Genomic DNA, 57,671 nt, shown 5'->3' with positions numbered 1-57,671 from the left:
GGTGCTGAAGATTCAGTTGCAGAAAAACAACCTCCAGCTCAGCCGCCTACAGGCCGATAAAGCCCGTCAAACAGCACTTTATAATTTCAACCTGCTCGTTGGTCTGCCCGACAATCAGGTGGTAGCTGTCGATACGACCTTGAGCAACCCGGCTACGACGCTGGAGCCACTGGAAAGTTTCCTGAATCAGTCGGTTCGGGTACGTCCGGAAGTGCAGGCAAACGCCCTGCGGGTGCAGGCCGCCGACGCGCAGCTTAAGAACGTAAAAAGCAGCAAGTACCCGCATCTGGGCGTATCGCTGGGCTACAATTACATCAACCCAACCGCCAGTCTGATTCCGGAGGGCAACTCGTTTATATCAGCCTGGAATGTGGGAGCCGGTTTAAGCTACAACATTGGTTCGCTTTACAACCTGAAGGGCAGGCTGAATACGGCCAAAACCGCCATTGACCAGGCCAATCTACAGGGCGCGCAGCAAACCGATCAGATTCGCTCCGAAGTCGTTTCGGCCTACCATAATTACCAGCTAGCCCTTGAGCAGCAAAACGTTATCCGCACCGCCCTCGGGCAAGCGCAGGAAAACTACCGATTAACCGAATCGCGGTTCCGCAATGGTCTGGTTGGCTCAACGGATTTTCTGGAAGCGAACAGCTTCCTGATTCAGGCTCAGTTAAACGTTATCAATGCTACGGTCGATGCGCAGTTGGCGTATCAGCGCTTGTTGAGGGCTACGGGCACAAATCTTTAATCCTATAAGACTTTTTATCAAACAGTTCCCATGAATACCAAGATGTTACTTCGCGTAGGTGGCCTTATTGTCCTAGTCGCTGCGCTCTATTTTGGCTTTACCGAATTCCGGTATCTGCAACGTTATGAAACGACCGACGATGCTCAGATCGACGGAGACGTTGACCCCGTTACGCCTAAAGCTGGCGGTTATATTAAAGCGATTCGCTTCAAAGACAACCAGTCGGTTAAAGAAGGCGATACGTTATTTGTGATCGACGATGCTGATTACCGCATCCGGGTCGCGCAGGCCGAAGCCGCTTTGCAAAGTGCCCTGGCCGCGGCTGGGGTAAGCCGCACAAACGTAAGCGTGGCCGCAGCGACCATCCAAAGTTCGCAGGCGAGCGTGCAAACCGCCCGCAATCAGGTAGCAACGGCCCAGGCGAACGTAGTAGCGGCTCAGGCCCGGGCCCGTCGCGCCAATCAGGATTTTGAACGGTATCAGCGTCTGCTGGCCGAGAAAACCGTTCCGCAGCAACAGTTCGACGCTATCCAGGCCGAGCGCGATGCCGCCCAGGCGCAGTTGCAGGCCGCTCAGGCGCAGCTCCAAACGGCACAGTCGCAGGTGAACGCAGCCAGCAGCCAGACGGGCGTAACGAGTTCGCAGCGCCGGACTACCGAAAGTCAGATTTCCGTAGCACAGGCCACCGTAAAGCAGCGGCAGACCGAACTTGATCTGGCGAATCTGCAACTTTCGTATACGATTGTTCGTGCCCCCGCTTCGGGCGTTGTCTCTAAGCGGTCGGTACAGGTCGGTCAGCTGATTCAACCCGGCCAGGCACTCTGCTCGGTTGTTGGCAACTCGAATCTGTGGGTAACGGCCAACTTCAAAGAAACGCAGCTGAACCAAATGCAGATTGGTCAGCAAGTGACCATTGATGTCGATGCCTTTGGCGACGAGAAACTGACGGGCCATGTCAGCTCATTCGCTGGTGCTACCGGCGCGAAATTCTCGCTACTGCCTCCCGACAACGCGACGGGTAACTACGTAAAAGTGGTACAACGCGTACCAGTACGTATCGAAATCGACAAAAACAGTCCGCTGTACGCCAAACTACGTCCCGGCCTAAGCGCCAACGTAGCGGTTGATTTACAGGGAAAATAAGAACTAAGTAGTCAGGAGTTAGAAGCGGGACGTGAGCAACCCTTGTGTGGAGTCTACTCACTCCACGCTCCTAACTCCTATCTCCTGATAAAACCATGAAATTAGGCTTTGATAAATGGATCGTGGTGATCACCGTAACGACGGCGGCCCTGCTCCAAACCATCGACTCGTCGATCGTCAACGTTACGTTGAACCAGATGATGGGGAATCTGGGCGCGTCGCTGGGCGATATTAGCTGGGTCGTAACGGGTTATGCTGCCGCCAGTGCGGTTATGATTACGATGTCGGGCTGGCTAACGGCCAAACTCGGCCGCCGGAATTACTTTGCCGCATCGATCATTCTGTTCACCATCGCGTCGATCTTCTGCGGTACGTCGACCAACGTCTGGGAACTGGTATTTTTCCGGGTGGTGCAGGGTATTGGGGGCGGTGGCTTGCTGACGACCGCCCAATCCATTCTGATTCAGACATTTCCTAAAGAAGACCTGGGTATCGCCAACGCCATTTTCGGGGTGGGCGTCATCATCGGGCCGTCCATCGGTCCAACGCTGGGGGGCTACATTACCGATAACCTGTCCTGGAACTGGGTGTTCTACATCAACATCCCATTCGGCATTCTGGCAACGATACTAACCTATGCCTACATCAAGGAACCGGCCGAGAAAATGGTAGCCGGTAAGATGGACTGGCTGGCCTTAATTCTGCTGATCATGGGTATCGGTGGTTTACAGATCATCCTGGAAAAAGGTCAGGAAAAAGACTGGTTCGATTCAGGCTTTATCGTGGGCATGTCTATTGCCGCCGGGGTTGGTCTGGTTGGCTTTATCTGGCGTCAGCTGGCGGTTAAGCTGCCGATTCTCGACCTGCGATTGTTACGTCGGCGTCGTTACGCGGTGGGTACCCTATTTAACTTTATTCTGGGTTTCGGGCTGTTTGCCTCGGTGTTCATTATCCCGGTTTTCTGTCAGACTATTCTGGGTTTCACGGCCAGTCAAACCGGTTTATTATTAATGCCAGGGTCGATTATGACCGGGTTTATGATGCCGATCGTTGGCGGTTTGTTACGCAAGAATTACGTTTCGCCGATCTGGTATGCCGCTATCGGTTTCGTGTTGTTTTTCGGTTTCTGCTTCGATCTGTCGGCGATTAGCCTTGAAGCAGGTCCGGATTATTTCTTCTGGCCGCTCATTGTTCGGGGCGTTGGGATGGGGCTCATCTTTATTCCGCTGACCACCGTTACGTTGGCCGATCTGGATAATGTCGAAATACCACAAGGGTCAGCCCTGACCGGTATGATCCGCCAGTTAGGTGGTACGTTTGGTACGGCCATTATGACGACCTATATCTCGACCCGTACCGTGTTTCACAGTTCCCGTTTAGCCGATAATATCTCAACCTACAATCCGCTGTCGGCCGAGCGGCTACGGCAATACACCAACCTGTTCCTGTCGAAAGGTGACGCCCTGATCACCGCGACGGGCAAGGCTTATGGCGTTATGCAGGGTGCCGTGATCAAGCAGGCACTCGTGATGACCTATGCGGATGCGTTTCTGGTGATCGGCGCTTTCTTCATGATCTGCGTGCCACTTCTGTTGCTCTTTATCGGCAGGAAGATTGAAACACCTGCCCACGTAGAGATGTCAATGGAGTAAGTCAAAGGCATGACATCAAAGAATCCCGGAGATGCGATCTAAGCAACGTCAGCTATTGATCTTAACTAAGGTAAAATTCTGCAAATCAGATAAGTAATAGAGAGACTTTTGTCATCCCGAGCTTGCAAGGGATCTTCGAGCGAGGATGGTATTTTCCCGGCTCACAGAGATCCCTCGCAAGCTCGGGATGACAAAAGTCGTTTATTTTAGGTCCGAGAATAGTCTATAATTCAGGTTAAGAAAGTTGCGCATCTCCGGGATTTTCTATTTAAAAGATCTATCTCGTAGTCAAGCCAGAATCGATACGCTCTCGCTCACTCCCCGACGTTTACTTCTACCGTGGTTCCCTCTTCGGCAAATACGCGGAACGTACCGCCTAGCTCTTCGGCCCGGCTCTGCATATTTTTCAGGCCGTAATGCTGCTCCGACACAGCTCCGTCCGCCCACGTAAAGCCCCGCCCGTTGTCTACGATACGAAGCCGGATACGACCGGCCGACTGCACCTCCAACTGCACGACGGCCCGGGTGGCCCGGGAATGTTTCACTACGTTGTTCAGAGCCTCCTGTACGATTCTGAACAGGTTTAGCACCTGATTGGATGACAATGACTGGCTCAGTACGCCCGTCACCTGTACGTCGACATGCAGTCCGTTGGTTTCCTGAAAATAGCGGTTGATGTACTGATTCAGGCGTTCGGCAAATTCCTCCACCGTGAAGCTTTCCCGATGAATCGCCCAGATGGTTTCCCGCAGCAGCTTAACGGCCTCACGCGTATGCGTCACAATAACGCGAAGCTGGCTCGCCCACTGCCGACTGTCGGTCACCATTTTTTTTTCGGCCTGATCGCTGATGTGGGTGAGGTTCGTCACCACAAAGGCCAGGTGCGCCCCCACATTGTCGTGCAGATCGCGGGCGATACGTTCTTTTTCGACCAGCAGGCTATTTTTCATCGCCAGAGTCTGCACTTCGGCTTCGTAGGTACGTTGCTGCTGGAGCGTGCGCTCGTTGATTAACTGTTCGGTCTGATCCCGGTCCATTTTATACCGATACGCCAGGCCAAACGTCAATACCAATACCTCAAACAGACCGGCTAACGCATAATCCGTAAAATCGGCAACGGGCTGGTAGGTCGGTATAAGCCTGAAGTTACCAAACACCTGTCCCAGATTCAGCACGAAAAAAGGCGTAACCGCTACAAAATACAGGCAGGCTTCGCGGATGTGGTATCGCCGAATAATGCTGATGATAATGTAAGCAACAATCACGGGCATGGGAAACCAGTAGATGACCGAGAAGATGCGCATTAAAACCAGTTCCGTTGTGGGCGTAAGGGGAGCGATCCACTCGGCCGTCAGCGTCAGCAGGCACAACAGACCCGACCACAACACGATGGTTCCGATGGTATGCCAGCGGTGGGAAGGCGTCCCCTCCAGCGACAAAAACGACCGGACAAAGGTCAACTGCGAATAGAAAAGCACGAGCGGAAACAGAAAATAAACATTCTGCCCCGGCAGCCAGAACTGCTCGTTGAACGCAAACTGGTTCATGAAGCCGTCGTTGATAAAGAAGAATCCGAGTAGACCGAGCAGACAGAAGATGTATTTCGAATAGATTCGATCGAGCGTTGCCAGAAAGAAAAATAAACTCATGATGCCGACAAACGTCAGCGTGAACAGAATGCCCCCCCAGAACAGGTATCCTTTCTGAACAATGGATTCATAGGCCGATTCGTGAACAAGCTCGATCGGCACAATCTGCGTGCCCCGCCGTTTTAGCATCCGAAGGTACACCGTTACCTCCTGGTTGGCAGGTACCGTAAACGGAAACCAGTAATAGCGGTGCTGTTTGATACGTTGCGATACGGGCGTTTTCCACCCAATAACCGGCGATACAGACAAGGTCCGATTTTGCGTATCGACCACAATGAGCTGCAGTTCATCAAAGCACCAGAAGTCAATTTCAGCCAGCAACGTCTGATCCTGTCGGCTGGGGTTTAGGGTGCGAAACCGCAGCCAGACCGGGCGAGCAGCTTTCAGACCGGTGATGTAGCCAAAATTGGGAACGGGCGTAGTGACGGGCTGAAAGGCTGCCTGGATAGTCACACGGCTAATATCGGCGAAGGTCCGAAACCGCGTAGAATCAACGTAATACGCTAATTTGCCTTCCAGTGAAATGCGGTCCTGATCTGCGGATAAAACAACAACCGACTGCGCACTCAGGGGCTGAGTCGCCAGCTGGATCACCAGCAGCCAGCTACTCAACAGGACGAATATAAGTCGGGCAAGCGGTTTCATTGGGGTCAGGTATCCCACTAAAGTAAACCGGAATTGCTTCTCAAACAAGGTCGGTATACGGAGTAAGACCGGGTATAAGCGGCCTTACTCCTTTTTTAATTCCTGATTTACAGCGTGTAACCGCCCTGATACTGACGACGAACAAATTGATTGGCGTAGTCATAGTTTGTTATCTTCATGTTCGCGCCATCCCACAAGAGCTTTTTGCGACCGGTAAACTTACCGCCTTCGCGAGCCAGGTACGAGCGCGTGGCCAGATTGCCCATCAGCACTGTTTCGGTCAGGGGTCCCGATTGGTCGAATGACGACGACGTATAGGCACCGTACCCTTCTTTGCAGGCTTTTACCCATTGTTGCTGGTGTCCTTCAGTTTTCCCCTCAACTAAGGGTTTTTCGGGCACCGGTAACGCTTTATCGGCAAATTTAGATGAGGGTAATAGCTTCGGGTTGTTCCCGAACAGGCCACCGGTAAGCATGCCTTTCGTGCCAATGAACAGCATGCCGCCGTCAATCTCCCGAAAGACTTCATCATACTCGGCTCCCTCGGGCAACTGAGGCCGAATACCGCCATCGAACCAGGAGAATTTAATTTCCTTTACTTTCCGATCTTCCGACGGGAACGTTAAATGAATAGCCGACGATGGCGGACAGACATCGTCGTAGAACGCTTCCCTGAAGAAATCGGAATAGACAGACCCGACACTGCACTCGACGGAGGTTGGGTACTTCAGATTGAGCGCCCGAAACGGTACGTCCATAAAATGACAGCCCATATCACCTAACGCGCCCGTACCAAAATCCCAGTATCCGCGCCAACGGGTTGGCATATACGCTTCGTGGTAGTCGCGGACGGGAGCGGTACCCAGCCAGAGCGGCCAGTTGACTTCGGGTGGTACCGGCTGCGATTCGCCTTTGTCTTTGGGCGACTGAACCCCCTGGGGCCATACGGGACGGTTAGTCCAGCAATAGACCGTATGCACATGACCAATCATCTTGTTCCTGATTGCCGTTTCAATGATCCGGGTCGCGTCGCCCGAACTGCCTTGATTACCCATCTGCGTGACGACCTTGTATTTACGGGCGGCTTCGGTGAGCATACGGGCCTCGTAAATATCGTGCGTCAGGGGTTTTTCGACGTACACATGCTTACCAAGCTGCATAGCCGCCATTGCAATAGGCGCGTGCATATGGTCTGGCGTCGACACAATCACGGCGTCAAAGGTCTTTCCGGCCTTGTCGAACAGTTCGCGGTAGTCCTGGAAGTAAGGAGCGCTGGAAAACTGAGCCCGGTATTTCTTGGCCTGCCGATCATCGACATCACACAGGGCGACGATGTTATCGGAACCTTTGTTATACGCGAGCCGGATGTTGACATCGGCCTTACCGCCACAGCCAACGGCGGCTATGCTGAGCTTGTCGCTCGGTGCCACAAATCCTTTACCACCTAGTACGTGGCGGGGTACAATGTAAAAAGCAGCCGCCGACAGCGCGCTGCTCTGCAAAAATTTACGACGGGAGGGCTTAGCCATGTTTGGTATCTGTTTGGTTGTTCGGGTGTTTAGGTACGTGCAATCAACGGACAAACACGCAAACAACCAAACAGATAAACAGCTATTTACGCCATTAGCTGGCCCATCTTCATAGCCACGCTCATATCGCCTTTTACTTTTAATTTTCCCGACATAAATGCCATCATGGGATTCAGATCCCCCGTTCCCATTTTGATCAGATTGTTTATACTGACGTGCAGATCGCAGTCGGCAGGTTTATCTTCGTTGGTGACAGTTACAGGAGACTGCTTCGCATCAATGTACACAACGCCCTGATCCGTAACGATTTTTGCGCTGGCATTGAGGCTATCGGCGTGGGTGGCTTTATTCCGAATTTGTTCGGTTAGTTCTTGCAAAGTCATGTTGTTGTGATTTCGTTAGTTGGTAAGGAAACTCTGCCGCGAAAATAAGGTTTTTAAGTTCAGGGGGTCAGCCTGCACAAACAAGCCGGCCTACTTATCCCAGAAACGACAAAAAGCGGGCCCGCCCGCATCTCCTTTAATGCGTTCTCAGTTTTTAACCGTACTCTGTATTCTCACCTTTCTTAGCTGCGCGGTGGGTCTGGTTGATGCCGTTGTCTCGTTTATGCAGACGGACGCCGTATCCCAAACGCCGTACATCAAACGTACCTACACCCCCGAACAGCAAAAGACGTTACCCAAGCAATACTTCGAAGACCGCGCGTCGGGCGATGAGCCTATGCCGGGGGATACCAACGAAATCAGGGCGTTATCTATCGCGCAGTTTGTTTATTCCCTGCTGACGCTGATTGGAGCCGTGCTAATGTTCCGGCTCCGTCGGATCGGCTTCTGGGTATACGTCGTGGGTGTACTCACTGGCATCGTCTTACCCGTAACGCTGGCCGGATTCGGGGCCCTGAATACGTCTTTTGGCGTATTTTTCAGTCTGATGTTCATCGGTCTGTACGCCCTGAACTTAAAGGATATGCACTGACAAAACCGTAAAAGATACCCAAAGAGATGCCTGTTCGGTTGTACACGCGGCTCTTTGGGTACCTTTTGTTAAGATGCGATTAAATGACCCCAATTTCTCAGGGACACGTATCGATCTACTGATCCCCGGATTTAGCTCCGGAACTGGTCGTTGATTTCTTAGCGGAACTACCTGATCTGCCGTTCGATGCCCCCTGCTGGGTGGTACTCCCCCGCTGATCGCCAATACTGCCCATTCCGTTCGTTGTCCGCCCCGACGTAGAGCCACCTTTGTTCGACTGCTGAAGACCATTGCTTGGTCCAGTCTTCGACTGGCTGTTTGTGGTTGTGTTCGACTTCTGAGCTGGGCTCATGCCCCTGATTTTCCTGATCCGGATTGGGCCATTGCACTTCCCGTGGCGATGGCTACCCCCAAAGCGACGGTCATTATTGCCTTTTTCATACGACTAGGTGGTTTACCAAGATTATTCACTAGTTAACCTTTTAGCCTATATACTTGCCATAGTTATCGTTTATTTCTAATCGTACGGTCTTATCGAAATTGCTTACGGAACTGAGCCATCTTCGCCAGTTTAGGGAAGTAGTGCGATAAATCAGCGCCTTTGGTTAATAATTTTCACGTAAATCAATAGTTGAGTACGATTTTTGTTGAGGATACATTGCTGATATCAATGTAAAGATTAAACAAAATTAAATTATGGATGATTACTCACCACAAAACAACCCGTTTGATGATGAGTACAATCTGGAATACATACTCACCGAGTGGCAGAAAGCCATGTCGGCTCTACATACTGTCTATAACGACCTGATCAGGTATAAAAACACGTTAAAAACGAATGAGGTAACCACGAACTCGTATGCAGGCCAGTGCCCGGCCGAAGCCCTGACCTCACTGATAACAACCATACAGACTGAATTGAAAACCCTGCTGACTGATATGGATCAATCGGACGAACTCGATCAGGCGGCTTACAACCAGCATTGCAGGAAGTTGATCGAGCATACACAAGCTATCCATGAACTGGTTTACAAAGCGCAGATCAGGTTGTATCTGGCATCGGGTTCCAGTTCTTAAACCAGCATGACTCACCCACTCCAGCCGTCAATAATGTACCGGCTCAGCAGGGGTCTAAGCAATAAACCCAGCTTATCAATCTGATTCTCCCGACAGCGAGCGATTAGAGTTCTTTGTTAAACCAGAGTTGGGGCAACGTAACTGTCTCGTACCAATAGCTGCGGACTTGTTTGATGTACGTTTTCCATTCTTTATAATCGAATGGTTTCTGGGTATACGCCGTAGCTCCCCGCTGATAGGCTTCCCAGGTGTCGCGTTCTTCTTGGCTTGACGAGAGAATAATTACTGGGAGTAAGCTGCCCTGCGCGTGTCCCCGAATCAACGACAAAAACTCAAACCCGTTGGGACCCGTTTGTAAATCAATATCCAACAGAATCAGCCGGGGGCCTCTTCCCGTTAAATCATCCAGATACGTAGCAGCCTCGGCAAAACTGCTCACGTGCATAAATAGGGCTTCGGGAAAAGCTTGTTCGCCAGCCCGAGTGAGAATATCCGCCACATTAGGATCGTCATCGATCAGAAGAATAGGAAATTGAGAAGGCATACCCATGATTTACAATCCCAAAAATAAGGATAAAGTAGATCGGGTCCGTTGTTTGAGCAGGGCGGAATGCTATTCTCTTTCCTAAAAATTCTATACTGCTTCATCTGGCGATCCCACTACGCAACATGAAGCCGATTAAATCTCTACCGGCGAGGTTAGTGGTAAAGTATGGCTCTCCGGAGCAGACAGACCTATTTTATGGCCAGTCAGCACTTCAGGCAAACCACAAATACGCTATCTTATCTGACAGTACGCAGCTTTAAAACTCCACCGAGCAACCGGATAGCCGAAACAATTAACTAATATATTAGTTGTAAAACTAAATCATTAGTCATACCTTTCGAATACCACTAGCTTTCGTACTCAATTTTATGCAACTACGCGAACTGACCAAAGCCGAAGAAGAGATTATGCGCGTACTCTGGCAACTTCAGAAGGGATTTGTCAAAGACGTACTGGCCGAGCTGCCAGAGCCTAAACCCGCCTACAATACCGTGTCGACCATCATCCGGATACTGGAGAAAAAGGGACTAGTGGGTTACACGGCCTACGGCAAAACGCATGAGTACTACCCGCTCATCACGGAGGAGCAGTACCGCCGGTACCAGACTGAGCAACTGATGACGAATTACTTCGACGGGTCGCTGAAAAAGCTGGTTTCGTTTTTCGTGCAGGAGAAAAACATCAGCCTTTCCGAAGCCGACGAGATCATTAACCTCCTAAACAAAAAGAAAGACCAATGAACGCCCTTGACTATTTCCTGAAAGCTAACCTCTACGGTCTGCTATTTGTGGGCTGTTACGGGTTGTTACTACGTCGGCATACGTTTTTTGGGCTGAACCGAGCCTATCTACTGCTATCGGTGATGCTGACGCTGACGTTACCGCTACTAAGCCTGCCTACAGAAACCGCCGAAACGCTACCCCTACCGGTAGGCGTTATCGCTCTACCCACAACGGCGATAGCGGCCGCCCCTACACCCATTGAACCGAGTCTGGACTGGATGCTGATCGGCCAGTGGGCGTATGGACTGGTTGCGGTGGTCTTACTGATTCAGTTAGGGCGGCAAATCGAGCGGCTGCTTCGCCTGATCCGGCAATCGACCCGACACGCTCGGGATGGTTACGTACTGGTCGAATCCGGTGATCGAACCGTACAGACGTTTTCGTTCTTTGGGTATTTGGTTGCCAATCCTGCCGACCTCCGAAACGAGTTAATTATCCGGCACGAACTCGTGCACATTCGTCAGCTTCACAGTTTCGACGTACTGGTCTTGGCTCTGCTCAAAGCTGTTTTCTGGTTGTGCCCGGCTTTACGGCTACTGGAACGGGCGCTACGTCAGGTTCATGAATTCCTGGCCGATCGGGAAACGAACCAGCCAACCGACTACGCTCGATTTCTGGTTGACTATGCCTTTGGGCTACAACCTGTTGAGGCTGGCCAATATTCCGTTGCCAACGGCTTTTTCACCCCGTCACTGCTGAAGCAACGCATTCAGATGCTTCAGCAGAAAGCGACGACGCGCTGGGCACTGGGCAAATACGCCCTGGTGTTGCCTTTAGCGCTCGGGCTGCTGGCGATGACAACGGCTCGGGAGGAAATTACAACGGCCTTTACCCAACAGGCTGATCCCACAAAGACCGTGACCGGCCGGATTATCAGCGCTGTCGATGGCAAGCCATTGCCGGGAGCTATTGTAACAGACGCCAACACCGGTAAGGGAATTCCAACCGACGCCAACGGGCGATACCATTTAAAGAACGTCTTATCTTCGCATAGGCTATCGGTCAGCTTCGTCGGCTTTGAGACAGTAATTGTTCCGATTGATAAACAGTCTGTCGTTAATGTAGCCTTAGCTCCTCAGGAGGCTCCCGAACTGCCAGCAATGGGTTCTACGGCTGTCTATAAAGCAATTAAGCCGAATCCTAACATGCCCGTCAGGACACCGCCCTCTTCTGAAACAATTAATGGTCGAGTATACACAGCGGTAGAAGAGCCGCCCGTTTTCCCAACGGGTATACCGGGTATAATGCAGTACGTAGCCCATAATCTGCGCTATCCTGCCAGTGCCAAAAAAGCTGGTGTGGAGGGAACTGTCTTCGTCCAGTTTGTGGTGCTTCCAACCGGGAAAATTGGTCCTGTACATGTAAAGAAAGGCATTGGCAGCGGGTGTGATGAAGAAGCTACGCGTGTGGTGAAGCAAATGCCTAAGTGGATTCCAGGCCAGCAGAACGGAAAGCCGGTATCAGCACAATACGTATTGCCAGTGCTGTTTTCCCTGGAAGAAAGCGCCCCAGCCGCCAAACCAGATTCGACGAAGAAACAAGGCTTCAATAGCATCCTGGATAACACTAAAAATGCTAAATACACCTTATACGGTGACACGAAAACCAAGTCATACCCAACTGTTGATTCCATCTGGAAACGGCCTTCTCCTGTAAGCATACGCGGTGTAGGTCCGCTCGGTCCTTTAGGCGAAGAACCGCTTTACATCCTCGACGGGACAGAAGTTTCTGACAAGCTGGTTAAAAGCCTCAATGGTAAAAACATTCAATCCATTGACGTATTGAAAGGAGAATCGGCCACGTCGGTCTATGGCGAGAAAGGCAAGTATGGGGTCGTTATTATAACCACGAAAAAATCATGAGCGCTCCCTCCTATTTCCTCAACGCGAGCCTGTTTTTGCTATTATTCTATAGCTGCTACTGGCTGCTCCTCCGCCGAACTACATTTTTTGCGCTAAACCGGGCGTATCTGCTTTTATCTGTGGTACTGTCGTTACTTCTTCCCTGGATCGACCTGCCCGACCATGCCGCCGAGTCGTTACCGATAGGAACCCTTACATTACCAGCTTTTGACGTTGACCAAACGGCCACTCGTCGAACCGATGACGTAACAACGGCCCAATGGCTTTGGCTCCTGTATGGCCTGGGCGTTTCGGTTATGCTCCTGCGACTTATAGTAAATCTGGTAGCGGTGCTACGTCTCGTTAAAAAGGGCAGGCGGGAAGCTTATCGGCATTACACGCTCGTCTGCTTACCCAGCGACTCGACCCCGTCGTTTTCGTTTGGACACTATCTGGTGCTGAATCAAAGCGATGCCGGTAGCCAACCGGAAACCCTCATCCGGCACGAAGAAGCGCACATTCGCCAGCGCCACACCTGCGATGTACTGTTTATTGAGCTGGTACGTGCCGGACTCTGGTTCAACCCGGTGCTGTGGCTGTACAAACGGTCGCTTCAGGAAGTTCATGAGTTTTTAGCGGATCGGGCAGTGCTGAAAACTCCCCAACCCGATTACGCCCGTCAGTTGGTGGCTTACGCGCTCAACGTCCCGTCAACGGCCCTGACAACGCCCTTTGCTTCTGTGTCAACCCTAAAACAACGTATCGTTATGCTTCAAAAACCCCAATCGAATCGCTGGGCGCTGCTGGGTTACGCCCTTGTACTGCCCCTGGCAACACTTCTGGTGATGTGTACCCAGCCCGACCAGGCAGTAACTGAAGGGAAACGGCCTGCCTTTCATCAACCGTTACGTCAAGCCGGTATCGACGGTGAAGTGTTCACGGTTGTTGAACAGCAGCCCGAGTTTACGGGTGGAATGAGCAAACTGGGTAATTTCCTTATGCAAAATCTGCGTTATCCGAAAGCCGCCCAAAGAGCCCAGGCTCAGGGTAAAGTGTTTGTCCGTTTTATTGTAACAAAAGAGGGAGAAGTCAAAGACGTCACCATTCTGAAGGGAATTGGTTTTGGTGCCGATGAAGAAGCGGTTCGGGTGGTCAGCCTGATGCCCCGCTGGAAGCCAGGCATGCAAAATGGACGTGCGGTGAATACTCAATTTAATCTACCCATCAATTTTACCCTGAACGATCCGGCTAATCAAACCAACGAAGCGATCGTTCCCCCTCCGCCACCACCTTTTCCCGATGGCCAGGCTCAGTTAAAGAGCCTTAACCAGGTAAAATTCTTTACTATCAATGGCAAAACGGCGACTAAAGCACAGGTCGATGTCATTCCTGCTGATAAGATTAAACGTGTTGAAGTGTTTAGTGATAAGCAAGCCGTTGCCGTTACAATGAAATAGTAGTAATCACATTACCTCTCCTGCTCCTTCCAGGGGATGAACAGGAGAGGTACACACCTATACAAACGTTACTCTTTCACCACTTTCCGGTCAGCAAAACCACTCGGCGTTTGAATTTGCAGGAAATACACGCCCGTTGGCAGTTGACTAACGTCAAACGTTGCTGCGCGCTGGCGAGCCGGCACAGCAGGCTGCAGTATAGTAGCACCGGTCAGCGTCTTAAGCGATACGTTCTGAATAACTTCACTCGTGGGTACTTCAACCGTCAATGTGGTTTGAACTGGGTTGGGATACACCCGCAGCGCGTCTGACCAGGATGGCTCAATGCCCGTGACTGCCACTACATTAAACGTCCGATCGACGGGAGCAGCCGCGCTAAACTGCGTATTGCCTTCCTGAATGGCCCGAACCGTAACCGTTCCTGCTCCGGTAAACGTTAACTTCGGGCCGTTCAGCTTCGCGGGTCCGCTACGTACCTGAAAACTGACCGGCAGGTTCGACGATGACGTCGCTTTTAAAGTCATATCGCCCTGGTTTGTGTACCGGTCAGCAATCGTGCCGAACGTAATGGTCTGCGCGGTTTTGGCGGGCGCAGTTCGTGTCGCCTGTGTATACCAGACGGGCCACTTGGCACCGGTGTATAGCTCAACGGCTTTCCCGGAAGACGATACTTTGTCAGCCCCCAAGACGACACCTGAAATCCCTTCGTTTCCGTCGACTTCGTGGCTGAACACTAATTTATCATCCAGGCGTGAGTAGCTGGGAAAACCTAACGTATTGTTTTCGAACACTTCGTAGGCTTTGCCAATACTCCGGTCGGCGGCAACGATAAAATACTCGTCGTTATCCTGATCGAAATAATCGAACGCGATAATGCCGGGGGAGTTCTTCGCATACGAAGGATTACCGATGCTAATGCCTTCGGGTAAACTTGAGAACAACCCCTGAATTTTGCCGTCCGCGAAATCATCCGCTTTGTTGTCCCAGACGTCGATGAAGCTAACGTTCCAGTACCCAGTCTCGTCGCCGGTCGAGTTATACGCATCATACACGAGCTGCTCGCCCGCGTAGTCCCACTCGAATGAATCGGCAAACTGTACGTTATTGGTTACGATGCCTTCTGTGTACGTAGGATTATATAATTTGAACTCTGCCCATTTCTTTTTCGCGAAACTATAGACGTAAATCGACGCGTCACGGTCAGCCGTCAAAGCGGCCAGTTTCGTACCATCCTTCGAGATCGCTACGTTATCCCAGATCGTTTCGTCGGAGACGACAAACTCTTCGGGTGCTCCCGTCAGATTAACCGAGCGAATGCGTTTGTCGGACGATACGTAATACGCCACTTTCCCATCATCGGTAACACTCGGCCGGTGGCGTAAAGCCGTTTTTGTTTTCTGATCGAACGTAGCGTTGGGCTGCGTTATATTGGTTGAATACAGATTCGACCCGTTCAGATCAGTCAACAGCATCAGATCCTGCCCCGATGCTACCGGCAGATCGGGCTGTTTACCCGGTGTTGTCTGGGTATCTTCCGTGATGCCAACGGCATCGAACGCCTTTTTAGCGGCAGCTACTTCGGCTCCGGTGGCACCATACAAGTCGCCCGCAGCTTTGATGACGGCCAGCCGCAGATCCAGAAATTGCGACGAAGCAACCAGGTATGTGGTCAGTGCGCGGTAATACACCTGCTCGGCTTTTTCTTTGCCAATGGCTGTCGCAAACTTGTAGAACGCGAAGTTAGCGATACCACTGTTACTATGCACCCCACCGTTGTCGTCGTCATCCTCACGCTGTTCAAACTGATCCATCGTGGCGGGTTGATACCCTCTGGCTTTGGGGGCTTTCCCCTGGTTTGGATTCGATATATCGCGGAGTGCGCCCGTCGAAATAACGCTGGTTGGGGTTACAGCTTCGCCTAATGTCCAGTTCGCCCGGTCGATCATCACCCCGAAGATATCCGCAAACGATTCGTTGAGCGCGCCCGATTGCCCCTGATACACCAGTCCTGCCGTTTTCTCAATCACACCGTGCGTCATTTCATGGCCCGCAACGTCTAATCCACCGGCTAGTGGTTTTAACAGATTCCCGTTCCCGTAGCCCATAATCTCTCCGTTCCAGAAGGCATTGTCGAGCCCTTTCCCGTTTTTATCGGTAATATTTATGACTGAAAACATGGTGCTGCCCGAACCATCCAGCGCATTTCGCTTAAAGGTCTTACTGTAATACTCGTAGGCAACACTAGCGTTGTAATGCGCCGATACAGCCGTTGGGCTCCAGTCCGTATTGGTCGTCGATACAATCTGATTGCGTTTGATCTTAGCGTCGGTTTCCTTACTATTGCTGGCATCAACGGTTATAATCGCTCCCACCGGACTGTTGGGCATAATCGACTTATCGGCATTAAACATCGGCCGCGATACGTCGATCATGTAATATTTGCTGCCTTGCTGGTACGTCTGAAACGAGCGCATCACGCCGTTCAGGTCCTTAGCCGACGTTTTCACGCTGCCGGGTCCAACGAACGTACAGGTATTGTCGTATTTATTGAGGATTTCGCCCGTTTGGGCATCGACTACGTATTCCCAGCGTTCCATCAGGTTCGGCCGCACGGTGACTCGGTAGGCTAAGTGGGCGGCCCCCTGCCTGGTCGGAAAAATGCAGAGATCGCCTTTTGCTTCTTTCAACTTGAAGAGGTTATCGCCAAACGAACGTACCGGCGCTGTTTTACTGACGTCTTTCAGCGCCAGGGCTGATGCCTGGATAAGGGTCAGTTTTGGTGTGGTCGACAGGTTTTCCGGCACCAGCTTGTACCGGCCGTTCAGCAGCGTCACTTCGCCATCGGTCAGGTGCGCGACCAATTCGGCGTTCAGGACGGGAACGCCCCGGTGCGTTTGCGTCAGCCGAACGTGCGTCTGGCCAAGTTCATCCTGCTCGGTGCGGGCAACGGCGAAACTGGACTCGGGGTTATTCACTTTAAGTAAGCCCCGTACCTGGTTCATAAACTGATACGTCGACGAAGTAATTGCCGCTGCCGATAGCCGTGCCCCCCGGTTGTTTAGGGACTTGGCCGTACCCGACCTGACCACGTTGCGCTCAATAAAGACGGGCAAATCTGTTGATGTATCCCGCACAACTTTAACCTGCGATGGATGCATAGACAACGCTAAAGGAACTGCCGCCAGCCGGGCCTGGCGGTTAGCGGGCGATTTCGCGTTGTCGATAATCGCGGCATTGAGTTTGTCGGCCAGACGGGACGTAGGGGCCGTTGTTTTGAGCTTTTGCCTGAACCCCGCTCCGGGTTGCTGCGCCCATGTGGCACTGGCTACGCACAGACTTAAAAAAAGAAGAGGTGTTTTCATCTGGATAGAATGACTTATTTAAGCTGAACCGGAATCATTTTCAGAAATGACCTGTAGAACGCAGGATAGCGACCAGGGACCGTTGTTCCCGGCGCGCCCCAGACTACTCTATATTTTTCTTCACCCTTGCGCCACTGCACGAACGTGTAGAGGTTACCGGGCTTGTTAAACTTCGTCGTCTTGATTTTGCAGGTCTTTTCGGCGGTTATAAATACCCGTTTCGTGGCCGTTGCGGTTTGTCGGCCAAGGGAGGTGAACAGCGAATCGCTGCTGCGACGGCCGAAGAGCTGGCCATTATCGAACAGGTAATACGTAGTGGAAGCGCCCGTAAATCCGCCCCCGCTCCCGACCATAATCTGGCGGCCGGTATACGTAGCGGGAGTCGCAGCGGGCGTTTGTGCTGGTGCGACTACCTGATTCAGCAACAGAATCAGCAGGATACAAGGAAAACAACGTGCGTTCATTCCGGGTGGGTTTGGTGATTACGACCGGAACAAATGTATAGGCACCTCCCAGGCTCATCAATACGCCATTTGTATGATTTGTAGAAAGCAGGGCCTTGACCGTCATTTAACCGGCGTCAACCGGATAGCATACGCCGACCGGCTTCGCAGCAAACCGGTTCAAGGGAACACGTAAGTAACTTGGTCAACGATCAGGGAGGGGTAGGCTGACCGTAGGTGGTTTGTGAAATGCCGACTGACGTACCGAACAGGCGACGGTGAATGCGCACCCGCAGCAGGTTATCAAAATCACCCGATTCGATTTTCGCCAGACTCGGTGTAGCGCCTAATCCGCGGGCAATTTCCAGAATGGTATTGCTATGGCCGACGACCAGAACAGTTTTGTTTTTGAGCTGGCCGACTCGTTTGCTGATCGCGTCCAGCGGCTTGGGCGTATAGTCGACCGAAGGAACCTGGATGCGTTTAGCCAGCGGTTCGGCCGTTTGTCGGGTGCGTCGGTAGGGCGTTGTAAAGATAGAGTCGATGCCCCGGTTGGCGAGTGTGTCGGCCAGTGCCAATGCCCGCTGATGCCCAGCCGGACTTAAGTCGGTCGAGTCAGTCTCATCGACTTTTTCGGCATGGCGAACGATGTACACAGTTGTGGTAGAGCAACTGCTCAATACGAACAGCAACAACGTACTGTACACAAAGACCAGACGTATCATACAGGCGGGGTTATGCCGCAATGATACAAAAAAAGCGCTCATAACAGTCGAGCGCTTTATAGGCTTGATTTACTTCCCCATCCATTTCTTGAAATCGGTAGCCCGTTCCCGACTCACCAGCACCTCACCGGTTGGGGCCGGTTGCAGGGTCAGCTTAAGCTTGTGGTTGAAATATGAATGAATTTGCTGGATGGAGTTGATGTTCGTCAGAAACTGCCGGTTGATGCGAAAAAAGAGCGCCGGATCGAGCATGGTCTCTAGCTCATCCAGTTTGTAATCAACCGTGTAGCGCTGACCCGAGCGCGTGCGAAACAACGTAACGCGTTCTTCAGCCTGGAAGTACGCAATATCGGTGACCTCGATGGGTAACCACTGCGATAAGTAACGCACCAGAAACCGGCTTCTGTACTCCGTTGCCTGCGATTGCTGCCGCAACTGATGCACGAGAGCATCGATGGCTACGACCTGAATCGGTGGCGCTTCAGGTTTCCGGTTGAGCTGGTGGTGCTTTTGCAGGCTGGCCGCCAGTTCAGGCTGCTTAATGGGCTTCAGCAGGTAGTCGATGCTGTTCACTTTAAACGCCTTAATGGCGTATTCGTCGTAGGACGTAGTAAAGATGACCGGGGCCGATACCGTTGTCTGCTCAAAGATCTCGAAACTCTGCCCGTCGGCCAGTTCAATATCCATGAAAATCAAATCCAGGGCGGGGTTCGTCTGGAGATAATCGACCGCCGTTTCGACGCTGGCCAACGTATTGACGATCTGTATATCGGGATCAATCTCAACCAGCAGCTTACTGAGTCGGCGGGCGGCCAACTCTTCATCTTCGATAAGTAAGACATTCATAAAATTCATTCGCGGCTAAGGGGCTCACGCATTATGACTTTAAAGTAACTACGCTATGCTGGCGCGTTCAACAGCATCGTGACTCGAACCGGCAATCCGTTGCCTGAACCCGTCAAAACAACGCCTAATCTGGCACCCGATTTTAGGCATTCAGGCCGTAATGAGGGGGAGCGCCACTACGAACTGACCAGCTTCTTCACGGACTGTCGGGCGAGGCTGACCCAGCATCTCATACTTGGCAATGATATTGTTCAATCCGACGCCGTTGGACACGACGCCCTGTTTTTTCTGCTGAAGGTTATTACGTACGTAGAGATTAGCCAGTCCATCGGTGCGAATCTCGACCGTCAGCGGCCTGCTACCCATCACTACGTTATGCTTTACGGCGTTCTCGACCAGCAGTTGCAGCGTTAGCGACGGAAGCTGATAGCGGCCAAACTGTTTGTCGACCTGCGTAACCAGGCGAAAGCCGTCGCCATAGCGTGTACGCAGCAGATGCGCGTAGGAGCGAATGAATTCCAGTTCTGTATCCAGATTGGTTAGGTTCTGCTCGTTGGCCCGAAGCACGTAACGATACACCGAACTCAGCTCTTCGGCGAACGTTTCGGCCTGTTGGGGGTTCTCGCTGATCAGCGCAATCAGCGAGTTGAGGCTATTGAACAGGAAGTGCGGATTGACCTGCTGCTTCAATACGTCCATTTGCTGCTGCATGTGCAACTGCTTCAACTCATACTCACGCCGGGTGCTTTCCCGCAGCTGATTATACGTAAAGATGGACTCGTGACTCCCCGCCGACGTAACGTTCGTGACAAAACCAATCATGAGCACCCAGGGAATAGTCTCTGGTTTGTAGGGATAGCCCAACTGGTCATACGTCCAGTAAATCACCAAAATGACGGACATCAGAAGGAAGACATACCCCAGCATGGAGTACAGCAGCCGCTGACCAAACTGATCGGGCGCACCGTAGCAGAATCGCATGTACTTCATCCACATCGTCAGCGTCACAAACACAAAGAGCCCCCAGGCGTTGGCAATCAGGGTGGCGGGTACAAACAACGACCGATCCTGAAAGTACACGGATCCAAAAATCACGTAGTTGGCAATGATCAATGCCGGGTAATTGAGCAGGTAGATCAGCACATCGTAACGATCGAATTTGGCCCACTGTTTCATGAGGTAAGATAAAATGAACGCTTTTTCATGGTATACCTTCGTTCCTATCGATCTCTAAAGCTGTTGAGCCGAAATCAGCGGCAGAGCTACTCTAAACTGCCCGGCTTCTTCGCGCACGATAGGCTGAGGCTGGCCCAGCATTTCGTATTTAGTGATGATGTTGGTAAGTCCGACACCGTTGGAAATGACACCGTGTTTTTTCTGCTGAAGGTTGTTGATTACGTGTAAATTGGCCAGTTCGTCGGTGCGAATCTCGACCGTCAGCGGCCTGCTGCCCATCACTACGTTATGCTTCACGGCGTTCTCGACCAGCAGTTGCAGCGTCAGCGACGGAAGCTGATAGCGACTGAACCGGGGATCGATGTGCGTAACCAGTCGAAACCCCGCCCCGTACCGCGTTTTGAGCAGATGCGCGTAGGAGTGAATAAAGTCCAGCTCGGTATCCAACTGGGTCAGATCCTGCTCATTGGCCCGAAGGATATACCGGTATACCGAACTCAGCTCCTCCACAAATACTTCGGCCTGTTTTGGGTTATCGCCGATCAGGGTGATCAGCGAATTCAGGCTGTTGAACAGAAAGTGTGGATTAACCTGCGTTTTCAACACGTTGAGCTGGTTCAGTAAGGCTTCCTGCTTGTACATTTCAGTGGCTATGCTGTTCTCCCGCCATTTCGTCAACGTATAATACAGTTCGTACATGCACAGGGAAATGATGTTTGAGCCTGCTCCTATCCAGAAAATAATGACCTTACTGGTGTGGGAAGCCTCGAAATTGAAAAACGGAATGAAGCTGTATACGACGAATGAGATGACCGAAGTAGCCAGCGTCAGAACGAAGAACACCGGAAATTCGAGCACCATCCGCAGGGGCGTTTGAGACAACTCCGGATAGCGCTTCATAATCCGCTGGATTATAGCTGTCTGAAGCACCAGGAGAAGGGTACAAACTGCATAGGAGTTCGCCGACGCAATCAGGAACACGCGCCAGTCGGAAAAATAGCGGTCGCCGAGCCAAACGTAGTTACCCAGCGGAACTGTCCAGGACACCAGGCCGAGCAAAATCCAGATACTCTGCGTCGGTAGCCTGAGCGAAAGGCCTTGAAACGACCGACGAAACAATTGAGCCATAAGCTTGATCAAAACCGACTGATTTCAGTCTGTACGGTTGACGACGACTACGAATATCCACAATTATTCCTGAGTGGCCCAATGAACATATCTTAAATTAACAGCCGCTTTAGCAGGCGGTCTATTCCTGGAAGGGTACCGCACTGATCTGCTACAGAATCAGCCCATGAACGTAACGCCCCATGGTCTGTATCAACGGAACAGCCACCCAACACTCGACCGGTAAAGTCAGCGTTAGGCGGCTGTTCCGTTAGCCTCATCTACTGTTTACTACCGGCCAGTTTTAGATGAATGCCAATGGCCGGCAGGATGTATCCTTCGTCGGGCAACTCAGGATCAGTGGCGTAGTCTATACCCCATTTGGTTCGGTCGACGTTGAGCGTTGCCTCGACCGACAACTGATTGTTCTCCACCTGAATCTTGGCCGGAAAGGCCACGGCATTCGTCTTGCCCAGCATCGTCAGCTCCCCATTTACCTGATAATTCGCTCCCGCAACGCCCTCCTTACCAGTATAGGGCGTAATGCTGGTAATGGCATACGTAATGTTGGGGTGCAAAGCCATGTTGAAGAAATCAGCACTTTGCAGATGATGCGTCAACTGCTCCTTCAGTTCTTCGGTCGGCTGGTTGAAGTTGACGATCGACGAAACGGGGATAGTGAACGACCCGCCGGTCACCTTGCCGTCTTGTACCAGCAACTGATCGCTTTTCACCGTAATCGCGCCTTCGTTAAAATAGCCGGTTCGCAGACTGCCTTTCCATTCCGCAACTGACTTTTTATCATCCAGCTTATAGGCATCCACCGTAGGATCGACCGGGTCGTGTTTACAGTTCCACAATAACGTGGCTAAAGCAATGACACTAAATAAGGTTACGTTTTTCATAAAATTTGGCGATATGCCATGATTAAAAAGAGGTTTTGACTTACAAGACTAAAGAGAACTGGTTGCGTTAAATTCACCCACGAACACTACGTATCAGGGAGCAGGCGGAATATGGGCAGGCACGGTATTGTTTACGGGCCTGAGCGATTTCAGGTAGGCGAAAACAGCCTTCATGTCGGCATCTGTCATATTGGTGTAGTTCGGCCACGGCATGGGCGGCAGTAAAGGCCGACTATTGTCCAATCCCTTAAACTTTCCTTTCCGCATGGCATTGGTAAACTGCTCGAACGACCAGTTGCCGATACCCGTTGCGTCGGGTGTCAGGTTAGCCGCAAACGATACGCCCCAGGGGCCAGCGAAAGCCGTGTTCTGCCCGTTGAAGATTACCCATTGGCCGGTTTTAACCAGGTTTTTATCGTAATCACCCAGTGGTTCGGCACTATTGTAACCCGATAAGAAGCGGTCCATATCGGGGGCAGGCCCCTGTGGGGTCAGCTTTTTGGGCGCATGGCAATCGGCGCAGCCCATAATCGTGACCAGGTACTCCCCGCGTTTGATCATAGGGTCCTGGTGGGCGTGTTTCCGGACCGGAACCGTGTGGTTCAACCGTTTCGGCGTGTTTTCAGGCATTGTAAAGGCACACGCCAGCCCGATGGCAGCCGCAGCCGCCAGATAAATCCACTTCGTCATGTTGCAATTGTTGTTTTTTAGTGAAAAAGGCGGCCCTGCGGTACGCCTGGTTAATCTGGCATACCGTAAGAGTTTGAACTAGTAAGAGAAGATATATTGGTCAGGCGTGCATCCTGATCAGTTGCTTACTGGGTGTCCGGTAATAGTGGGCGTTTTTCTGGAATACCGAGGTCGGCGCGTCGTTGGTAAACTGTCTGAAATCGCGGATGAAGTGCGCCTGATCGGAGTAGCCAAAACTATACGAAACATCCAGCCAGTTGGGCGTAACTGGCTTTTGCTGCAAGGCTTCAAACGCGTTCCGGAAGCGAATGATGCGCTGGTACATCTTGGGCGTAGTGCCGTAGTTGTCTTTGAAACTACGCTCCAACTGGCGCTTACTGATAAACAAATGTTCACTCAACGCTTCAATGGACAGACTGCCTTTCGACTCCCGGATCAGGCGCGAGGCTTCAAATACGTAGTTCCGCTCGTTGCTTACGTTCCGAAGCTGCGCCAGCAAAAACGACTCGGCCATCCTGACCACCTGGTTGATGTCTTCTCGCCCGTATACCTCCTCCACCAGCCGGTTGATATTCTTACCAAACAGGTTTTCCAGATCCGTAAAGTTGTTGAAAAGTGACGCTACCGGCACTTTAAACAACTGAGGCAGACATTCGGGTTTAAGCTGAATTCCGAATTTACGGACTGTTCCTACTGACTTCCAGTGCACTGCATCCTGATAAAGCCCCGCAAAGAACGCTTGCGGGAGTTTATGCCAGGTATCGTTAAAACACACATGGGCGCGGTTATCGTCTAAATGGATGATAAGCTCCAGAGTTCCAAACGGCAGACAGCGCTGGACGGGGGATTCTTCCTGACCGCTGGCCTTGAAATGGTGCAGCCAGTAGCACTCCACAAAGGGTTGAAGTGCCGCAGAAGGCTTAAATTCCTGATAACTCGTGTTCATTAGTGTTCAATAGCACGTTGTGAATGGTGCGTAAAAGTAAAACGACGTTACTCGCTTATATTGAAAAAAAGCGACATCTGCGCAAACGGTCATGCAAGCGCCAATGAGTTACGGACTTTAGTGAGCCGGTCGGCAGGCAACTCGTCTTCAGCCAGTTGCAGAAACTGCTTAAATACCTCCGCTGGGGCACCCTGTTTTACGCCCGAGAGCCAACCGACCACTTCCTTGTTGTTAATTGAGCGCATCATCCAGCGGCTTTCGATCAGTAGTGTTTGTGGGGGAATCGACTTGAGAATCTCGCTTTCCATCTGCCGAATTTCCGCGTCGGTATACTGCGTCCAGAGCAGGTACATCAATACGTTCTCCTCCTTGTTCATGTGGTACAGGTTAAAGGCGATAAACTCGTTGAAGGCAAAAAAGATACGCTGCCCGATTGCTTCTTTCTGTGCCAAACGGTCGGCAGTCTTCCATTCCTGAATATGATCGAAAAGGGTCTGCGTCAGGCGGTGGTCGATCTCGTGATCGCTTTCGAGTTCGTCGATGAGCTGCGCATTATACTTCCGGATGTGCGGCAGAATGAACTGATCTTCATTCTCGGCGTGCTCATCAAACAGATGGAGTATCTGTTCCAGTTGCTCAACGGCCGCGTTGGCATCGTCGGGCTGCGCGAAGTCGGTGCGCTGCAATCGGAGTGCCGTATCGTACAGCATACTCCGTAACCCTTTGTGAATCTGATTAAACACGTTATAGCGTTGCTCCTGCATGATTTCTGAAGAGGTTTATTTAACGGCTATCGCTTCAATTTCGACCATAAGTTCTGGAAATGCCAGCGCCTTCACTTCTACGAGCGTACCGGCTGGTACCCCATTCGCGGTGCTCACCCGAACCAGCACCTGCCCATACGCGGCAAAGAACTGCGCTACTGAAGTGGTGTAAAAGTTGAGTCGCACTACGTTGGCTATCGAATAGCCAGCCTGGGTCAATACCGTATCCAGATTATCGAAGCTTAGCTTGATTTGCTCGCTCATGTCCGCAGCAACGGGACGGCCTTCGGCATCCATTGCGGCCTGACCGGCGCAATAGAGCGTGTGGGTTGACTGTGACACTTCAACGGCCTGGGCATACCCTAACTGGTCTTGCCACTGCCAGGGATTGATCATTGATTTTTGCATTGTTCTTAGTTTCTAAAAGAAGTATTTGTCGTTCAGCGCTTTCCGAACGCCTGGACAAAAGTAGAGCAAGCGATACGCCCAGTATTGAAGAAATGCGACAGATGCAGAATCCATCCAAAAAACCGGTTCTCTTTACCAGATGGTGCAGTACCGGCGTTGCAGTTCGGCGGCTATTCCTTTTTTAATGGCCTGGCGACCCAGCCAGTTCAGTAGAGGCTGCATCACTGCCATCCAGCCGGTCAGGTAGGTGCCGCTAATCATAACCGTATATCCCAGAGTATACAAACTTTTAGGCATCCCCTGCGCATTGGACTGACCATCGCGCGCCAATCCGTACGTAATCTGAAGCGTCTGCTCAAAACCCGGGCAGCCCGGAGCGATCCGGCACTGGAAACGGCATGACTGACTGCTCTGGTTAAAGAATCGGTGTTTACTCCTAATGGGTGCAGTGGCGCTCTCGCCGGGATTGAGTTGCAGGATCTGATTGCCGACCTGAAGGCTCAACTCGCCTTCCAGACAGGTAAATTCTTCGGCGAAGTCGTCGTGGTAATGCAGGGGATTACCTCCGCCCGCTGACAGTGTAACCTCTACCAGCGTGTGGTAGTCATTGCTTTCGCGGCTGGTTTCCAGGAAAACAACTTCGTCTTTCAGAATAGGGTTGATAATGGTACGGGCCGTCTTTGTGGTCTGCATGAGCTTGTTGGTTAAAACTAGATGCTGGAAAACGAGCGGATTGGAATAACCCATCGCAGGTTAATGTTCCGACGTTGATAGCCCAAAGTTGTACCCAATCAGAAGCGATTAGCCATACCGAACTGACTAAAGCGGCACTTATCGGTACTGAAGCCGCCAGACGAATGCATTCGGGCGATGTGAGTATGAATGCGCTTTCGTGGTTAGTCGCGTTACCCTAAAAAAACAGCCAGCGAACAAACAAAGCTATTTTAGCTCGTTTGTTCGCTGGCCAAACGGTAGTCCTCTATACGGCTACCTCACTAGCAAATTGATTAATAACAACGGTTTACAGATCCCGAATCCAGATGTTGCGGAAACCAACCGGGTTGCCGTGATCCTGAAGCAGGATCGGGCCAGCGCCGTGAGGCTGTACTTTTGGGTAGCCGATGTATTCGGTTGTTCCCCGAATGGCTGTGTGATTCTGCACCAGCACTCCATTCAACAGCACCGTTACGTAGGCATAGTCCGTCATCAAACCGGCTTTGTTGAACTTCGGTGCCTGGTAGATGATGTCGTAGGTTTGCCATTCGCCGGGTTTGCGGCTTGGGTTCGCGAGGGGAATCGCCTGCTTGTAGATCGAGCCCACCATACCATTCACGTAAGTCGGGTTATTGTAGTTGTCCAGTACCTGCAACTCATAACGGCCCTGCAAGAAAATACCGCTGTTTCCGCGGCCCTGGCTGTTGCCTTCTACTTTCTCGGGCGTTTTGAATTCAATGTGCAGTTGAAAGTCGTTAAACTCCCGCTTCGAGCGCGCTGAAAAGCCTTTGGTCGAATACAGGACACCATCCTGAACCGGCCACTTCAACGGACCTTCGTTGGTTTTTTCCCAGTTCGCGGGAGCATATCCTTTAATAGCGACCCACTCGTCGGCGTTTTTGCCATCAAAAAGCACGATAGCATCGGACGGAGCAGTCGGACCGGTAGCGGTCGGTCCGGTGTTACCCGGTGTAACAACCGGCGGAACAGGTTCCCATATTTCGCTTGACTGGGGGTTTTGTTTGGCGGGTTCTGGCTGAGCCAGGGCCACCTGAACCATAGCAGCTCCTAAAAGGCTTAGGGAAAAAGCACGCGAAAGCATCACGTTTCTCATGGTAATAATAGAGGGTTATTAAATTCGCAGGTAAAACGCCCAAAGATAGGCAATTGCTGTATTCAGTCCTTTTTAAACAAAGGATGAACAATTTCAAGTCTACTATCCGAGGTGCAACAAGCCGCCTGTTTCCGGGTGCATGAGCCAGAAAACGTCTACCCAAATACGTTGGTCGGGCGCTGTTTTCGCAATATACCGGCGAGCCTGCTCGAACATAAGTCGCGGATCAGTGTTTTTTTTAAGGCTTGACTAAGAATTATTACGAACTACACACCTGTGAGTGATCGCCAACCTGAACTTCGAACTGTTAACGTAACGCGCTACGTTACCCCATTGCGCGAAGGAGGTTCCTTACCGGCCATTGTTGAGGCAGACGACGGTTTTTTGTACGTCCTGAAATTTCGGGGAGCCGGTCAGGGCACGAAGGCGTTGATAGCTGAACTCATTTCGGGTGAGTTGGCCCGTACGCTTGGCCTGCGGATACCCGAGCTTGTGTTTGCGAATCTGGATGAGGCCTTCGGACGTACCGAACCCGACGAGGAAATACAGGATTTACTACGTGCCAGCACCGGTTTGAATTTAGCTCTTCACTACCTGTCGGGAGCCATTACGTTCGATCCGCTTGTGACCAGCATCGATGCAAAGCTCGCTTCGCAGATTGTCTGGCTCGACTGCCTCATTACAAATGTCGACCGCACTGCACGCAACACGAACATGCTGAGCTGGCATAAAGAACTCTGGCTGATCGACCACGGAGCATCGCTGTATTTTCACCATACGGGTCAGCCCTGGCAGGAGCAGGCGAAGCGGCCGTTTTCGCAGGTAAAAGATCACGTTCTGCTGCCCCGGGCTACTGAGCTCGATGCTGTCGACGCTGACTACAAACAGCTGCTTACACCCGAGCGTATCCAATCCATCGTGTCGCTGGTTCCCGACGAATGGCTGACCGCAGAGCCCTCTTCTGAGTCGGCGAATGAACTGCGGCAGGTTTATGCCCAATTTTTAGAGACGCGCCTTGCCGCGTCGGACGTTTTTGTCAAGGAAGCCCAACATGCCAGAAAAGCACTTGTTTGAATACGCCGTGATTCGGGTTGTGCCGCGCGTTGAGCGAGAAGAGTTTCTCAACGTCGGCGTTATTGTTTATTGCTCTGCGCAAGGCTTCCTGAGAACAGTCTACGCGTTACCCGAAGAGCGGCTTCGGGCTTTTTCACCAGATGTAGATATTGAGGAACTTCACGAGCGGCTTCGGGCCTTCGAGCGAATCTGTGCCGGACGCAGAGAAGGCGGCCCCATTGGTCAGCTACCCACAGCCGGACGTTTCCGGTGGTTGACAGCTGCCCGCAGTACCATCGTACAAACCTCGCCCGTTCACGCCGGACTGTGTACCGATGCCAGTGAAACGCTGTCCCGGTTGTATGAGCAGTTGGTTGGTTAATAGAAACAATATGTAGCCTTCTGAGCATGAACAAGCAAGTTTTGTCATCCCAGCGATCCGACCCTTCCGTCGGGATGACAAGAACTACTATAAAAACGCTTGGGACAGTAAAGCCATGAGTAAATTGTCTACCCTTCCGAACGGGTATTAAAGTCGGCTCAGGCGCTCGGCGGCTTCCTGCAGGACGGCATCATCTTTGGCGAAACAGAAGCGCAGGATTTTATAATCGTTCTTCTGGTTGTAGAACATCGAGACCGGAATAGAGGCTACTCCGATTTCATGCGTCAGCCGCACGGCCAGATCGTAGTCGGATTCGTCGGTGATATTTGCATACGAAACAGTTTGAAAGAAGCTTCCTTCGGCCGGCTTGAAGGTGAATCGGGAGTTGCGAAGCCCGGCAGTGAACAGATCCCGCTTGCGCTGGTAAAAGTCGGGTAACTGTAGGTAATGATCGGGTTGTTGCAGATAATCAGCCAACGCGTATTGAATAGGGGTAACAGTGCTGAACGTAAGGTACTGGTGAACTTTCCGGAATTCAGCGGTTAACTCAGCCGGAGCCAGGCAGTAGCCAATTTTCCAGCCAGTGATGTGAAACGTTTTACCAAACGAACACACTACGAACGTCCGTACACGCAATTCGGGGTGCGTCATCAGCGAATGATGTATCCGTCCGTCGAACAGGATATGTTCGTAAACCTCATCGCTCATGATCCAGATGTCTCTGCCGCGAACGAGGGTAGCCAGTTGGGCCAGATCGTCGGTGGTCCAGACGTGACCGGTTGGATTATGCGGGGTATTGACCAGCATCATCCGGGTCTTGTCGGTAATCTTCTGTTCGACAACCTGCCAGTCAACGGTATAACCAGGCGGAGTTAGCGTTACGTATACCGGCACACCGCCGTTCAATTCAATGGCGGGCACGTAACTATCGTAGGCCGGCTCAAACACCAGCACTTCATCACCCGGCCGAACCACAGCCGCTATAGCCGCAAAGATGGCTTCGGTAGCGCCGGACGTAACGGTAATCTCCGTTTCAGGATCGTAATTGACCTTATACTGATCAGCCGTTTTCTGCGCCAATGCTTCGCGTAAGGCTGGAACACCCGCCATCGGCGCGTACTGGTTGAATCCTTTCCGCATGTATCGCTCTACCAGCGAAACCAGTTCAGGTGAACAGTCGAAACCCGGAAAGCCCTGCGACAAGTTAATGGCCCCTACTTCAATCGCCAGCTTCGACATGACAGTGAAGATCGTGGTGCCGACGGCTGGTAGCTTCGATGCAAGACGCGCTGCGGATGTAGTGTTCATGTACGGGGTAATCCTTCGTTAAATTTGATTTTACACTATTTAACAACGTTTAAGGTGGCCTGCCGTCTAAAATTTCCCGAACTTACAGACAGACATAGGTAAAAACGAATGAGTATATATCTTTAGGCTATTAATAAGCGGGGAATATTTTGTTTTATTTAAATAATTAAGTACTTAACTAACCTTACCAACCACATGAAACAATTTGTACGAGTACGGACTGTCGTGATCGGGATGCTGCTGTGGGCAGTCTGCCTGATCGCTACCACGGCTCAGGCACAGGAACGTCGCATAACCGGACGCGTTACGTCCAGCAAAGACCAACAGGCCATTCCAGGTGTAAACATTCTTATTAAAGGTACCCAAACAGGGACCACAACGAGCGCAGATGGCGACTTTTCGCTGAACGTATCGCCAAATGCTACATTGGTTGTCAGTGCCATCGGTTTCGCCGGTCAGGAAATTGCCGTGGGAAACCGTACGCAGCTTACCATTTCGCTTCAGGAGGCCAATCAGAGCCTCAACGAAGTGGTTGTTACGGCGCTGGGTATCAAGAAAGAAGCTAAAACGCTGGGCTACGCTACGGCCACCGTATCCCCCGAGCAAATCACAACCAACCGGACGGTTAACTTCGTGAACGCGCTTCAGGGTAAAATTGCGGGCGTGAACATCAGCAGCCTCGGCACGGGAGCCGCCGGTACAAGTAAAATCCGGATTCGGGGCCAGTCGTCGTTTTCGGGTCAGAACAACCCGCTCATCGTGATCAACGGCGTACCAGTCGACAACACCAACTTTGGTCAGAACAACGGCAACACGGGTGGCGACAACTCCATCGGCAGCCGGGACCGGAACTATTCCGATGGGGGCGACGGTCTGTCGTCGATCAACCCCGACGATATTGAGCAGATGACGATCCTGAAAGGCGGTACGGCAGCAGCTCTCTACGGCTCACGGGCTAAAGATGGCGCTATTCTGATTACCACCCGAACCAAAGGCGCCAGTTCCGGTATCGGCGTTACGTATAACACCAACTTTACGACCGACCGCCCGCTGGACTATACGGACTATCAGTACGAGTATGGTCAGGGCGAGTACGGTGTCCGGCCGACGGCAGCCAACCCTACGTCGGGTGTGTGGAGCTTTGGCGAGAAGTTTCAGCCGGGCATGACGCAGGTTCTGTTCGGGGGCGTAACGGTACCGTACGAACCCGTTCGGAACCGGATCAATAAATTCTACCGCGACGGCTCAACCTGGACGAACTCGATTGCCGTTTCGTCGAGCAGTGAGAAAGGCGGATTCAACCTCTCGGTTTCCAATACCGATAACAAGGGCATTACCCCAAACAATACGTACAACCGGAAAACGATCAACCTCGGCTTTAGCTACAACCTGTCGCCGAAACTGAACGTAACGGGTACGCTCAACTACTCCAACGAGTACAACAAAAACCCACCCCAGATCGCTCAGCAGGACAACAGTACGCCAACGGTGGTGTACACGCTGGCCAACTCCATGCCGTTCGACGTGCTCGAAGCCAATCAGATCAATCCCGCTACTGGCAACGAGTTTGTCTATTCGCGGTTCATGAACCGGACGAATCCGTATTTCGTGCTGAACAACAAGTTCGAGAACATCCGGCGCGACCGCCTGTTTGGCAACCTCACGGCCCGCTACAACTTCACCGACTGGCTGTATTTGCAGGGTCGCGTAGGGCAGGATTTCTGGACCCGCGATCAGGATTACAACTTCCCCACCGGTCAGGCTTCGCTGGCCGCGGCTCCGGCCGGATTCGTCAATGGTGCGTATGTGCAGGAAGCCCGGCGGTTCCGCGAAGTCAACGCTGACTTCCTGATCGGTGCCAACCGGCAATTTGGCAAGTTTGGTGTCAACCTGAACCTGGGGGGTAACCAGCTCTACCGCCGGAGCGACGTGAACAGCGTACTGGCTACGGACTTCATTGTGCGCGGGTTATACGTACCCCAGAACGGCCGAGTAAAAGATCCGACCTTTGGCCTGAGCGAGCGCAAGGTAAACTCGCTCTACGGGGCCGCAGAGTTCTCGTACAACGACTTCCTCTACATCAACGCCACGGCGCGGAACGACTGGTTCTCGACTTTGTCTCCCGCCAACCGCAGCATTCTGTATCCGTCCGTGACGGGTAGCTTTGTGTTCTCTCAGGCGTTCAACAATCTGCCAGCCTGGGTGAATTTCGGTAAAATCCGGGCGGCCTACGCCGAAGTAGGCAGCGACGGAGACGTAGGCCCTTATTCAAACAACCTGTTCTACGCCGTTAACGCCAACCTGTTCCCCAACCCGGCCGGTCAGCCTCAGCCCTTGGGTAACATCACCTCGAACACCATTCCGAGTACGAATTTAAAGCCAAGCCGGACGGCCGAAGCTGAAGTAGGTCTGGAACTGAAACTGTTCAATAACCGGGTTGGCCTCGATTTCACGTATTACAACAAAATTACCAGCGACCAGATCGTGTCCGCCCAATCGTCTGATGCATCGGGTTATACCAGTACGCTCATTAACAGCGGAGAAAGCCGCAACCGGGGTGTCGAACTGTTGATCAACCTGGCACCGATTCGGACCTCCTCCTTCTCGTGGGACGTAACGTTGAACGGCTCCTATAACAAAACGAAGCTGTTGCGACTGCTTACCGACGATGACGGTAGCCCAGAGAAAGACTATAACAAAGACGGTCGCGCTGAGCAGATCAAAACCGGTGACGGAATCTACGTGGGTGAACTTCGTCAGGTTGTTGGTCAGGAATTAGGTCAATTGTACACCTACGGCTATGTTCGCGACGCGCAGGGTCGGATTGTACATGGGGGTGATGGTCTGCCGGTTCGGACGCCAACGCCGATCTCATTCGGTTCGGCGCTGCCCAAATACGTTGGCGGTATTACCAATAGCTTTACCTACAAAGGCGTTAACCTCTCCTTCCTGATTGACTTTAAACTCGGTGGCAAAATGATTTCGGGTACAAACCTGAACGCGTTCCGCCACGGTTTGCAGATGGAAACACTGGTGGGCCGGGGTGAGTCGGACAACAAAATGGTCGGCGTAGGCGTAAACGAAAAAGGTGAAACCAATTCCGTTCGCGCGTTCGTACAGGACTATTATTCAGTTGGCCGTTCGAAAAGCCTTGGGGAGCAGGTTACCTATGATGCCGGATTCTGGAAACTTCGCCAGATTACATTATCGTATGATTTCACCCGGTTCCTACCTAAAACGCTGTTCATCAAAGGCATTCGTCTAAGCGCTGTGGCCAACAACGTAGCGATTCTGAAGAAATGGGTACCAAACATCGACCCTGAATCATTCGGCTTTAGCTCCGACAACCTGGTCGGACTGGAATCGACCGGCTTACCTACCACCCGGAGCATCGGTTTCAACCTGAACGTCAAATTTTAACTGAATTACCCGTAGTCACCGGCTTGTTCAGTGACTACAGGCACCAACGATTTTACTTATGAAAAAAATAACACTTACGCTTGGGCTGATTTGTGTGTTGGGCTGGATGAGCAGTTGCGACAAAGGTTTCGATCAGCTCAATATCAATCCAACGGCGGCTACGTCCATCAATCCGCTTTTCGAGCTGAACAACGCGATGGTCAATACAGCCTATCCGGGCTCTACGCTGATCTTCGAAGAAGCGATTGTTCAGCAGATTTTCACCCCCAACTCAGGAATTGTGGCGGGTGGCAACTATAACATCGACAACCGTGGACCCACGGGCAGCAACGGCGGTATCTGGCGGCAGTATTATCAAAACGTAATTCGGTACCTGGTCGATGTGGTGAAACAAACCAAAAGCGACGCCAACCGCACCAATCTTTACAACATGACGCGTATCTGGAAAGCCTACACGTTCATGGTGCTGACAGATACCTACGGCGATGTGCCGTACACCGAGGCCGGGACTGGATACATCAGCGGGAACACAACGCCGAAATACGACACCCAGGAAAGTATCTATACGGACATCATTAAAGAACTGACCGAGGCCTCGGCGGCTTTAGATGCCACGAAACCGACCGAAGCTGGTGAAGTCGTTTACGGCGGGAACGTTCAGAAGTGGCAGCGGTTCGGCTATTCGTTGCTGCTCCGGGCGGGTATGCGCCTGACAAAGGTGAACCCTACGCTGGCCCAGGCGACCGTGCAGAAGGCCGTAGCCGGTGGACTGATTCAGTCCAATGCCGATAACGCCGTGATTCGGAACAACGCCAATTACACCAACCCGGTTGGCGGTACCCTGAACTCGACCGAAGCCGCCAACTACTACCTGACGGGCGCTTTCGTGGATTACCTGAAGTCGACGGGCGATCCTCGACTGGCATCGATTGCGGTACGGTACGTTGGTGCCAAAAGTGGTCCTGAGCAAACAGCCGCCCGCGCGAACCGCGACCCGGCGGTACAGATCGGTATGCCTCTGGGGTTTGATAACGGAACAATTACGGCCCGCGCCACTGCCGACAAACTGGCGAGCTTTTACGATTATTCGCAGCTAGACCGGACGCGGATGGGCAGTCAGTTTGCGCCAACTTTTCTGGTAACGTACGCCCAAACCCAACTACTGCTGGCCGAAGCCGCTCAGCGGGGCTGGACAACGGGGAGTGCCGCCGACTTCTACAACGCGGGCGTTACGGCGCACATGAAGCAGTTGGGCGATTACGATGCCAGCGCACTGGTATCTGACGCGAACATTGCGACCTATCTTCAGAAAAATCCATACGTAGCGGCTAACGGTCTGGAACTGATCAACACACAGTACTGGGTAGCGTCGCTGCTGAATGGACCCGAAGTGTTCGCAAACTTCCGGCGCACTGGTTTTCCTAAGCTAACCCCTAACCCGTATCCGGGTAAGGAGATCAAAGGCGAATTCATTCGTCGGCTAAGTTATCCTGATCAGGAGATTTCGGTAAACCTATCAAAACTGAACGAAGCGCTGACGCGCCAGGGCCCCGATAACCTGGATACGCGTGTTTGGTGGGACAAGCCGTAACAGTTCGCTCTACTCCTATATTCAACGCAAAAGCAGCCCACCTCAGGCTGCTTTTGCGTTGAATATAGCCATGTCTTACAACGGTTTACAGTTAATAGGAATCTATATACACGTACAAACCGGTATATCTGTATTCTATGATTCAGCTAATTTTACGTCTCCTCGGCCCGCATCGCCCGGTAAGCATTCGGTTAATCGTCTTTGCCATTCTGGGATGGGGTGGCTTGTTGAACAGTTGTTCGTCGCCCGAAGAACCCGAGTTAGACCCCGAGCCTAGACTGGTGTCTCCGTTAGGTAAAGCGGTCACTTCGTACAGTTCCGATATAGCAGTCAATTGGGGAGATATGGCGTTGCGGGTTACCGCCGGAACAATCGGCAATACGCCAACCTACGCATCGCGTGCCTTTGGCTATATAGGTTTGACCATGTACGAGACCACCGTTCATGGCATTGCCGATCACCAGTCCCTTGCCCGGCAGCTGAGCGGTTTGAAAAAGCTTCCGTTACCTAAAACAGACAGCCTTTATAACTGGCCGTTAGCCTTGAACGCCGGACAGGCATTTATCCTCAAAACGATCTATAGCCACGCGTCATCACCAAGCAGAGCAGCGGTCGATTCGCTCGAAATGGCGATGCAACAGGCGTACAGCGACACGGTAAGCCGTGACGTAGTTCTACGCTCCGTTGCGTTCGGACGGGCTGTAGGGTCGGCAATTTATGAGTGGTCGAAAAGTGACGGTGGGCACGAAGGCTACAAAGACCCTTTTCCGACGGATTATAGACTACCAACGACTCCGGGCACCTGGTTCGCACCTACAGATGGGCAGGTAGCGATTGCCCGCGCGTTGCATCCGCGTTGGGGCAACAACCGGACGTTTGCTCCGGCGAACAGTAAAATGCCCCTTCCAAAATCCGAAGTATACTCGACAAATACCAACTCGGCTTACTACAAGATGTACAAAGCGGTATACGACAGGAGTAAAGAGCTGACGCAAGCCGATAAAGAAGCCGCCATCTGGTGGTCAGATGACCCTAGCCAGACATTTACTCCGCCGGGTCACTCCTACAAGCTGGCGACGATTGCGGTTCAAACGGCAAACGCGAATCTGGCGCAGGCCGTAGAAACCTACGCCCGTACCGGCATGGCCATAGCCGACGCATTCATCTGTTGTTTCAAAGCAAAATATACGTACCACAACGAGCGGCCATCGTCGTTCATTCGCGCTAACATTGATCGAACCTGGATTCCATTCTGGCCAGAACCCCCTTTTCCAGGATTTTCGTCGGGCCACTCGACGCAGGGAGCCGCAGGCGCTACGGTGCTTACTGACCTGTACGGAGATAATGTGCATTTCGTCGATGATTCGCACGTTGGTCGCCCGAAAGACACAATCCGAAATATTGAGTTCAAAGCCCGCACGTTTAATTCGTTCTGGGAAGCGGCCGAAGAATCAGGCCGATCGCGCATTCTGGGTGGCATTCACACCCAGCAGGACAACGAAACCGGTTTGCGCGAAGGCAAGAAGATCGGCGAAAATATTAACCAGATAGCCTGGAAGAAGCAAAGTTAAAATGAACTAACACATTATGTACACCTAAAATCTGTCATCCCGACGCCAGCCGGGATAACAAACGTACTAAATGTGATAGTGAAGATTCAGCAGTAGCCGCACGACAATTTACAAGTTCACTCGTTCGGCTCAGCGGGTTGCCCATCGCCGACAGCGGGACCGGCTCCCGTATCCGACGTACCACCGAGCGTATTGCTCTCTACGTCGGCGTTGTCTTCTTCCTCCGGGGGCGTTTCGTGGCTGGCCTGTGATTGCGAAGTCGGGTTCTCGTTTTCCACTTCTTCACTATCAAGCTGGCGGCTGCTTAAGTAATCGCCCTTCATCATCAGCGTTTTCATAGCGTTGCATTTTGTTTATGACGTAAACGAGCCCGTTGCGCCATAAGTTTTAACCGAAGCCAAACCTACGTAACGCTACGTATCGGCAGTCGGCTCGTTCTGCTCCGTCTGATCCGGTCGTGGGGGAACTCCGCGACCGCGCCCCCAGCTACTACAACGGTTGCCCCACTGCTGTTTCATTTGTTCACGCTGTTCAGGTGTCATCTGCTGCCAGCGCTCGGTCATTTTCTGCTTCCACTCACGTCGGCCAGGGCCACCCTGCCAGTCGTGGCTACCACGCTGAAACCCGTATCGGCCGGGGCCGAAGCCCCGCCCCCCGCCAAACAACAGCCGACTTAATACCAGCAAGCCCAGGGCCTGCCAGAACGTAATGGCAGAAACGCCCAGAATGTCGGGTAACAATGCATTCCAGAGCGCCATAACGGCAAAGCCAGCGAACCCAACAAAAAACAGACCGAAGCTAAGAAAGCGTAAACCCCGGCGAATCCAGAAGCGTTTCATAAGATACGGGTTTGAAGTAGTTCAGTTTTTTTGTGTAGGGGCCTGATGCGGTAGTTGACTGGTTTTTGACGGAGTCGGCGATGTTCATACAAATACTGATGCCGTCCGTACCCATAGTGAACTCTTCGTCCACCGCGCCAGGCACCGAGGCCAATCAGGAGGTGGGCTAGGACCAGAAGACCCAACGCCTGTAGGAACCATAAGCGCGGGCCATTGAACAAGGCCGGAACCAGCCAGTTCCAGAGCCAGGTAAGCACGTAGGCGGCCAGCAGAAATAAGCCGATCCCGAGTACCACAAAACCAACTGCCTGTACGATCATCATGTTTATTGGTAGTCGTTAGTTTTCGCTGAAAAAGTCTTCATACAAGTCGCGTAACCGCTCGCGCAGATGCAGCACCGCGTATCGTTTTCGGGATAGTAACGTACTGACCGATACGTCCCATTCAGCCGACATGTCCTTAAAACTTCGGCCTTCGAACTCATGCTGAACAAATACGTCCCGCTGTTCTTCGGGCAACTCAGCGAGGGCGTCGGTGATCGCTTCCAGCAACGTATCACGGAAAAACGCGCGTTCGGGTCCGGAGTCGTCGGCCAGAGCCAGCCACTCGCCCAGCACCGGAGCCTCGTCGTCATCGGCATAATCGGGCGAACTCAGCGAAACGGTACGTCCGCCCGCTGACCGATCGCGCCGGTACCAGTCGCTGATTTTATTGCGGGCAACGGCAAACAGCCACGATGCCACCCGCTCAATGGGCTTCGCCAGTTGATACGCTTCGGTGAGTTCCACAAACACATCCTGCAGCAAATCTTCGGCTTCGTCGGGGTCAGGGAGCCGTCGGCGAATAAACGCTAACAAACGCCCCCGCTCCTTACGGACGGTTTCGCCGAGCTGACGAGCCGATTCGCGATCGGTGTTCTCAGTGGACTTTGCTACAGGGAGAGGGGTCACGTTCATGCCGGTTTCCTTACAATAAGGTAGTCGGAATCAGGCAGGAAATATTGTAGAGTTGCTGCGTTTTAACCGAGCAAATCGGATAAACGGACGAAATAGAGCCGAGAAAGGTGCTCTTTCGGGATGGTGCCCCGGACTGATGTCTGGTTTTATCAGCTACTAGCCCTTCCGGAACACGACATCGGCAAAGTACCCCTTTGTGTCTGTAAACCAGCTCGCTACGCTAAAGCCCGTCTGTTGGGCCAGCTCTTCGATCTGAGCGTGGGTAAACTTGCGGGAGATTTCAGTATGGATAATTTCACCGGCGTCGAAGGGCACAATCATGCTAAGGGCTCTGATCTGAACCGTCTGCGCCTGTTCACTCACCAGATAACTGCGAGCTTCGCCCGTCTCGGGATTATACACTTCGTAATGACTGAACGCCGAGAGGTCGAAATCAGCATCAAGTTCTTCGTTGATACGTCGGAGCAGATTCAGATTAAACGCTTTCGTTAATCCCTGCTGGTCGTTATAGGCCGCATGAATGATAGCCGGATGCTTTTGCAGGTCAAAGCCTGTTAGCACCAGATCGCCGGGTCTGAGCCGATTGCAAAGCTGCCGGTAAAAATCAATGGCTTCGTCAGGCGCGAAGTTGCCGACATTCGACCCCAGAAACAGGACGACCCGGCGGTTATCAGATTCAACCGATAGTTGTTCCAGAGCCGTGAAGTAATCGTCATGCTGCGGATTGAGCGGCAAACTCGGCCAGTTTTGGCGTATATCAGCGACCAGCCCGTCGAGTGCATCCGCAGAGATGTCAACCGGCGCGTAGGTAAACCGAACATTACGTTCCTGAAAATAGCCGAGCAATAGTTTCGTTTTCAACCCATCGCCCGCACCTAATTCCACCAGATCGAAAGTCAGATCGCCGGCGGCAAACACATCGAGCAGGTCGGCCCGGTACGTATCCAGAATTTCGTATTCCGACCGGGTCAGATAATACTCCGGCGACCGCATGATCTCCTGAAAGATGCGACTGCCTTCGGCGTCATAGAAAAATCGCGACGACAGCCGTTTGGGCGTGTTCAGCAACCCCGTTCGTACTTCTTCAGCCAGGGGTGACGTATCATCAGGCAGGGTGTTTGTATTCCCGCTGGTCGCTTCATCAGCTATCCTCAGCTCTCGACCAACCGTATTCCCGTATATTGCCATCGCTTATCAGGTTGAAAGAAATTACGATACGTAGGTCGGGAGTGGCCCTCTGGCGTAGCAACCGAGGCACCCCGCAAGACCGTCTGTCCGCTCATAAATTTACCGTTGTATTCGCCCACGGCTCCTTCGGCCGTGGTAAAGCCCGGATAAGGCAGATAGGCCGAATTGGTCCACTCCCACCGCTGGCCCCAGTCAAGCGTACCGGCAGCAGCTTCCCATTCAAACTCGGTAGGCAAACGGGTCGCTTTCCAGCGGGCGTAAGCATCGGCTTCGTACTGACTAACATGAGTTACTACTGCTTCGGGCTCCACAGGCTTTAGCCCATCGAATGTATAATGATGCCAGACGCCCTCAATCCGGTGCCAGTACAGGGGAGCCTGAATGCCATTGGCATTGACCCAGGCCCAGCCATCAGCCAGCCAATAGCGGAAATTACGGTAGCCACCCGCTTCAATGAACGCCGTATACTCGCCATTCGTAACCAAATTTCCCGACAACGCTGCTTCATGAAGAAAGACTTTATGCGGATTCAACTCGTTATCGAAGCAAAACGAGTCTCCCCGATGGCCAATCGTATAAATGCCTTCGTCAATCCTAACGGACGAACGGGACGATTCCGTTACGTGCTCGACAAGGGGCATACGAACGGCCGGAAACAGCGGATTGTGACCGAGAATGTACTTAATATCGGTAATGAGAAGTTCCTGGTGCTGTTGCTCATGGTTCAGACCCAGTTCGATCAGGAGCAGAAGATCGGGCGCCACATCATCCGAATCCAGGTATCGGCGCATGTGTTCGTCAACGTAAGCCCGATAGGCATAAACATCCCTAACCGTTGGCCGGCTTAAATTGCCCCGATCGGTCCGGAGCACGCGCCGGCCAACGGATTCGTAATAGCTGTTAAACACAAAGCTAAAATCATCGTTGAAGATCCGGTACGTCGGTACATTAGGGACCAGTATAAAGGTTTCCCAGAACCAGGTTGTGTGCCCCAGGTGCCATTTGGGCGGACTCACATCGGCGGTAGGCTGTACGACGTAATCTTCCGTTTCTAAATCCTGGCAGATGGCTTCGGTATGGGTTCGAACGCGGAGATAGTGCTGCGTAAACGTCTGTTCTGCTATCACAATGAAGCGGAGCGTAAGTGATTTCGTTAGTAGATTAACCAGAGGTTAGCAATTAAGTTAGAGAGCGCCCCTATTAAAAATGCATTAATGGCTCAGTACCCGCTTATTTGCTCATCTACGTAACACCAAACCCAGCGTTCACCCGGCTCAGCGGAAGCCACTACCGGATGACCGGATCGGTGGAAGTGTTTTGTTGCGTGTTTGTTGGGCGATGAGTCGCAGCAGAGCGTAACACCGCAGGTTTGGCAGGTACGCAGGTGAACCCACGAGCTACCTGTTTTCATGCATTCTTCACAGGCGTATTCTTCGGCTTCGCGAATGCTGGTTAAAGCCTCCAGGTGTGTACAATGAACTTGTTTAAGCATAATAGTAGCGAGTAAGGCGGAAGTTGCAACCGAAATCAACGATTCATCTACGTTTCGGCCAGGTACTTGTGCACAAAGCTAACGGCCATTGCCCCCTCGCCTACGGCCGACGCTACGCGATTCATCGCCCCGGCCCGTACGTCGCCAGCCGCGAAGATGCCCGCACTGCATGTTTCCAGCAGATACGGTTCCCGCTCATGCTTCCACACGTTTCGAAACTCGGCGTACCGAGCCATATCGCGCCCTGTGGCAATAAATCCTTTCGGATCTTTAATAATGTTTAGCTCGATCCAGTCGGTCAGCGGTTTAGTTCCGATGAAAACGAACAGTCCGGCTGCTTTTTCGGTACGGCGTTCGTGCGTATCCATATTCTCCAGGACCAAACACTCCAGTTGCTCGTTACCTAACCCCTCTACAACTTCAGTACACGCCAAGACGGTAATGTTGGGCGTGCGTTCAATCTGATCAATCAGATACTGCGACATGGTTTCCCCTAAGCTTGAGCGACGAATGCAGATAAAAACTTCGGAGGCCGTTCGGGAGAGATACATGGCCCCCTGACCAGCTGAATTTCCACCCCCGACAACGTAAACCGGCTTTCCTTTGAAGGCATAGGCTTCCGTTGTAGCGGCACCGTAATACACGCCCGCTCCGGTGTATTTGTCGAGACTTTCGTTGTCGAGTTTATGATACGATACGCCCGTACTGAGCAGAATCGCCCGGGCGACCACCTCCGATCCGTCGGCCATGGCGATGTGTTTGTACTGTCCCTGCGACTTGATGGATATGACTTCCTGCGGAGCCAGAAACTCGACCCCAAAGCGTTGCGCCTGCGTAATGGCCCGCCGGGTAAGATCAGCTCCGCTCAAGCCGTTCGGGAAGCCCAGGTAATTTTCGATGCGTGAACTGGTTCCGGCCTGCCCACCAGGTGCCCGCTTATCAATCAGGATTGTTTTCAGCCCTTCGGAGCCACCGTATACGGCCGCTGCCAGCCCAGCCGGGCCAGCGCCGATAATGGCCAGATCGTACAGACTTTCGGAGGCCTTGGGCTTTAGCCCCAGCTTTTCGCCCAGATCACTCAGACTGGGCTGTTTCAAGACCGTACCGTCTTCGAGCACCACAGCGGGCAAGTCTTTTCGTTCAATGCCGTGCAGGTCGAGCAGCTCCTGCCCCTGCGGATCGTTTTCGACGTCCAGCCATCGGTAGGGGAACAAGTTACCGGCCAGAAAATCTTTCAGGTCGTGCGACTGGGGCGAAAATTGGTAGCCCACCAGCTTTACGCCCTGAAACGAAGGCCGATGTGCGGACTGCCAGTCGCTAAGCAGATCGTCTAAGATGGGATAAAGCTTCTCGTCGGGCGGGTCCCAGGGTTTGGCGATGTAGTAATCCAACTGCACTTCGTTGATCGCCCGCACAGCCGCGTCGATGTCGGAGTAAGCCGTCAGCAGCGTTCGCTTTGCTGCGGGAAACACCTTACGGGCCTGCATTAAAAATTCAACGCCCGTCATCTCGGGCATCCGCTGATCCGACAGAAATAAGGCCACCTCTTCGCCTTTCTTCTTCAGTTCGGTGAGCGAGTCGAGCGCTTCGCGGGCGGAGCTGGTACAAAGAATGCGGTATTGTTTTCGGTATTTCTGCCGCAAATCATGCTGAATAGCCTGCAGCACCTGCGGGTCGTCGTCGATCGAAACGATTATAGGCAATTTCATAAGTCGCAGATTAAAGAGTGAGTGAGCGAAACGGATTAGTTTAACTATTCACTCTTTCGCTCCGCTTCGGCGACGGTCCGCCATTGCGGTCCGATTTCACTCATTGTATCGGAAGGCATACGCAAAATTCGGTTCGGCCGGGTTTTGAGTCGACTCTGATTGAGCCGTTATGGTGTTTCACAATGCCCTGCACAATATCGAGGCCAAGGCCGGTACCTTTTCCTATGCCTTTAGTCGTAAAAAAGGGTTCGAATATTTTGTCCTGAATCGCTTCGGGTATTCCACTTCCATTATCCGTCACCTTCGTCAAAACGAATTCCCGATCAAGCTCCCCACTGATGCTGAGCTGTCCGCCCTCGGGTAACGCATCAATGGCATTGTCGATCAGGTTCGTCCAGACCTGATTTAATTCGCTTGGCCAGCCGCAAACCGGCGGCAGATCATCGGGTAGCTGCACCTTGACCGTTATCTGCTTTTGTTTGAGTTTATGATTCAGCAGCGCCAGGGTGCTCCGAATCCCTTCGGCCAGATGAATCAACTCTTTACCCACCCCCCGGTCCATGTGCGTATAGTCTTTGATCGACCCGATCAGCGTTGAAATCCGCTTCGACGCTTCGCTAATATCCTTAACGAGATTTTGGGTCACCAGATTATTCACGAGCCAGTTCATCACCCCGACCAGATTTTCGTCGCCAATCCGATCCAGAATCCAGTCCAGATCATCGACGGTAAACCCGTATTCCACCAGCGGACCGGCCAGATCAACGCTATCATCGACGCCGTGATCATCGAACCAGTCGGTCACCTCATCTTCAAGACTGCTCCGTTCGAGCAAGCTAAGCCCGGCACCCGCCGACGCTTTTTGCTCTAATTTCTTAAAAAACGCTTCATTTACCGAATCAACCTGCTCATCGTTCAGCTTTAGGTGCATGATCGTTTTAAAAGCTTCGGGCGTAGCGTGCATATGCTCTTTGAGCGTATCGACCGAGCGCACAACGGCTGACACCGGGTTGTTCAGTTCGTGAGCAAGGCCCGCCGATAAGCGGCCCAGCGAAGCCATTTTCTCTTCCTGCTGGGCATACCGGGTAAAATCCCGAACCCGGGTTGTCATTTGCTGCACCAGAGCCTCGGTCAGCTCAAAGCAGGTTTGTACCAGTTCACGCAGGTAGTCGCGGTGCAGCATCAAAACGTGTGAAGGCTTCTCGGCAACAATTCGGTTCGGAATGCTTTTCATCCGCGAGAAAGGCAGCACTCCCAGTATGGACTGCGGTTCATAGATGATCAGTTCGTCGTTAGCAGCACTCGACCCGGCATCAATGCGAATACGCCCGTCGAGCAGGACAATCAAATAATCGACGGGCGTATCGGGTTTATACAGTACGTGATTCTGAGGAAATGTTTTCTCCTCCGCCTGCTCCATCAGCCACTGAAGCTGGTCGTCAGGCACATTCGCAAACTGAGGAAACTGACGTAATGATTCGAGTAAGGTCATGTAGCAGGAAGGGCTAAGCCGAACGTGGGCTAACTGCACACAGGTAACTAATTCTGAGCCGGATTGGTTACGGGGAGAAATTAATCAGCTAATTACGCACAAATTTAAATGTATATAACCGATCTGTACAGGCAGATTGAACAACCAACGCCCCATGTCCATCCGTCTGACTTTAGTGCTGCTGAGTCTGGCAGCGTTTGCCTTTCGCGCCGACAAGCCCGCTTACCGTCTTTATAATGCCCGACTGAAAACTACTACGTATGCAAAGCTGCTCCGTGAGGCTGCCGAGGCTGATGTGGTGCTGTTCGGTGAGTTGCATAACAACCCGATCTGTCACTGGCTCGAACTGCAATTGACAAAGGATTTACAGGCTCAGAAGAAAGGTAATCTGGTGTTGGGAGCCGAGATGTTTGAAGCCGACAATCAAACCGCCCTCAACGATTACGTACAGGGCCGAACCACCGGAAAAGAACTGGCAACCCAGGCCCGGCTCTGGCCGAATTTCGACACGGACTACAAGCCCCTCGCCGATTTCGCCCGGGAGCAGAAAATTCAGTTTGTCGCTACCAACGTACCGCGCCGGTACGCCAGTCTCGTGTCGCGCAAAGGTCTGGCAGCCCTCGATACCCTGTCTGCCGAGGTCAAGCGTCAGATTGCTCCCTTGCCGCTAACCGTCGATCTGACCTTACCTGGCTACAAAGCCATGTTAACCATGATGAATGGCTCCGGCCACGGCGACGGCAATCCACATGATGGAAATACCGATATGGCCGCCAATTTCGCCCGGGCTCAGGCGATCAAGGATGCCACGATGGCACACTTCATCCTCCAGAACCTGAAGCCCAGCCAGACCTTTCTGCATTTTAACGGCGATTATCATTCCAAAAACTTTGAAGGCATTGTCTGGTATCTTCGGAAACAACGGCCCGACCTTAAAATTCTGACGCTTTCGTCGGTAGAGCTAGCCAACCTTGACAAGCCCGAACGCACCGCCGAAGCAGACAGCGACAATCGGAACCTGGCTGATTTCGTGCTGGCGATCCCGGCCGACATGACAAAGACGTATTAAGAACGAGTCATTTAACAAAGATTAACTACGACAATCGGATTATTGCTGATAGATTTACAAACCACCCATCAATCGTCTGTTAATGCATTACGCACTATCTGCTTTCGCTTTCTTAGGATTGCTAGCTACATCTACGCACGCTCAAACTACGTATGCGGTTCAGGACACGGCCTACGTACGAGCGGTCGAGAATGCGCTCGCAGCGCTCCAACAAGCTGATTGTAAGACCTGTCTCAGCCAATACCAGAAAGCGTTTGAACTTTCGCAGAAAAGCGCTCTGAGTACGTTACGGGCGGCTGTTTGCGCGTATCAATGTAAGCAGGAAGACCTTGCTAAAGCCTACATTCAGCGGGCGGTTGACATTGACTATACCATTGCCGAAGATACATGGCTCGATCGGCAGGCAGCACCCGAGCTCAATGCCGTCCGCAACACAAAGATGAAAGACTACGTTCAGGCTATTTTTGAGCGTAGAGACAGCATGTTGAAACTGAATATTCCTCTTAAAAGAGAGCTGCAAACGATTTACCAGACTGATCAGCAGCCTCGTTCACGAATTGATTCCGTCAGGAGGGTTTACGGCCATGATTCACCACAAATGCGGCAATTGTGGCAGCAGATTGCTAAAACGGATTCGATAAATTTAACAAAAATCGAGCAAGTTATTCGGCAACATGGTTACCCCGGCAAAAGTCTGGTCGGGAGCAGGTTAGGAAACGTTGCCTGGCTGGTCGTTCAGCATTCACCCCTGGCTATTCAGGAAAAGTATTTGGCGATGATGCAGAGAGCCGCCGAGCAAGGCGAAATGCGAAAGTCAAATCTGGCTTTACTAACCGATCGGATTCGGGTGTATAAAGGTCAAAAACAACTATACGGCACTCAGGTTACTATAAACCCAACCGGTAAAAACTTCTTCGACCCTATTGAAGACGAAGCAAATGTGAACAAACGACGGTCTGAAATGGATCTGGGGCCAATTGAAGAATATGCACGTCAGTTTGGCTTTGAGTATAAACCAGCAAGTAATGAATAGACCTTACTTCGCGGCTGTATTCAGCGCCAGGTATTCGGTAATCAGTGCCCAGTTGTGGGCTTCGCACTGCCACCGCATCTGCATAATCGGCCGATCGGCAAACCGACGGATTAGCGGTTGTTCGTAAGCCGTCAGCAGGCCCGCGATGAAAAAGTGAAAGCTGGCAAAATCCTGTTCAATATTCGACAGGTCAACTACTGACGGACGCTCGCCTAACCGAAGTAAGGCAATAGCCAGCACAATCTGTTCAAGCCGATTCTTAGTGCGAGTCAGTTCTTTCTTCGCATCGCTGATTAATCTTGTACGTATTGCGACCAGCTCTGGAATTGGGAAGGCAGCCATCAACCGCGCGAGGTGATAGATAATCAGCGACGTACGGGCGTAATGCGGAGCGCACCGGAACGGTTCGGCCTGATAACGTCCTGATTCTACTACAGACCTTAGATACGTTACTGAGTCAGCATCATGCTGGTTGCGCGGTAGATCGTACTGGTAAATGCAATAGAGTATATTACTCAGCACACAGGCATCGAAATCAATGGGCATGTTCTTGCCAAACCAGGTTGAATACGCCTTCAGGTTCCGGTAATCACCATACGTATTGCGAATGGGCGGCTGCGATGGGTCGCCGTTCGCGTGCTGGCTGAGTTTCGATTTCAGCCACCCCAGGTCATCAGCCGACGGGTCGGTGGTCAGGTAGACCATCGCCGTATCGTCAATATCGTCGGGTATTCGGAAGTGATCGAAATGGCGAAAGATATACCCGTTCGAAAAGTGCTGCGAAGGCTTCGTGGGCCAGAAGTTGTACGTATTCAGCCCATCTTTATTGCGAAACGTCGGATAAGCCGCCCGAGCCTTTGTCTGAATCTGGTCAATCAGTTGCTGCGCTGACGCCGACACCTGCGAACGTAACTGCTGGAGCGTAAAGACCGTAATGGCCGTAAAAAATACGTTCGTGTCAGGTCGTTGGTAGAAAATCAGCGGATTGCGCCGAACTGCGGGAAACAACCCTATATCATTTTGCAGGCTGGCAATGCGCTGAATACTAGCGTCGGGCGTTAAGTTAAGAGTCATGAGCGAGGCAAAAATACAACGTGTGCGGCCTGTCTCTGTAAAGTTGACACGGATGATTTAACAAAAAGACCATCGTTAATACGTTCTATTTTCTGGAATTAAGCGCGGATATTTGCCGCCTGATTTTAGCACTCAAATGTCTAAACTGATTTTATTCGACGACCCGGCGATCCGGACGGCCTTGTTACCTTTCACCTTCACCCGTCCGGTGGCGGGTATTCGTGTCGGCATTCAGGCGCTGGCCGAAAAATGGGCCCATTTGCTCAATACAACGCCGTCGTACCTAACGGAGCCTTATCTGCAAGCTAAGTTTCCGCAGCAGACCGGCGACGATAATCTATACATCAACGGGGCGGTTTGCCCAACTCCCGCGCTGGTTGACCGCATAAACGCCTTGTTGCTAGGCGAAAGCCTGATAACCCCCGCGGGTTCGCTGCTCGCACTACGTACCGACAAAACAGCTTCAGAAGCCAGCCAGTTAGCGGATTTGCCGCAACATACGGCTGCTTTTGGTGAAGACCTTACCCTAGTTCGTAACCTGTGGGACATATTCGTTCAGAACGGCGATCAGATCCGGGCCGATTTTGCGCGGCTTACGGCCGGTCGTCAGTCGCAGCCGATCACCGACCCATTCACGCGCTGCTACGCACCCGACAACGTATTTATAGAGGAGGGAGCCACCATTCGGGCGGCCATACTAAACGCTGAGGGCGGCCCTATTTACATCGGACGTAACGCCACCATCAGCGAAGGCTCGGTTGTTATCGGCCCGTTTGCGCTCGGCGAAGGGTCTACCGTTAATTGGGGCGGAAAAATGCGCTCCAACACCACTATTGGCCCATTCTGCAAGGTAGGGGGTGAGGTAGGCAACTCGATTTTGTTCGGCTATAGTAACAAAGGACACGAAGGTTTTCTGGGGAATTCCGTAGTCGGCGAGTGGTGCAATCTGGGTGCCAACGTCAACAACTCGAACCTGAAGAACGATTACACCAGCGTTAAGCTTCACTCCTACGCTACCGGCCAACTTGAAGACACCGGCCGTATCTTCTGCGGCCTGATGATGGGCGACTTCACAAAAGCCGGCATCAGCAGCATGTTCAATACCGGCACGGTTGTGGGCGTAAGTGCCAATGTGTTCGGAGGAGGTTTTCAGCCCAAACACATTCCGTCCTTTTCGTGGGGGGGTGCCGACAAGGGCTTTTCGACGTATCGGCTTGACAAAGCGATGCAGGTGGCCCGAGAAGCCTTTCTACGGCGAGGTATGGAGTTCGATGACGTAGAAGAAGAAATTTTACGGGCTATTTTTGAGAAGGAGAAGCAGGAGTAAAGGGATGAAAAGGAACAAGGATAACTAATCTCGCTTTCCTCCCACTCTTCCCTTTCCTCCCTTTTCCCTTTCCTCCTTGCTATGCAATTCTCTGAAATTATTGGCCACAACGATACCAAGCAGTTATTGCTGCGGGCGGTGCAAACCAATCACCTGGCGCACGCCCTGCTGTTCGATGGCCCTACGGGTAGTGCCAACCTGGCGCTGGCGCTGGCCCTGGCTCAGTACGTTAACTGCGAAGACAAACAGCAGACCGGCAGTATGGTCGATGATGCCTGCGGCCGCTGTGCCTCCTGCATAAAAATGCAGAAGCTCGTCCACCCCGACCTGCACATGGTGTTTCCGGTAGCCAACATGGCGAAGGGAAAAACCTCGGAAGCCTACCTGGCCGACTGGCGCAAATTTCTGCTCGATCAACCGTACCGCACCTTGCCCGAGTGGCTCGAAACGGTCGGCGCGGATAATAAACAAGGAAATATTTCGGCCGAAGAAGCCCGGAACATCTTACAGAAGCTGTCTCTGAAGTCGTACGAAGGCGCTTATAAAATCATGCTCATCTGGCTGCCCGAACTCATGAATGTCACGTCGGCGAACGCCTTACTGAAGGTACTGGAGGAGCCCCCGGCGCAAACGCTTTTTCTACTGGTAACGAACCAGGCCGACAAACTGCTCATCACGATTCTGTCGAGAACACAGCGCGTGGCGGTACGCGCCTTTAGCGACGAAGAAGTGGCAACGTATCTTCGCCAATACCTGAATTTTGACGAAACCGTTGCCCGGCGCATTGCCTACCTTGCCGACGGCGATTTATCGAAAGCGCTTCAGCTCAGCCGTCAGGCAGATGACCGCGGTGAAAGCTCGGACCAACACACCTGGTTTGCCGACTGGATGCGAACGTGTTACCGGCAGGATTTAACGGCACTGGTTAAACAGGCCGACCAGTTTGACGGTTTTAGCAAAGAAAAACAGAAAGGGCTGCTGGAATACAGTATTCGTTTGTACCGGGATTTGTTTCTGTGGCAGCAGGGAGCAGGAGGTCTACTCCGGCTTCCCGACGACGAAATGGCGTTTGTCAAGAATTTCGCGAAAGTGCTTACTACGTATCATATCGAACAAATTGTAGCCGATCTCAACGAAGCCACCTATCACCTGGAGCGGAACGCCCGCGCGAAGATGGTTATGCTCGATATGTCATTAACGTTTAGTCGCCTTATCAAAACAAAATTTTAACGCTGCGGTACCGGCGTAAAGTCGTTGCCGATTCATACGTACGCGAACGTAACGCTTATGCGGCCCAAACAAGTTATTGGCAAAAAAGACCTCGTCGATTTCCCTGATCTCGACCTGTTCAATATACAGGCCAAGATCGACACGGGGGCCTATACATCGGCGTTACACTGCAAAGACGTCCGCCTGACCAATGTCAATGGCCGGACTTTGTTAAGTTTTTGGCTGATTGATAAAACCGGATCGTCGTCCCGGCAGTTTTACAGCGACCAGTTCAGCAAACGGATCATTCGTAACTCGTTTGGCATCGCCGAACAACGGTACGTCATCAAAACCCGAATCATTTTATTTAAGCGCCCTATTTTAACCGAATTTACCCTCGCCGACCGCGAACGGCTCAAGAACCCCGTACTGCTTGGCCGTAAGCTGCTCCGTAATCGCTTTTTGGTCGATGTTGCTCTACAAAATGTGTCATACGACGCTAAGAACCATCAATCTGACCAGGCACCGCTGCGCACAAATCGTTGAGCGACCAACGATCTGATTCACCCCCTAGCTCCTACCAACGACTTACTGCTCTTATTCTTTACGAACTGATGCGTATTGCCATTCTATCGGCTAACCCGAATTTGTACTCTACCCGACGGCTCCTTAAAGCAGCCAATGAACGCGGCCATGAGGGAATTGTGGTTAATCACCTCAACTGTCAGGTCATGATTGAGGGCGGCCGCCCGTCTGTTCTTTACGAGGGCCGCGAACTTGATCCGGTCGATGCGATCGTGCCACGTATTGGGGCTTCCGTTACCGATTATGGCTGCGCGATTGTCCGGCAGTTTGAGATGATGAAAGTATTCACGACGGCGAAATCGCAGGCCATAACGCGCTCCCGCAATAAGCTCCGCAGCTTGCAGGTTTTGTCGAAAGCTGGCGTTGGTTTACCCAAAACAGTATTCGCCAACCATCCGAAAAATGGGAACGTTGCTCAGCTTATTGAACTTGTCGGCGGCCCGCCGGTCGTCATCAAGCTGCTGGAAGGGACTCAGGGGATTGGGGTGGTACTGGCAGAAACCGCCAAAGCGGCCACCTCAACCATTGAAGCATTTTACGGCCTGAAAAAACACGTATTGGTACAGGAGTTTGTGGCTGAAGCCAAAGGCGCCGATGTACGGGCTTTTGTGGTGGGTGGCAAGGTGGTGGGAGCCATGAAACGGCAGGGGCTGGAAGGCGAATTTCGGTCGAACATTCACCGGGGTGGCAATGCCGTGGCCGTTCAACTGACTCCCGACGAAGAAACGACCGCCATTGAAGCCGCCCAGGCCCTCGGCCTGAAAGTAGCGGGCGTTGATATGCTCCCCTCCGACCGCGGACCACTCGTCCTGGAAGTCAATTCATCACCCGGTCTGGAGGGCATTGAAACGGCCACAAATGTCGACGTTGCAGCGGCCATCATTGCCTACATCGAAGATAAAATCCGAACCGATGAAGGCGACATGGTAGGCGTTTAAAAATGAATAACAGAGTATGACTAATGATGATGTAGCTTTACGCGGCAACTACTATAGCATCTGTTATTCAATACATGGCCCTCGACCCTGACCTCAAAAAAGCCATTGTTCGCCTGTCGGGCGTGGAAAAAGACCGGCTTCTGTTACGTCTGATTGCCAAAGATGCCATCCTGACCGAACGGCTCCAGTTTGAACTGGTTGAACATAAAACGACCGTCGACGAACGGCGGGAACTGATCCGGCAGTTTATTGATCGCACGGCCAAGGCCGGTCAGGACTCGGCTGGGTGGGTTATGATGGACATGCGCACGGTCAGTGGCTACATTAGCCGTCATGTGAAAGTGACCAAAGACAGCTACGGCGAAGTCGAGTTGATGCTGTATATGCTCAATACGTTCTACGGCCACAATGCGCACCTGCTGCACAAGTACAACAGCCGTACAGATAAGGCCGCTCAATACATTGCCAGACGTACCGATCAGGTGTTGAAGAAAGCCGCTAAGCTTGATCCGGACTACCACATCGAGTTCGCCGACGAAATCAATAAACTCCTGAGCTGGGTCCATTACGGAGCTCCGGCCCACTACGTCCGGCAGATGGGCTTACCCAAGGAGTGGCATACGTAATTAGCTTTTCTATTCCTCGAAAACAAAACCCCCGGCTTGAACCGAGTGTTATCACTGACTAACCCACTCACCAAGCCATGAATCAAACGGTTTTAATCACGGGCGGAACCGGGACAATCGGCCGTCGCCTGACTCAACTACTGCTTCAACAAGGTTACCAGGTGTCGCACTTGAGCCGGTCAACTCATTCTTCGCCATCGGTAAAAACCTATCAGTGGGATATAAAGCAGGGCCATATTGATCCGCAGGCCATCGCAACGGCCGACCATATCATTCACTTAGCGGGGGCGGGCATCGCCGATGAACGCTGGACTGACGCGCGTAAAGACGAAATCTTAACTAGCCGCACCCGATCGACCGAACTGCTGGCTCAGGCGTTAAGCAAAAACCCGCACCAGGTGAAGTCCTTCATTGCGTCTTCAGCTATAGGCTACTACGGAGGTGACACCGGCGATCGGCCGCTTACGGAAACCAGTCAGGGGGGCAGTGATTTTCTGGCGCAGGTAACGCGGGCCTGGGAACGGTCCGAAGATCAGGTGGCGGCCCTGGGTATACGTACCGTGAAGCTCCGAACGGGCGTTGTTCTGACGATGGAAGGGGGTGCATTGCCCAAGTTAGCGCAACCGATACGACTGGGCGCCGGAGCGCCTATTGGTTCAGGTCAGCAGTATATTTCCTGGATTCACCTCGACGACCTTTGTCAACTCTATATACAGGCTTTAACCGATCCATCGTGGCAGGGTACGTACAATGCCGTTGCACCTACTCCGGTTACTAACGAAACGCTGACACGGGCCATTGCTCAGGTCCTGCATCGACCAATCATCCTACCCAACATTCCCACGTTTGCTATAAAGCTGGCCTTCGGTGAACTGGCGATCGCCGTAACGGGAGGCAACTATGTACTCAACAAACGGATTGCCGAAGAGACTTCGTTTCGCTATCAGTATGCCGACCTGACCAAAGCCTTGGAAAACCTATTACGTTAAAAGCGTGAGGGACCAGCAGTACGTTAACCGCTGGCCCCTCACGCTTTTATTGTTCATTTATAGATTAACTCCACTCACGATCGGCAGAATCCTTCGTATTCCATGTATCCGTTGGCGCAAACCAGGTTGACCCTTTCTTGAGGAATTTTTTGGCGGCTTCTTCGTTCAATTCGACCCCAAGACCCGGCCGATCCGGCACTTTCACAAAGCCTTTATCGGCAATGGGTTTAAGACCCGTAACAATATCCTCCCAACCAGCAACATCGACGCCGTGGTGTTCGAGCGCGACAAAGTTTTCGGTAGCCGCTGCGCAGTGAACGTTTGCCATCATCGAAATAGGCGAACCGGCAAAGTGCATCGCCATCGGAATACCTTTCTCTTCGGCGTAATCACCAATTTTCTTGGTTTCCAGCAAACCACCCGACGATGCCAGATCCGGATGGATCATATCGATGGCTTTCGCATCGATGAGCTTAATGAATTCTTCTTTCAGGAAAATGTCTTCACCCGTCAGCGTCGGCGTTTCAATAGCATCCGAGATTTGCTTCCACTGATCCGTGTAGAACCAGGGCACGAGGTCTTCCAGCCAGGCCAGTCGGAATGGCTCCATAGCCCGGCCGATCTGAATAGCCGTATTTACGTCGAAGTGGCCAAAGTGATCGGCAGCCAGGGGCGTATCGTAACCGACAATATCGCGCACTTTTCCAACGTGATCGACCAGGGCATCAAGTCCTTTTTTGGTAACCTGAATGCGGGTAAAGGGGTGACGGGTGTTGGCGTAATTACCCAGTTTCCCCATTTCTTTATCATCCCATTGCCGTTTCACACTCCAGTTGTTGGCGTTGACCAGCATACCCGGCTTGTCGGCCAGCATACCAATGCCGAAATCCATCTTCAGAAATGTATATCCCTGATCCTTACGGACCTGCATATTCTTGGCAAAATCGTCGTAGGTTCTGCCCTCAGCCGTATCTGCGTACAATCGGATAAAGTCACGATATTTTCCACCGAGCAGTTGATAAGCGGGTACGTTGTAAGCCTTACCAGCCAGATCCCAGAGGGCCATTTCAACGCCACAAACGCCACCGGCTGCGCGGCTGTGATTCCCAAACTGCTTGATCTGTTTAAAAATCTGCTCTACGTTGCAGGGGTTCTTCCCCAAAAGCCGACTTTTAAGCATCAATGCGTAATTGGCGCTGGCCCCATCGCGCACTTCGCCCCAGCCGACCAGTCCCTGATTCGTATCAATCCGAATGATCGGGCTGGTAAACGGCACCCCCGCCAGCACGGCAACACGCATATCAGTGATACGTAGATCGGCCGGTTTAGAATCGCGTGATACTTTTTGGGTAATAAATTCCAATTCTTGCTCGGTCGTGTATTTGCCAGCCAGTTTTTCAAACATCATGCCCAGCGAAAGACCGCCCAGGCCCGCATTTCGTATAAAATCCCGACGGTCGGTTGAACTGCCCGCGGGTGGTTTCGGTGAGTTGGTACGCGTGAACATGTTTCTCATGGTAAAAGGTCAATCTTGGTTTATAAGTATTCCTGTATAAAATGAATAGATGCCAGTATTTTACTTATCATCGGGCCTTTATACGCCAAAAACCGGCTGAATTACTTGAGAACTTTTACTCCAATGATCAAGAAATCACTACTTGCATTGACAATTGCTGCCTTATCCGTATCTGTGCATACCCAGGCCCAACGTGTTGGGTCGTCTCCCGACTATGTAAAAGCCTTAACGGCGAGCTGGAAAGGCGAACGCTTTCCGGATGGTCGCCCGATGGTGCCCGATATTGTTCTGGAACGATTGCAGAATTGCACACTCGAACAGATCTGGGGCTATCTGGATCGGCGGGGTTATCGTAATCAGGTTGAGCGGGACTGGATTATTCTTAAGCCCGGCGAAACTATGACCGGACGGGTTGTTACGGCTCAATTTATGCCCACCCGTCCTGACCTGGACAGTCTGGTAAGAGCCCAGGGCAAAGCGGAAGGCCGTTCGCAGAAAGGCGGTATCAACATCTGGCCAATCGACATTCTAACGAAAGGCGATATATACGTAGCAGATGGGTATGGTAAGATTAAAGACGGTACGTTGATCGGTTCCAGCCTGGGCAATGCCATCTATGGCAAAACCGGTAAAGGCGTTATCTTTTACGGGTCAGTCCGGGATATGCAGGAATTGAAGGACACAAAAGGCTTTAACGCCTGGGTAAAAGGCCATCACCCATCCTATATAAAAGACATGACGCCCACGGCCATCAACGCCCCCATTCGAATCGGTGAGGTATCAGTGTTACCCGGTGACGTCGTGTTTGCCAATGAGTATGGCGTCGTATTTATTCCGTCCCACCTGGTCGAAGGTCTTGTATCAGCCTCCGAAATGACCGCCCTGCGCGACGAGTTCGAACGCGTACTCCTTCAGCAGGGCAAATACCCATCCGGCGAAATTCATGGTGACTGGTCCGCTAAGATTAAAGACGAGTTTAGGGCATGGATTGGCAAATACCCTAAAAAATTAGCTATATCGCAGAAAGATATAGACGCTTACTTAGCTAAAGAAGGCCATTAAACTCATCCCTCTTCGTAACAAAGCGTTTTCGTTACGGCTTCAGGCTGTCCAGTACGTTATTTATTAGGCGTACAACACCCTTGCATTCAGTACCAAATCAACCGTATAATGAAAGGTAAAGTCATTACACTCTCACTACTCCTTGGTTTTTGCATTGGACATTCTTTATATGCGCAAACAATCCCGAAAGAAGAATTAGTATTTCTGACAGCCGAATGGAAGGGCGAGCGATTTGCCGATGGCCGCCCTAAAGTTCCTGATGCCTTAATTGAACGTGCGAAACGTATAGGCATTGACGACGCGTGGACGGTTTTAAAAAACGAAGGCTACACAAATCAATTCGAGGGCAACTGGAAATTGATCAAAGATGACGTAGCGGTAGTCGGACGAGCGGTTACGGCCATGTTTATGCCCAGTCGTCCGGACGTAGAGAAGAACATCAAAGAACGCGGCACCACCAGGCAGGGCCGAAAGGGAAACACAAACGCGTGGCCAATTGAGGTCTTAACAAAAGGAGACGTATACGTAGCGGATGCCTTCGGGAAAATCGGGGGCGGCACCCTCATGGGCGCTACGTTAGGCAATGCTATTTTTAGCAAGACAGGGAATGGAGTGGTATTTAACGGAGCAGCCAGAGATCTTCAGGAGTTACAAAATATAAACGGGTTTAACGCCTTCGTCCGGGACTTTCACCCATCGTTTCTGGAAGAAACGGTCTTGATAGGGCTGAATACACCAATTCGAATCGGAAGTGCGATGGTGTTACCCGGCGATTTGGTAATTGCCCAACGCGAAGGTGTACTTTTCGTGCCCGCTCACATGGCCGAACAAGTAATTACTACCTGCGAGTTTGTTGCGCGCAAAGATCAATTCGGTTTTGAATCGGTTAAATCAGGTCGATACACAACTGGTCAAATTGATAGCCAATGGACTGATGAAATAAAGATTGAGTTTCTAAAATGGCTTGGCCAGCATCCGGAACTAGGCACGATGACGAGAACCGAGTTAGATAAAGTAATGAGTAAACGCACCTGGTAATTTAAAAAACTTATTTGTGTTACTAAAAGTTACAAAATGATAACTAAAGGTCAGATTTCGCTTTTTTTGCACTGATTTAATCCTAGTTTTTAAAAACAAGAATAGAATTGACTCTATAGTAATACATGCGTAGCAACAGTATTTTAAGATTATCCACTGACTTCTTATTTATCGGTAAACCAACGATCATGAACCAATTAGTATGTTTACTGCGTAAATAGCCTGAGTCGATAAACTCATGCTATAGATTTAGCCCTTTTTAAGATAATTCACTCAGGATCAGTTCAGTATAAATTTTTGTTTTATTGCGAAGTATGATAATCTGATCAACAAGGCAATTATAAGCTATCAGCATCAGGAGATTTTGTAATAAAAAACAAACGCTAAGCATTTTTACATGGAACAGAATACGTAAACAGAATATGCTGATGTTTTTATATTAAGACGCCGTATTTATTCCATATCTATTAAACGGTAGTTTTTTTTGTATAGCATCGTCTTACATTTGCTCTCGAATCCGCTTAACATTCGCGATTCAATCGCCACACCAGAAAATTAATTATGACTTTCCGCTCAGCTTTGCTAACATTACTGCCTCTATGCTTTTTTCTGCCAAAAACCGAAGAAGGGTATAGGTTTCCGCTTGTGGTGTAGTATTAGTTACGATCACTAAAGTAATTGTGAATTCGTGCACGTAAGTTGATTTACATTCAGACGTCGATCAAACTAACTATAGTTTCATTAGCACACATGCCGGAAGGCATGTTCGAGCTAATTCAAAGCATTACTTAGATTCCCTTACAAACAGCAGGTCATTTAAGTAGTATCAAATGTTTAACTTTTCCAAATCAGTACATTTCAATGAAAAAAGTAATCCTAACTAGCGCAGCGTTGATGGCCTTCGCTGCCGCATCCTACGCCCAGATCTTCCAGAACGGCTTGCAACAGTACGCCGAGCA

Annotated in this window: 53 protein-coding genes (1 of these 53 running past the window's edge); 23 read left to right on the top strand and 30 right to left on the bottom strand. The window is 51.7% G+C overall.

Going from position 1 to position 57,671, the window contains the following annotated elements; genetic code table 11:
• The 3 genes from ACYVBJ_RS13845 to ACYVBJ_RS13835 all read left to right on the top strand — a co-directional run.
• Positions 1 to 748: the 3' portion of a TolC family protein gene (locus ACYVBJ_RS13845; RefSeq protein WP_460982898.1), read on the top strand. It extends 581 nt beyond the left edge of the window; 748 of the gene's 1,329 nt are visible here — the last part of the coding sequence; its start codon lies beyond the left edge, outside the window; the stop codon is at positions 746 to 748.
• A gap of 30 nt (positions 749 to 778) precedes the next feature.
• Positions 779 to 1,891 (top strand): HlyD family secretion protein, encoded by a 1,113-nt coding sequence (locus ACYVBJ_RS13840; RefSeq protein WP_460982897.1) that lies wholly within the window; start codon positions 779 to 781, stop codon positions 1,889 to 1,891.
• Between the two features lie 95 nt (positions 1,892 to 1,986).
• A complete protein-coding gene (locus ACYVBJ_RS13835; RefSeq protein WP_460982896.1) occupies positions 1,987 to 3,543 on the top strand; it encodes a DHA2 family efflux MFS transporter permease subunit in 1,557 nt (518 codons plus the stop codon).
• Between the two features lie 314 nt (positions 3,544 to 3,857).
• Here the strand turns inward: ACYVBJ_RS13835 and ACYVBJ_RS13830 are convergent, their stop codons facing one another.
• The 3 genes from ACYVBJ_RS13830 to ACYVBJ_RS13820 form a co-directional block, all read right to left on the bottom strand.
• Positions 3,858 to 5,837 carry a sensor histidine kinase gene (locus ACYVBJ_RS13830; RefSeq protein ID WP_460982895.1) on the bottom strand — a complete coding sequence of 660 codons (1,980 nt, stop codon included), beginning with the start codon at positions 5,835 to 5,837 and terminating at the stop codon, positions 3,858 to 3,860.
• Between the two features lie 107 nt (positions 5,838 to 5,944).
• The gene (locus ACYVBJ_RS13825; RefSeq protein ID WP_460982894.1) at positions 5,945 to 7,366 is read right to left on the bottom strand and encodes a Gfo/Idh/MocA family protein; all 1,422 of its coding nucleotides are present in this window, start codon (positions 7,364 to 7,366) and stop codon (positions 5,945 to 5,947) included.
• Positions 7,367 to 7,452: 86 nt separating this feature from the next.
• A complete protein-coding gene (locus ACYVBJ_RS13820) occupies positions 7,453 to 7,749 on the bottom strand; it encodes an SCP2 sterol-binding domain-containing protein (protein WP_460982893.1) in 297 nt (98 codons plus the stop codon).
• A 139-nt stretch (positions 7,750 to 7,888) separates the two neighbouring features.
• On the opposite strand from ACYVBJ_RS13820, the gene ACYVBJ_RS13815 reads away from it, so the two are divergent.
• Positions 7,889 to 8,341 carry a hypothetical protein gene (locus ACYVBJ_RS13815; protein ID WP_460982892.1) on the top strand — a complete coding sequence of 151 codons (453 nt, stop codon included), beginning with the start codon at positions 7,889 to 7,891 and terminating at the stop codon, positions 8,339 to 8,341.
• Positions 8,342 to 8,456: 115 nt separating this feature from the next.
• Here ACYVBJ_RS13815 and ACYVBJ_RS13810 read toward each other — a convergent pair whose 3' ends face one another.
• Positions 8,457 to 8,693 (bottom strand): hypothetical protein, encoded by a 237-nt coding sequence (locus tag ACYVBJ_RS13810; protein ID WP_460982891.1) that lies wholly within the window; start codon positions 8,691 to 8,693, stop codon positions 8,457 to 8,459.
• Between the two features lie 344 nt (positions 8,694 to 9,037).
• Here ACYVBJ_RS13810 and ACYVBJ_RS13805 point away from each other — a divergent pair, with 344 nt between their 5' ends.
• Entirely contained in the window at positions 9,038 to 9,418 is a 381-nt protein-coding gene (locus ACYVBJ_RS13805; RefSeq protein WP_460982890.1) for a hypothetical protein, read from the top strand.
• Positions 9,419 to 9,521: 103 nt separating this feature from the next.
• On the opposite strand, the gene ACYVBJ_RS13800 is transcribed toward ACYVBJ_RS13805, so the two are convergent.
• Complete coding sequence (locus ACYVBJ_RS13800; protein ID WP_460982889.1) at positions 9,522 to 9,962, bottom strand: response regulator; 441 nt, start codon at positions 9,960 to 9,962, stop codon at positions 9,522 to 9,524.
• Positions 9,963 to 10,333: 371 nt separating this feature from the next.
• On the opposite strand from ACYVBJ_RS13800, the gene ACYVBJ_RS13795 reads away from it, so the two are divergent.
• From ACYVBJ_RS13795 to ACYVBJ_RS13785, 3 genes are read left to right on the top strand one after another with little or no spacing between them, the layout of a single operon-like run.
• A complete protein-coding gene (locus ACYVBJ_RS13795; RefSeq protein ID WP_460982888.1) occupies positions 10,334 to 10,705 on the top strand; it encodes a BlaI/MecI/CopY family transcriptional regulator in 372 nt (123 codons plus the stop codon).
• On the top strand, positions 10,702 to 12,609 hold the full coding sequence (locus tag ACYVBJ_RS13790) for a M56 family metallopeptidase (protein ID WP_460982887.1): 1,908 nt from the start codon (positions 10,702 to 10,704) through the stop codon (positions 12,607 to 12,609). The genes ACYVBJ_RS13795 and ACYVBJ_RS13790 overlap by 4 nt, the downstream gene beginning before the upstream one ends.
• Entirely contained in the window at positions 12,606 to 14,045 is a 1,440-nt protein-coding gene (locus ACYVBJ_RS13785) for a M56 family metallopeptidase (protein WP_460982886.1), read from the top strand. Before ACYVBJ_RS13790 ends, ACYVBJ_RS13785 begins: the two co-directional genes overlap by 4 nt.
• A gap of 68 nt (positions 14,046 to 14,113) precedes the next feature.
• On the opposite strand, the gene ACYVBJ_RS13780 is transcribed toward ACYVBJ_RS13785, so the two are convergent.
• The 13 genes from ACYVBJ_RS13780 to ACYVBJ_RS13720 all read right to left on the bottom strand — a co-directional run bounded on the left by ACYVBJ_RS13780 (position 14,114) and on the right by ACYVBJ_RS13720 (position 27,245).
• A complete protein-coding gene (locus ACYVBJ_RS13780; RefSeq protein WP_460982885.1) occupies positions 14,114 to 17,407 on the bottom strand; it encodes a M4 family metallopeptidase in 3,294 nt (1,097 codons plus the stop codon).
• Between the two features lie 14 nt (positions 17,408 to 17,421).
• Positions 17,422 to 17,871 (bottom strand): FAD-binding oxidoreductase, encoded by a 450-nt coding sequence (locus ACYVBJ_RS13775; protein WP_460982884.1) that lies wholly within the window; start codon positions 17,869 to 17,871, stop codon positions 17,422 to 17,424.
• 191 nt (positions 17,872 to 18,062) lie between these two features.
• The gene (locus ACYVBJ_RS13770; RefSeq protein ID WP_460982883.1) at positions 18,063 to 18,575 is read right to left on the bottom strand and encodes a SixA phosphatase family protein; all 513 of its coding nucleotides are present in this window, start codon (positions 18,573 to 18,575) and stop codon (positions 18,063 to 18,065) included.
• Positions 18,576 to 18,644: 69 nt separating this feature from the next.
• The gene (locus tag ACYVBJ_RS13765; protein WP_460982882.1) at positions 18,645 to 19,421 is read right to left on the bottom strand and encodes a LytR/AlgR family response regulator transcription factor; all 777 of its coding nucleotides are present in this window, start codon (positions 19,419 to 19,421) and stop codon (positions 18,645 to 18,647) included.
• Positions 19,422 to 19,571: 150 nt separating this feature from the next.
• A complete protein-coding gene (locus ACYVBJ_RS13760) occupies positions 19,572 to 20,597 on the bottom strand; it encodes a sensor histidine kinase (RefSeq protein ID WP_460982881.1) in 1,026 nt (341 codons plus the stop codon).
• Between the two features lie 54 nt (positions 20,598 to 20,651).
• Positions 20,652 to 21,725, bottom strand: coding sequence for a sensor histidine kinase (locus ACYVBJ_RS13755; protein ID WP_460982880.1), 1,074 nt, complete (start codon positions 21,723 to 21,725; stop codon positions 20,652 to 20,654).
• 260 nt (positions 21,726 to 21,985) lie between these two features.
• Positions 21,986 to 22,609 carry a YceI family protein gene (locus tag ACYVBJ_RS13750; RefSeq protein WP_460982879.1) on the bottom strand — a complete coding sequence of 208 codons (624 nt, stop codon included), beginning with the start codon at positions 22,607 to 22,609 and terminating at the stop codon, positions 21,986 to 21,988.
• A gap of 93 nt (positions 22,610 to 22,702) precedes the next feature.
• Positions 22,703 to 23,299: a c-type cytochrome gene (locus ACYVBJ_RS13745; protein ID WP_460982878.1), complete on the bottom strand. Its 597-nt coding sequence runs from the start codon at positions 23,297 to 23,299 to the stop codon at positions 22,703 to 22,705.
• A 100-nt stretch (positions 23,300 to 23,399) separates the two neighbouring features.
• Positions 23,400 to 24,245, bottom strand: coding sequence for a DUF6597 domain-containing transcriptional factor (locus ACYVBJ_RS13740; protein WP_460982877.1), 846 nt, complete (start codon positions 24,243 to 24,245; stop codon positions 23,400 to 23,402).
• An 89-nt stretch (positions 24,246 to 24,334) separates the two neighbouring features.
• Entirely contained in the window at positions 24,335 to 25,009 is a 675-nt protein-coding gene (locus tag ACYVBJ_RS13735; RefSeq protein ID WP_460982876.1) for a hemerythrin domain-containing protein, read from the bottom strand.
• Between the two features lie 15 nt (positions 25,010 to 25,024).
• Positions 25,025 to 25,417 carry a RidA family protein gene (locus ACYVBJ_RS13730; RefSeq protein WP_460982875.1) on the bottom strand — a complete coding sequence of 131 codons (393 nt, stop codon included), beginning with the start codon at positions 25,415 to 25,417 and terminating at the stop codon, positions 25,025 to 25,027.
• Between the two features lie 132 nt (positions 25,418 to 25,549).
• On the bottom strand, positions 25,550 to 26,110 hold the full coding sequence (locus ACYVBJ_RS13725; protein ID WP_460982874.1) for a cupin domain-containing protein: 561 nt from the start codon (positions 26,108 to 26,110) through the stop codon (positions 25,550 to 25,552).
• 328 nt (positions 26,111 to 26,438) lie between these two features.
• On the bottom strand, positions 26,439 to 27,245 hold the full coding sequence (locus ACYVBJ_RS13720) for a 3-keto-disaccharide hydrolase (RefSeq protein WP_460982873.1): 807 nt from the start codon (positions 27,243 to 27,245) through the stop codon (positions 26,439 to 26,441).
• A gap of 276 nt (positions 27,246 to 27,521) precedes the next feature.
• Here ACYVBJ_RS13720 and ACYVBJ_RS13715 point away from each other — a divergent pair, with 276 nt between their 5' ends.
• Together ACYVBJ_RS13715 and ACYVBJ_RS13710 are read left to right on the top strand one after the other, a co-directional pair.
• Positions 27,522 to 28,319, top strand: coding sequence for a HipA family kinase (locus ACYVBJ_RS13715; protein ID WP_460982872.1), 798 nt, complete (start codon positions 27,522 to 27,524; stop codon positions 28,317 to 28,319).
• Positions 28,297 to 28,680, top strand: a complete 384-nt coding sequence (locus tag ACYVBJ_RS13710) for a DUF3037 domain-containing protein (protein ID WP_460982871.1) — start codon at positions 28,297 to 28,299, stop codon at positions 28,678 to 28,680. The genes ACYVBJ_RS13715 and ACYVBJ_RS13710 overlap by 23 nt, the downstream gene beginning before the upstream one ends.
• Before the next feature lie 147 nt (positions 28,681 to 28,827).
• On the opposite strand, the gene ACYVBJ_RS13705 is transcribed toward ACYVBJ_RS13710, so the two are convergent.
• On the bottom strand, positions 28,828 to 29,988 hold the full coding sequence (locus ACYVBJ_RS13705; protein WP_460982870.1) for a methionine aminotransferase: 1,161 nt from the start codon (positions 29,986 to 29,988) through the stop codon (positions 28,828 to 28,830).
• Between the two features lie 195 nt (positions 29,989 to 30,183).
• Here ACYVBJ_RS13705 and ACYVBJ_RS13700 point away from each other — a divergent pair, with 195 nt between their 5' ends.
• The 3 genes from ACYVBJ_RS13700 to ACYVBJ_RS13690 all read left to right on the top strand — a co-directional run bounded on the left by ACYVBJ_RS13700 (position 30,184) and on the right by ACYVBJ_RS13690 (position 36,570).
• Positions 30,184 to 33,408 (top strand): SusC/RagA family TonB-linked outer membrane protein, encoded by a 3,225-nt coding sequence (locus tag ACYVBJ_RS13700; protein ID WP_460982869.1) that lies wholly within the window; start codon positions 30,184 to 30,186, stop codon positions 33,406 to 33,408.
• Positions 33,409 to 33,466: 58 nt separating this feature from the next.
• Positions 33,467 to 34,999, top strand: coding sequence for a SusD/RagB family nutrient-binding outer membrane lipoprotein (locus ACYVBJ_RS13695; protein ID WP_460982868.1), 1,533 nt, complete (start codon positions 33,467 to 33,469; stop codon positions 34,997 to 34,999).
• Between the two features lie 137 nt (positions 35,000 to 35,136).
• Entirely contained in the window at positions 35,137 to 36,570 is a 1,434-nt protein-coding gene (locus ACYVBJ_RS13690; protein ID WP_460982867.1) for a vanadium-dependent haloperoxidase, read from the top strand.
• A gap of 116 nt (positions 36,571 to 36,686) precedes the next feature.
• Here the strand turns inward: ACYVBJ_RS13690 and ACYVBJ_RS13685 are convergent, their stop codons facing one another.
• The 9 genes from ACYVBJ_RS13685 to ACYVBJ_RS13645 all read right to left on the bottom strand — a co-directional run bounded on the left by ACYVBJ_RS13685 (position 36,687) and on the right by ACYVBJ_RS13645 (position 44,246).
• On the bottom strand, positions 36,687 to 36,908 hold the full coding sequence (locus tag ACYVBJ_RS13685; protein ID WP_460982866.1) for a hypothetical protein: 222 nt from the start codon (positions 36,906 to 36,908) through the stop codon (positions 36,687 to 36,689).
• A gap of 75 nt (positions 36,909 to 36,983) precedes the next feature.
• On the bottom strand, positions 36,984 to 37,409 hold the full coding sequence (locus ACYVBJ_RS13680; protein ID WP_460982865.1) for a hypothetical protein: 426 nt from the start codon (positions 37,407 to 37,409) through the stop codon (positions 36,984 to 36,986).
• The gene (locus ACYVBJ_RS13675) at positions 37,406 to 37,732 is read right to left on the bottom strand and encodes a hypothetical protein (protein ID WP_460982864.1); all 327 of its coding nucleotides are present in this window, start codon (positions 37,730 to 37,732) and stop codon (positions 37,406 to 37,408) included. The genes ACYVBJ_RS13680 and ACYVBJ_RS13675 overlap by 4 nt, the downstream gene beginning before the upstream one ends.
• A 15-nt stretch (positions 37,733 to 37,747) precedes the next feature.
• Complete coding sequence (locus ACYVBJ_RS13670) at positions 37,748 to 38,359, bottom strand: RNA polymerase sigma factor (protein WP_460982863.1); 612 nt, start codon at positions 38,357 to 38,359, stop codon at positions 37,748 to 37,750.
• A 162-nt stretch (positions 38,360 to 38,521) separates the two neighbouring features.
• Positions 38,522 to 39,553 (bottom strand): L-histidine N(alpha)-methyltransferase, encoded by a 1,032-nt coding sequence (gene egtD / locus ACYVBJ_RS13665; RefSeq protein WP_460982862.1) that lies wholly within the window; start codon positions 39,551 to 39,553, stop codon positions 38,522 to 38,524.
• Positions 39,517 to 40,680 carry an ergothioneine biosynthesis protein EgtB gene (egtB, locus tag ACYVBJ_RS13660; RefSeq protein ID WP_460982861.1) on the bottom strand — a complete coding sequence of 388 codons (1,164 nt, stop codon included), beginning with the start codon at positions 40,678 to 40,680 and terminating at the stop codon, positions 39,517 to 39,519. The genes egtD and egtB overlap by 37 nt, the downstream gene beginning before the upstream one ends.
• A 92-nt stretch (positions 40,681 to 40,772) precedes the next feature.
• A complete protein-coding gene (locus ACYVBJ_RS13655) occupies positions 40,773 to 41,045 on the bottom strand; it encodes a UBP-type zinc finger domain-containing protein (RefSeq protein ID WP_460982860.1) in 273 nt (90 codons plus the stop codon).
• Positions 41,046 to 41,092: 47 nt separating this feature from the next.
• Positions 41,093 to 42,754: an NAD(P)/FAD-dependent oxidoreductase gene (locus tag ACYVBJ_RS13650; protein WP_460982859.1), complete on the bottom strand. Its 1,662-nt coding sequence runs from the start codon at positions 42,752 to 42,754 to the stop codon at positions 41,093 to 41,095.
• 100 nt (positions 42,755 to 42,854) lie between these two features.
• Positions 42,855 to 44,246, bottom strand: a complete 1,392-nt coding sequence (locus tag ACYVBJ_RS13645) for a sensor histidine kinase (protein WP_460982858.1) — start codon at positions 44,244 to 44,246, stop codon at positions 42,855 to 42,857.
• 160 nt (positions 44,247 to 44,406) lie between these two features.
• Here ACYVBJ_RS13645 and ACYVBJ_RS13640 point away from each other — a divergent pair, with 160 nt between their 5' ends.
• Complete coding sequence (locus ACYVBJ_RS13640; RefSeq protein WP_460982965.1) at positions 44,407 to 45,315, top strand: ChaN family lipoprotein; 909 nt, start codon at positions 44,407 to 44,409, stop codon at positions 45,313 to 45,315.
• Between the two features lie 82 nt (positions 45,316 to 45,397).
• Complete coding sequence (locus ACYVBJ_RS13635; RefSeq protein WP_460982857.1) at positions 45,398 to 46,348, top strand: DUF6624 domain-containing protein; 951 nt, start codon at positions 45,398 to 45,400, stop codon at positions 46,346 to 46,348.
• Positions 46,349 to 46,351: 3 nt separating this feature from the next.
• On the opposite strand, the gene ACYVBJ_RS13630 is transcribed toward ACYVBJ_RS13635, so the two are convergent.
• Positions 46,352 to 47,422 (bottom strand): hypothetical protein, encoded by a 1,071-nt coding sequence (locus ACYVBJ_RS13630; RefSeq protein WP_460982856.1) that lies wholly within the window; start codon positions 47,420 to 47,422, stop codon positions 46,352 to 46,354.
• A 136-nt stretch (positions 47,423 to 47,558) separates the two neighbouring features.
• Here ACYVBJ_RS13630 and ACYVBJ_RS13625 point away from each other — a divergent pair, with 136 nt between their 5' ends.
• From ACYVBJ_RS13625 to ACYVBJ_RS13600, 6 genes are all read left to right on the top strand, one after another.
• Entirely contained in the window at positions 47,559 to 48,749 is a 1,191-nt protein-coding gene (locus ACYVBJ_RS13625; RefSeq protein ID WP_460982855.1) for a GlmU family protein, read from the top strand.
• A gap of 81 nt (positions 48,750 to 48,830) precedes the next feature.
• Positions 48,831 to 49,979 (top strand): DNA polymerase III subunit, encoded by a 1,149-nt coding sequence (locus ACYVBJ_RS13620; RefSeq protein ID WP_460982854.1) that lies wholly within the window; start codon positions 48,831 to 48,833, stop codon positions 49,977 to 49,979.
• Positions 49,980 to 50,036: 57 nt separating this feature from the next.
• Complete coding sequence (locus ACYVBJ_RS13615) at positions 50,037 to 50,504, top strand: ATP-dependent zinc protease family protein (RefSeq protein ID WP_460982853.1); 468 nt, start codon at positions 50,037 to 50,039, stop codon at positions 50,502 to 50,504.
• Positions 50,505 to 50,572: 68 nt separating this feature from the next.
• Positions 50,573 to 51,481, top strand: coding sequence for a 30S ribosomal protein S6--L-glutamate ligase (rimK, locus tag ACYVBJ_RS13610; RefSeq protein ID WP_460982852.1), 909 nt, complete (start codon positions 50,573 to 50,575; stop codon positions 51,479 to 51,481).
• Between the two features lie 74 nt (positions 51,482 to 51,555).
• Positions 51,556 to 52,107: a hypothetical protein gene (locus ACYVBJ_RS13605; protein WP_460982851.1), complete on the top strand. Its 552-nt coding sequence runs from the start codon at positions 51,556 to 51,558 to the stop codon at positions 52,105 to 52,107.
• Positions 52,108 to 52,184: 77 nt separating this feature from the next.
• Positions 52,185 to 53,096: a TIGR01777 family oxidoreductase gene (locus ACYVBJ_RS13600; protein ID WP_460982850.1), complete on the top strand. Its 912-nt coding sequence runs from the start codon at positions 52,185 to 52,187 to the stop codon at positions 53,094 to 53,096.
• Between the two features lie 64 nt (positions 53,097 to 53,160).
• Here ACYVBJ_RS13600 and ACYVBJ_RS13595 read toward each other — a convergent pair whose 3' ends face one another.
• Complete coding sequence (locus ACYVBJ_RS13595) at positions 53,161 to 54,612, bottom strand: mandelate racemase/muconate lactonizing enzyme family protein (RefSeq protein WP_460982849.1); 1,452 nt, start codon at positions 54,610 to 54,612, stop codon at positions 53,161 to 53,163.
• Between the two features lie 123 nt (positions 54,613 to 54,735).
• Here ACYVBJ_RS13595 and ACYVBJ_RS13590 point away from each other — a divergent pair, with 123 nt between their 5' ends.
• On the top strand, positions 54,736 to 55,674 hold the full coding sequence (locus ACYVBJ_RS13590; protein WP_460982848.1) for an RraA family protein: 939 nt from the start codon (positions 54,736 to 54,738) through the stop codon (positions 55,672 to 55,674).
• Between the two features lie 108 nt (positions 55,675 to 55,782).
• The gene (locus tag ACYVBJ_RS13585; protein ID WP_460982847.1) at positions 55,783 to 56,712 is read left to right on the top strand and encodes an RraA family protein; all 930 of its coding nucleotides are present in this window, start codon (positions 55,783 to 55,785) and stop codon (positions 56,710 to 56,712) included.
• Positions 56,713 to 57,671 lie beyond the last annotated feature (959 nt).

Source organism: Spirosoma fluminis (assembly GCF_054778895.1).
The sequence above is the reverse complement of the archived record's forward strand: the minus strand, read 5'-3'. Positions and strand labels throughout refer to the sequence as shown.

Coding starts and splice junctions, on each gene's coding strand:
- ACYVBJ_RS13840 (WP_460982897.1), top strand. CDS start 779: ATGAATACCAAGATGTTACTTCGCGTAGGTGGCCTTATTGTCCTAGTC.
- ACYVBJ_RS13835 (WP_460982896.1), top strand. CDS start 1,987: ATGAAATTAGGCTTTGATAAATGGATCGTGGTGATCACCGTAACGACG.
- ACYVBJ_RS13830 (WP_460982895.1), bottom strand. CDS start 5,837: ATGAAACCGCTTGCCCGACTTATATTCGTCCTGTTGAGTAGCTGGCTG.
- ACYVBJ_RS13825 (WP_460982894.1), bottom strand. CDS start 7,366: ATGGCTAAGCCCTCCCGTCGTAAATTTTTGCAGAGCAGCGCGCTGTCG.
- ACYVBJ_RS13820 (WP_460982893.1), bottom strand. CDS start 7,749: ATGACTTTGCAAGAACTAACCGAACAAATTCGGAATAAAGCCACCCAC.
- ACYVBJ_RS13815 (WP_460982892.1), top strand. CDS start 7,889: ATGCGTTCTCAGTTTTTAACCGTACTCTGTATTCTCACCTTTCTTAGC.
- ACYVBJ_RS13810 (WP_460982891.1), bottom strand. CDS start 8,693: ATGAGCCCAGCTCAGAAGTCGAACACAACCACAAACAGCCAGTCGAAG.
- ACYVBJ_RS13805 (WP_460982890.1), top strand. CDS start 9,038: ATGGATGATTACTCACCACAAAACAACCCGTTTGATGATGAGTACAAT.
- ACYVBJ_RS13800 (WP_460982889.1), bottom strand. CDS start 9,962: ATGCCTTCTCAATTTCCTATTCTTCTGATCGATGACGATCCTAATGTG.
- ACYVBJ_RS13795 (WP_460982888.1), top strand. CDS start 10,334: ATGCAACTACGCGAACTGACCAAAGCCGAAGAAGAGATTATGCGCGTA.
- ACYVBJ_RS13790 (WP_460982887.1), top strand. CDS start 10,702: ATGAACGCCCTTGACTATTTCCTGAAAGCTAACCTCTACGGTCTGCTA.
- ACYVBJ_RS13785 (WP_460982886.1), top strand. CDS start 12,606: ATGAGCGCTCCCTCCTATTTCCTCAACGCGAGCCTGTTTTTGCTATTA.
- ACYVBJ_RS13780 (WP_460982885.1), bottom strand. CDS start 17,407: ATGAAAACACCTCTTCTTTTTTTAAGTCTGTGCGTAGCCAGTGCCACA.
- ACYVBJ_RS13775 (WP_460982884.1), bottom strand. CDS start 17,871: ATGAACGCACGTTGTTTTCCTTGTATCCTGCTGATTCTGTTGCTGAAT.
- ACYVBJ_RS13770 (WP_460982883.1), bottom strand. CDS start 18,575: ATGATACGTCTGGTCTTTGTGTACAGTACGTTGTTGCTGTTCGTATTG.
- ACYVBJ_RS13765 (WP_460982882.1), bottom strand. CDS start 19,421: ATGAATGTCTTACTTATCGAAGATGAAGAGTTGGCCGCCCGCCGACTC.
- ACYVBJ_RS13760 (WP_460982881.1), bottom strand. CDS start 20,597: ATGAAACAGTGGGCCAAATTCGATCGTTACGATGTGCTGATCTACCTG.
- ACYVBJ_RS13755 (WP_460982880.1), bottom strand. CDS start 21,725: ATGGCTCAATTGTTTCGTCGGTCGTTTCAAGGCCTTTCGCTCAGGCTA.
- ACYVBJ_RS13750 (WP_460982879.1), bottom strand. CDS start 22,609: ATGAAAAACGTAACCTTATTTAGTGTCATTGCTTTAGCCACGTTATTG.
- ACYVBJ_RS13745 (WP_460982878.1), bottom strand. CDS start 23,299: ATGACGAAGTGGATTTATCTGGCGGCTGCGGCTGCCATCGGGCTGGCG.
- ACYVBJ_RS13740 (WP_460982877.1), bottom strand. CDS start 24,245: ATGAACACGAGTTATCAGGAATTTAAGCCTTCTGCGGCACTTCAACCC.
- ACYVBJ_RS13735 (WP_460982876.1), bottom strand. CDS start 25,009: ATGCAGGAGCAACGCTATAACGTGTTTAATCAGATTCACAAAGGGTTA.
- ACYVBJ_RS13730 (WP_460982875.1), bottom strand. CDS start 25,417: ATGCAAAAATCAATGATCAATCCCTGGCAGTGGCAAGACCAGTTAGGG.
- ACYVBJ_RS13725 (WP_460982874.1), bottom strand. CDS start 26,110: ATGCAGACCACAAAGACGGCCCGTACCATTATCAACCCTATTCTGAAA.
- ACYVBJ_RS13720 (WP_460982873.1), bottom strand. CDS start 27,245: ATGAGAAACGTGATGCTTTCGCGTGCTTTTTCCCTAAGCCTTTTAGGA.
- ACYVBJ_RS13710 (WP_460982871.1), top strand. CDS start 28,297: ATGCCAGAAAAGCACTTGTTTGAATACGCCGTGATTCGGGTTGTGCCG.
- ACYVBJ_RS13705 (WP_460982870.1), bottom strand. CDS start 29,988: ATGAACACTACATCCGCAGCGCGTCTTGCATCGAAGCTACCAGCCGTC.
- ACYVBJ_RS13700 (WP_460982869.1), top strand. CDS start 30,184: ATGAAACAATTTGTACGAGTACGGACTGTCGTGATCGGGATGCTGCTG.
- ACYVBJ_RS13695 (WP_460982868.1), top strand. CDS start 33,467: ATGAAAAAAATAACACTTACGCTTGGGCTGATTTGTGTGTTGGGCTGG.
- ACYVBJ_RS13690 (WP_460982867.1), top strand. CDS start 35,137: ATGATTCAGCTAATTTTACGTCTCCTCGGCCCGCATCGCCCGGTAAGC.
- ACYVBJ_RS13685 (WP_460982866.1), bottom strand. CDS start 36,908: ATGAAAACGCTGATGATGAAGGGCGATTACTTAAGCAGCCGCCAGCTT.
- ACYVBJ_RS13680 (WP_460982865.1), bottom strand. CDS start 37,409: ATGAAACGCTTCTGGATTCGCCGGGGTTTACGCTTTCTTAGCTTCGGT.
- ACYVBJ_RS13675 (WP_460982864.1), bottom strand. CDS start 37,732: ATGATGATCGTACAGGCAGTTGGTTTTGTGGTACTCGGGATCGGCTTA.
- egtD (WP_460982862.1), bottom strand. CDS start 39,553: ATGGCAATATACGGGAATACGGTTGGTCGAGAGCTGAGGATAGCTGAT.
- ACYVBJ_RS13655 (WP_460982860.1), bottom strand. CDS start 41,045: ATGCTTAAACAAGTTCATTGTACACACCTGGAGGCTTTAACCAGCATT.
- ACYVBJ_RS13650 (WP_460982859.1), bottom strand. CDS start 42,754: ATGAAATTGCCTATAATCGTTTCGATCGACGACGACCCGCAGGTGCTG.
- ACYVBJ_RS13645 (WP_460982858.1), bottom strand. CDS start 44,246: ATGACCTTACTCGAATCATTACGTCAGTTTCCTCAGTTTGCGAATGTG.
- ACYVBJ_RS13635 (WP_460982857.1), top strand. CDS start 45,398: ATGCATTACGCACTATCTGCTTTCGCTTTCTTAGGATTGCTAGCTACA.
- ACYVBJ_RS13630 (WP_460982856.1), bottom strand. CDS start 47,422: ATGACTCTTAACTTAACGCCCGACGCTAGTATTCAGCGCATTGCCAGC.
- ACYVBJ_RS13625 (WP_460982855.1), top strand. CDS start 47,559: ATGTCTAAACTGATTTTATTCGACGACCCGGCGATCCGGACGGCCTTG.
- ACYVBJ_RS13620 (WP_460982854.1), top strand. CDS start 48,831: ATGCAATTCTCTGAAATTATTGGCCACAACGATACCAAGCAGTTATTG.
- ACYVBJ_RS13615 (WP_460982853.1), top strand. CDS start 50,037: ATGCGGCCCAAACAAGTTATTGGCAAAAAAGACCTCGTCGATTTCCCT.
- rimK (WP_460982852.1), top strand. CDS start 50,573: ATGCGTATTGCCATTCTATCGGCTAACCCGAATTTGTACTCTACCCGA.
- ACYVBJ_RS13605 (WP_460982851.1), top strand. CDS start 51,556: ATGGCCCTCGACCCTGACCTCAAAAAAGCCATTGTTCGCCTGTCGGGC.
- ACYVBJ_RS13600 (WP_460982850.1), top strand. CDS start 52,185: ATGAATCAAACGGTTTTAATCACGGGCGGAACCGGGACAATCGGCCGT.
- ACYVBJ_RS13595 (WP_460982849.1), bottom strand. CDS start 54,612: ATGAGAAACATGTTCACGCGTACCAACTCACCGAAACCACCCGCGGGC.
- ACYVBJ_RS13590 (WP_460982848.1), top strand. CDS start 54,736: ATGATCAAGAAATCACTACTTGCATTGACAATTGCTGCCTTATCCGTA.
- ACYVBJ_RS13585 (WP_460982847.1), top strand. CDS start 55,783: ATGAAAGGTAAAGTCATTACACTCTCACTACTCCTTGGTTTTTGCATT.